Annotated in this window: 54 protein-coding genes and 1 tRNA gene; 29 read left to right on the forward strand and 26 right to left on the reverse strand. The window is 69.5% G+C overall.

Annotation, left to right across the window (positions count from 1 at the left end):
• The 3 genes from thsA to Q0916_RS02870 form a co-directional block, all read right to left on the reverse strand.
• Nucleotides 1-1,532 (reverse strand): thermosome subunit alpha (gene thsA / locus Q0916_RS02860; RefSeq protein ID WP_299234113.1); only part of this gene is annotated, 1,532 nt, incomplete at its 3' end.
• 91 nt (nt 1,533-1,623) lie between these two features.
• On the reverse strand, nt 1,624-2,523 hold the full coding sequence (locus Q0916_RS02865; protein ID WP_299234115.1) for a glycosyltransferase family 2 protein: 900 nt from the start codon (nt 2,521-2,523) through the stop codon (nt 1,624-1,626).
• Nucleotides 2,524-2,570: 47 nt separating this feature from the next.
• Entirely contained in the window at nt 2,571-3,281 is a 711-nt protein-coding gene (locus tag Q0916_RS02870) for a class I SAM-dependent methyltransferase (protein ID WP_299234253.1), read from the reverse strand.
• A gap of 163 nt (nt 3,282-3,444) precedes the next feature.
• Between Q0916_RS02870 and Q0916_RS02875 the strand changes: the two genes are divergently transcribed.
• Nucleotides 3,445-3,723: a MarR family transcriptional regulator gene (locus Q0916_RS02875; RefSeq protein WP_299234117.1), complete on the forward strand. Its 279-nt coding sequence runs from the start codon at nt 3,445-3,447 to the stop codon at nt 3,721-3,723.
• A 52-nt stretch (nt 3,724-3,775) separates the two neighbouring features.
• Here Q0916_RS02875 and Q0916_RS02880 read toward each other — a convergent pair whose 3' ends face one another.
• From Q0916_RS02880 to citZ, 3 genes are all read right to left on the reverse strand, one after another.
• The gene (locus Q0916_RS02880) at nt 3,776-4,918 is read right to left on the reverse strand and encodes a nicotinate phosphoribosyltransferase (RefSeq protein WP_299234120.1); all 1,143 of its coding nucleotides are present in this window, start codon (nt 4,916-4,918) and stop codon (nt 3,776-3,778) included.
• 36 nt (nt 4,919-4,954) lie between these two features.
• Nucleotides 4,955-5,812 carry a serine/threonine-protein kinase Rio1 gene (gene rio1 / locus Q0916_RS02885; RefSeq protein WP_299234123.1) on the reverse strand — a complete coding sequence of 286 codons (858 nt, stop codon included), beginning with the start codon at nt 5,810-5,812 and terminating at the stop codon, nt 4,955-4,957.
• Nucleotides 5,813-5,905: 93 nt separating this feature from the next.
• Nucleotides 5,906-7,039, reverse strand: coding sequence for a citrate synthase (gene citZ / locus Q0916_RS02890; protein WP_299234126.1), 1,134 nt, complete (start codon nt 7,037-7,039; stop codon nt 5,906-5,908).
• Nucleotides 7,040-7,185: 146 nt separating this feature from the next.
• Here citZ and Q0916_RS02895 point away from each other — a divergent pair, with 146 nt between their 5' ends.
• Nucleotides 7,186-8,142: a succinylglutamate desuccinylase/aspartoacylase family protein gene (locus Q0916_RS02895; RefSeq protein WP_299234129.1), complete on the forward strand. Its 957-nt coding sequence runs from the start codon at nt 7,186-7,188 to the stop codon at nt 8,140-8,142.
• Nucleotides 8,143-8,301: 159 nt separating this feature from the next.
• Nucleotides 8,302-9,378 carry a threonine synthase gene (locus Q0916_RS02900; RefSeq protein ID WP_299234133.1) on the forward strand — a complete coding sequence of 359 codons (1,077 nt, stop codon included), beginning with the start codon at nt 8,302-8,304 and terminating at the stop codon, nt 9,376-9,378.
• Nucleotides 9,379-9,398: 20 nt separating this feature from the next.
• On the opposite strand, the gene Q0916_RS02905 is transcribed toward Q0916_RS02900, so the two are convergent.
• Complete coding sequence (locus Q0916_RS02905) at nt 9,399-10,667, reverse strand: tRNA(Ile)(2)-agmatinylcytidine synthase (protein WP_299234136.1); 1,269 nt, start codon at nt 10,665-10,667, stop codon at nt 9,399-9,401.
• A gap of 126 nt (nt 10,668-10,793) precedes the next feature.
• Here Q0916_RS02905 and Q0916_RS02910 point away from each other — a divergent pair, with 126 nt between their 5' ends.
• Entirely contained in the window at nt 10,794-11,753 is a 960-nt protein-coding gene (locus tag Q0916_RS02910) for a transcriptional regulator (protein ID WP_299234137.1), read from the forward strand.
• A gap of 312 nt (nt 11,754-12,065) precedes the next feature.
• A complete protein-coding gene (locus Q0916_RS02915) occupies nt 12,066-13,022 on the forward strand; it encodes a sensor histidine kinase (RefSeq protein ID WP_299234139.1) in 957 nt (318 codons plus the stop codon).
• 51 nt (nt 13,023-13,073) lie between these two features.
• Here the strand turns inward: Q0916_RS02915 and Q0916_RS02920 are convergent, their stop codons facing one another.
• On the reverse strand, nt 13,074-13,880 hold the full coding sequence (locus tag Q0916_RS02920) for a TrmB family transcriptional regulator (RefSeq protein ID WP_299234141.1): 807 nt from the start codon (nt 13,878-13,880) through the stop codon (nt 13,074-13,076).
• Nucleotides 13,881-14,262: 382 nt separating this feature from the next.
• On the opposite strand from Q0916_RS02920, the gene Q0916_RS02925 reads away from it, so the two are divergent.
• The 6 genes from Q0916_RS02925 (at nt 14,263) to Q0916_RS02950 (ending at nt 19,372) form a co-directional block, all read left to right on the forward strand.
• Nucleotides 14,263-15,075, forward strand: coding sequence for a TrmB family transcriptional regulator (locus Q0916_RS02925; RefSeq protein WP_299234143.1), 813 nt, complete (start codon nt 14,263-14,265; stop codon nt 15,073-15,075).
• A gap of 121 nt (nt 15,076-15,196) precedes the next feature.
• Nucleotides 15,197-16,285 (forward strand): hydroxymethylbilane synthase, encoded by a 1,089-nt coding sequence (gene hemC / locus Q0916_RS02930; RefSeq protein WP_299234146.1) that lies wholly within the window; start codon nt 15,197-15,199, stop codon nt 16,283-16,285.
• Nucleotides 16,282-17,055 carry a uroporphyrinogen-III C-methyltransferase gene (cobA, locus tag Q0916_RS02935; RefSeq protein ID WP_299234149.1) on the forward strand — a complete coding sequence of 258 codons (774 nt, stop codon included), beginning with the start codon at nt 16,282-16,284 and terminating at the stop codon, nt 17,053-17,055. Before hemC ends, cobA begins: the two co-directional genes overlap by 4 nt.
• Nucleotides 17,056-17,098: 43 nt before the next feature.
• Nucleotides 17,099-17,818 carry a uroporphyrinogen-III synthase gene (locus tag Q0916_RS02940; protein ID WP_299234152.1) on the forward strand — a complete coding sequence of 240 codons (720 nt, stop codon included), beginning with the start codon at nt 17,099-17,101 and terminating at the stop codon, nt 17,816-17,818.
• A gap of 82 nt (nt 17,819-17,900) precedes the next feature.
• Entirely contained in the window at nt 17,901-18,899 is a 999-nt protein-coding gene (locus Q0916_RS02945) for an AAA family ATPase (protein ID WP_299234154.1), read from the forward strand.
• Nucleotides 18,896-19,372, forward strand: coding sequence for a protein-tyrosine phosphatase family protein (locus Q0916_RS02950; RefSeq protein ID WP_299234156.1), 477 nt, complete (start codon nt 18,896-18,898; stop codon nt 19,370-19,372). The genes Q0916_RS02945 and Q0916_RS02950 overlap by 4 nt, the downstream gene beginning before the upstream one ends.
• Before the next feature lie 14 nt (nt 19,373-19,386).
• On the opposite strand, the gene Q0916_RS02955 is transcribed toward Q0916_RS02950, so the two are convergent.
• A complete protein-coding gene (locus Q0916_RS02955; RefSeq protein WP_299234159.1) occupies nt 19,387-20,343 on the reverse strand; it encodes a methyltransferase domain-containing protein in 957 nt (318 codons plus the stop codon).
• Nucleotides 20,344-20,466: 123 nt separating this feature from the next.
• Here Q0916_RS02955 and Q0916_RS02960 point away from each other — a divergent pair, with 123 nt between their 5' ends.
• On the forward strand, nt 20,467-21,030 hold the full coding sequence (locus Q0916_RS02960; RefSeq protein WP_299234162.1) for a TATA-box-binding protein: 564 nt from the start codon (nt 20,467-20,469) through the stop codon (nt 21,028-21,030).
• A 313-nt stretch (nt 21,031-21,343) separates the two neighbouring features.
• On the forward strand, nt 21,344-21,772 hold the full coding sequence (locus Q0916_RS02965) for a hypothetical protein (RefSeq protein ID WP_299234164.1): 429 nt from the start codon (nt 21,344-21,346) through the stop codon (nt 21,770-21,772).
• Between the two features lie 110 nt (nt 21,773-21,882).
• Here the strand turns inward: Q0916_RS02965 and Q0916_RS02970 are convergent.
• Nucleotides 21,883-21,987: transfer RNA gene (locus Q0916_RS02970), tRNA-Arg, on the reverse strand.
• A 98-nt stretch (nt 21,988-22,085) separates the two neighbouring features.
• Here Q0916_RS02970 and Q0916_RS02975 point away from each other — a divergent pair.
• Together Q0916_RS02975 and Q0916_RS02980 are read left to right on the forward strand one after the other, a co-directional pair.
• A complete protein-coding gene (locus Q0916_RS02975) occupies nt 22,086-22,619 on the forward strand; it encodes an AAA family ATPase (protein ID WP_299234166.1) in 534 nt (177 codons plus the stop codon).
• Nucleotides 22,616-23,020, forward strand: coding sequence for an RNA-binding domain-containing protein (locus Q0916_RS02980; protein WP_299234169.1), 405 nt, complete (start codon nt 22,616-22,618; stop codon nt 23,018-23,020). Before Q0916_RS02975 ends, Q0916_RS02980 begins: the two co-directional genes overlap by 4 nt.
• 60 nt (nt 23,021-23,080) lie before the next feature.
• Here Q0916_RS02980 and Q0916_RS02985 read toward each other — a convergent pair whose 3' ends face one another.
• On the reverse strand, nt 23,081-23,287 hold the full coding sequence (locus Q0916_RS02985; RefSeq protein ID WP_299234172.1) for a hypothetical protein: 207 nt from the start codon (nt 23,285-23,287) through the stop codon (nt 23,081-23,083).
• 163 nt (nt 23,288-23,450) lie between these two features.
• Nucleotides 23,451-24,533 (reverse strand): THUMP domain-containing class I SAM-dependent RNA methyltransferase, encoded by a 1,083-nt coding sequence (locus Q0916_RS02990; protein ID WP_299234175.1) that lies wholly within the window; start codon nt 24,531-24,533, stop codon nt 23,451-23,453.
• 117 nt (nt 24,534-24,650) lie between these two features.
• Between Q0916_RS02990 and Q0916_RS02995 the strand changes: the two genes are divergently transcribed.
• The 3 genes from Q0916_RS02995 (at nt 24,651) to Q0916_RS03005 (ending at nt 27,801) form a co-directional block, all read left to right on the forward strand.
• Nucleotides 24,651-25,022: an Hsp20/alpha crystallin family protein gene (locus tag Q0916_RS02995; RefSeq protein ID WP_299234178.1), complete on the forward strand. Its 372-nt coding sequence runs from the start codon at nt 24,651-24,653 to the stop codon at nt 25,020-25,022.
• Nucleotides 25,023-25,168: 146 nt separating this feature from the next.
• Complete coding sequence (gene eno, locus Q0916_RS03000; RefSeq protein ID WP_299234181.1) at nt 25,169-26,428, forward strand: phosphopyruvate hydratase; 1,260 nt, start codon at nt 25,169-25,171, stop codon at nt 26,426-26,428.
• Entirely contained in the window at nt 26,425-27,801 is a 1,377-nt protein-coding gene (locus tag Q0916_RS03005) for a glycerate kinase type-2 family protein (RefSeq protein ID WP_299234184.1), read from the forward strand. The genes eno and Q0916_RS03005 overlap by 4 nt, the downstream gene beginning before the upstream one ends.
• Before the next feature lie 64 nt (nt 27,802-27,865).
• Here Q0916_RS03005 and Q0916_RS03010 read toward each other — a convergent pair whose 3' ends face one another.
• A complete protein-coding gene (locus Q0916_RS03010; RefSeq protein WP_299234187.1) occupies nt 27,866-28,849 on the reverse strand; it encodes a nucleoside recognition protein in 984 nt (327 codons plus the stop codon).
• Between the two features lie 111 nt (nt 28,850-28,960).
• Here Q0916_RS03010 and proC point away from each other — a divergent pair, with 111 nt between their 5' ends.
• From proC to Q0916_RS03025, 3 genes are read left to right on the forward strand one after another with little or no spacing between them, the layout of a single operon-like run.
• Entirely contained in the window at nt 28,961-29,737 is a 777-nt protein-coding gene (gene proC / locus Q0916_RS03015) for a pyrroline-5-carboxylate reductase (RefSeq protein WP_299234190.1), read from the forward strand.
• A complete protein-coding gene (gene proB / locus Q0916_RS03020) occupies nt 29,730-30,578 on the forward strand; it encodes a glutamate 5-kinase (protein ID WP_299234192.1) in 849 nt (282 codons plus the stop codon). The genes proC and proB overlap by 8 nt, the downstream gene beginning before the upstream one ends.
• Nucleotides 30,571-31,926: a glutamate-5-semialdehyde dehydrogenase gene (locus Q0916_RS03025; RefSeq protein WP_299234194.1), complete on the forward strand. Its 1,356-nt coding sequence runs from the start codon at nt 30,571-30,573 to the stop codon at nt 31,924-31,926. Before proB ends, Q0916_RS03025 begins: the two co-directional genes overlap by 8 nt.
• Before the next feature lie 18 nt (nt 31,927-31,944).
• Here Q0916_RS03025 and Q0916_RS03030 read toward each other — a convergent pair whose 3' ends face one another.
• Nucleotides 31,945-32,703, reverse strand: a complete 759-nt coding sequence (locus tag Q0916_RS03030; RefSeq protein ID WP_299234197.1) for an RlmE family RNA methyltransferase — start codon at nt 32,701-32,703, stop codon at nt 31,945-31,947.
• 334 nt (nt 32,704-33,037) lie between these two features.
• Between Q0916_RS03030 and thsB the strand changes: the two genes are divergently transcribed.
• Complete coding sequence (gene thsB / locus Q0916_RS03035; protein ID WP_349254500.1) at nt 33,038-34,723, forward strand: thermosome subunit beta; 1,686 nt, start codon at nt 33,038-33,040, stop codon at nt 34,721-34,723.
• 108 nt (nt 34,724-34,831) lie between these two features.
• Nucleotides 34,832-35,320, forward strand: coding sequence for a DUF5797 family protein (locus Q0916_RS03040; protein ID WP_299234199.1), 489 nt, complete (start codon nt 34,832-34,834; stop codon nt 35,318-35,320).
• Here the strand turns inward: Q0916_RS03040 and Q0916_RS03045 are convergent.
• From Q0916_RS03045 to Q0916_RS03065, 5 genes are all read right to left on the reverse strand, one after another.
• Nucleotides 35,317-36,336, reverse strand: coding sequence for a DUF5787 family protein (locus Q0916_RS03045; RefSeq protein WP_299234202.1), 1,020 nt, complete (start codon nt 36,334-36,336; stop codon nt 35,317-35,319). The two genes, Q0916_RS03040 and Q0916_RS03045, sit on opposite strands and share 4 nt — an antisense overlap.
• A 265-nt stretch (nt 36,337-36,601) precedes the next feature.
• On the reverse strand, nt 36,602-37,408 hold the full coding sequence (locus Q0916_RS03050) for a nitrilase-related carbon-nitrogen hydrolase (RefSeq protein ID WP_299234205.1): 807 nt from the start codon (nt 37,406-37,408) through the stop codon (nt 36,602-36,604).
• Nucleotides 37,405-37,827, reverse strand: a complete 423-nt coding sequence (locus tag Q0916_RS03055; protein WP_299234208.1) for an SRPBCC family protein — start codon at nt 37,825-37,827, stop codon at nt 37,405-37,407. Before Q0916_RS03055 ends, Q0916_RS03050 begins: the two co-directional genes overlap by 4 nt.
• Nucleotides 37,828-37,877: 50 nt before the next feature.
• Nucleotides 37,878-38,102, reverse strand: a complete 225-nt coding sequence (locus tag Q0916_RS03060; protein ID WP_299234211.1) for a DUF7123 family protein — start codon at nt 38,100-38,102, stop codon at nt 37,878-37,880.
• A gap of 38 nt (nt 38,103-38,140) precedes the next feature.
• Entirely contained in the window at nt 38,141-38,329 is a 189-nt protein-coding gene (locus Q0916_RS03065; protein ID WP_299234214.1) for a DUF7525 family protein, read from the reverse strand.
• An 85-nt stretch (nt 38,330-38,414) separates the two neighbouring features.
• Between Q0916_RS03065 and Q0916_RS03070 the strand changes: the two genes are divergently transcribed.
• From Q0916_RS03070 to yciH, 5 genes are all read left to right on the forward strand, one after another.
• Entirely contained in the window at nt 38,415-39,542 is a 1,128-nt protein-coding gene (locus Q0916_RS03070) for a DUF373 family protein (protein WP_299234217.1), read from the forward strand.
• A gap of 58 nt (nt 39,543-39,600) precedes the next feature.
• Nucleotides 39,601-40,320, forward strand: a complete 720-nt coding sequence (locus tag Q0916_RS03075; RefSeq protein ID WP_299234220.1) for a diphthine--ammonia ligase — start codon at nt 39,601-39,603, stop codon at nt 40,318-40,320.
• Nucleotides 40,321-40,445: 125 nt separating this feature from the next.
• Complete coding sequence (locus Q0916_RS03080; protein WP_299234223.1) at nt 40,446-41,414, forward strand: NDP-sugar synthase; 969 nt, start codon at nt 40,446-40,448, stop codon at nt 41,412-41,414.
• A gap of 85 nt (nt 41,415-41,499) precedes the next feature.
• Complete coding sequence (locus tag Q0916_RS03085) at nt 41,500-41,790, forward strand: transcriptional regulator (protein ID WP_299234226.1); 291 nt, start codon at nt 41,500-41,502, stop codon at nt 41,788-41,790.
• Between the two features lie 106 nt (nt 41,791-41,896).
• The gene (gene yciH, locus Q0916_RS03090; RefSeq protein ID WP_299234229.1) at nt 41,897-42,190 is read left to right on the forward strand and encodes a stress response translation initiation inhibitor YciH; all 294 of its coding nucleotides are present in this window, start codon (nt 41,897-41,899) and stop codon (nt 42,188-42,190) included.
• Nucleotides 42,191-42,289: 99 nt separating this feature from the next.
• On the opposite strand, the gene Q0916_RS03095 is transcribed toward yciH, so the two are convergent.
• The 7 genes from Q0916_RS03095 to Q0916_RS03125 all read right to left on the reverse strand — a co-directional run bounded on the left by Q0916_RS03095 (nt 42,290) and on the right by Q0916_RS03125 (nt 47,808).
• Entirely contained in the window at nt 42,290-42,637 is a 348-nt protein-coding gene (locus Q0916_RS03095; RefSeq protein WP_299234232.1) for a rhodanese-like domain-containing protein, read from the reverse strand.
• 96 nt (nt 42,638-42,733) lie between these two features.
• Nucleotides 42,734-43,345, reverse strand: a complete 612-nt coding sequence (locus tag Q0916_RS03100; RefSeq protein ID WP_299234235.1) for an NUDIX hydrolase — start codon at nt 43,343-43,345, stop codon at nt 42,734-42,736.
• A complete protein-coding gene (locus Q0916_RS03105) occupies nt 43,342-43,791 on the reverse strand; it encodes a DUF5809 family protein (RefSeq protein WP_299234238.1) in 450 nt (149 codons plus the stop codon). Before Q0916_RS03105 ends, Q0916_RS03100 begins: the two co-directional genes overlap by 4 nt.
• Nucleotides 43,788-44,243, reverse strand: a complete 456-nt coding sequence (locus Q0916_RS03110; protein WP_299234241.1) for a DUF5810 domain-containing protein — start codon at nt 44,241-44,243, stop codon at nt 43,788-43,790. The genes Q0916_RS03105 and Q0916_RS03110 overlap by 4 nt, the downstream gene beginning before the upstream one ends.
• A 62-nt stretch (nt 44,244-44,305) precedes the next feature.
• On the reverse strand, nt 44,306-44,797 hold the full coding sequence (gene rimI / locus Q0916_RS03115) for a ribosomal protein S18-alanine N-acetyltransferase (RefSeq protein WP_414689307.1): 492 nt from the start codon (nt 44,795-44,797) through the stop codon (nt 44,306-44,308).
• Between the two features lie 263 nt (nt 44,798-45,060).
• On the reverse strand, nt 45,061-47,046 hold the full coding sequence (locus Q0916_RS03120) for an aconitate hydratase (protein WP_299234245.1): 1,986 nt from the start codon (nt 47,044-47,046) through the stop codon (nt 45,061-45,063).
• A 150-nt stretch (nt 47,047-47,196) separates the two neighbouring features.
• Nucleotides 47,197-47,808 carry a translation initiation factor IF-2 subunit beta gene (locus Q0916_RS03125; protein WP_299234247.1) on the reverse strand — a complete coding sequence of 204 codons (612 nt, stop codon included), beginning with the start codon at nt 47,806-47,808 and terminating at the stop codon, nt 47,197-47,199.
• 94 nt (nt 47,809-47,902) lie between these two features.
• Here Q0916_RS03125 and Q0916_RS03130 point away from each other — a divergent pair.
• A partial coding sequence (locus Q0916_RS03130) for a dihydroneopterin aldolase family protein (protein ID WP_299234250.1) occupies nt 47,903-48,193 on the forward strand: 291 nt, incomplete at its 3' end.

The following is a 48,193-nucleotide window of genomic DNA, read 5'->3' on the forward strand; positions in this document are numbered from 1 at the left end:
TCGGTCGCGGACTCGACGGCCTCGCGTTTGACCGCCGCGGGGTCGAGGATGCCGTGCTCGACGGGATCGCCGACCTCGCCGGAGCGACCGCCGCTTATCAGACCGGCCCGCCCCTCGGCGTCGTGCGTCGACCGGAGATCCACGAGGGCGTCGATCGGGTCCATGCCGGTGTTCTCCGCGAGCGTGCGCGGGAGCACGTCGACGGCGTCGGCGAAGGCCTCGATCGCGAGCTGCTTGCGGCCCTCGACGCTCGCGACGCTCGTTCGGATGTGATCGGCGATCGCGACCTCGGTCCCGCCGGCTCCGGGGACGACGCCGCCGGCGTCGAGGGCGGCCGTCACGACGTCGAGGGCGTCCTCTAAGGCGCGTTCGAGCTCGTCGGTGACGTGTTCCGTCCCGCCGCGGGCGAAGACGGTGACCGTCTCGGCGGCGGCGCCGCCCTCGATGAACGCGAGGTCGTCCTCGCCGTAGCTCTCGACGCGAACGGTGTCGGCCTCGCCGAGGTCGCCGTCCTCAAGATCCTCAAGCGTCCCGACCGTCCGCGCACCTGTCGCGCGCGCGATCGAGCGCGCCTCGTCGTCGTCGACGGAATCGAAGGCCAACACGCCGTGTTTCGCGAGATACGAGGCGACGAGATCGTCGACGTCCCCGGTCACGAAGGCGACGTCGACGCCGGCGTCGGCGACCGAGTCGGCGTAATCGCGGAGTTCGGCCTCCTCGGCCTCGATGGCGCTGTTGAGCTGATCGACGTTCGAGATGTCGTACTCGGCGTCGATCTCGGCCTCGCGGACCTCGAGATCGAGATCGAGCACGCCGATCGCGACCTCGGCGACGCTCGTGGGCATGTCCTCGTGGAGCGGCTCCTCCTCGCTGATGACGCCCTGGACGAGTTCGGTCGCGGACGCCCCGGCGCCCGTCTGCGTCCGGATCGAGATCGCGTCGCGGTCGACGCCGGACTCGGATCGGACCTGCCGGATCGCGGCGACGATGGTCTCGGCGAGCGCCTCGGCGTCGATGTCGCCGGTCCCCTTGCCGGTCATCGACGACTCGGCGACCGACGCGAGCACGTCGTCGTCAAGCTCGTCGGTCAGTGTCTGCGATTCGATCGCCTCCACGGCGAGCCGGGAGGCCTCCTGGTAGCCCTCGACGATGGTCGTCGGATGGATGTCGTCGTCGATGAGGTCCTCGGCCTGCGCGAGCAGCTGCCCCGCCAGAACGGAGGCCGTCGTCGTCCCGTCGCCGACCTCCTCCTCTTGGGTCTCGGCGACCTCGACGATCATCTGTGCCGCGGGGTGCTCGATGTCCATCTCCTGGAGGATCGTCGCGCCGTCGTTCGTGATGACGACGTCGCCGGAGTCCGAGACGAGCATCTTGTCCATCCCGCGGGGTCCGAGGGTGGTGCGTACCGACTCGCTCACGGCCTTGCCGGCCGTGATGTTCGACGACTGAGCGTCCTTGCCGCGCGTACGCTCGCTGTCCTCGCTGAGAATGAAAAGCGGCTGTCCGCGCCGCTGGCGCATCTGCTGTGACATGTTCACTGATATGTCGTCAGCGGTTCTATATAAAGTCTTCGCAACAGCCGGAGGACGGGGGGCGTTCACACGGCCGAATTCGGCCGGCTTTTTATCGCCTGTCGTGGACCGTGACCGCCCGGTCGGTGCGGGCCGAGACGCCGCGTGGGTTCCGCCGCGGACTCCGGTCGCTGTAGCGGGCCCGGAGCCCGTCGACGTACCCCTTCGTGCCGCCGATGACGACGTCGCGGCCGTTCCCGAACCAGCTCGAGGGCCTGAGATCACCGCTCACGACGCCTCTGAGGGCCGCGCTCGCGTCCATCGCGGCGTGTCGGACCGTCCTGAGCGGCACCGTCGGGTTGACGCCGTAGTTCTTCGCCAACCGATACGAGAGCGACCGGTAGCGCCTCCGCCAGTCGCGCTCGGTCGACCCGCCGTCGGCGGCGGCCTCCCGCGAGACGCACATCTCCGTCTCCCAGGCGACCTCGTACCCGAGCCCGGCGATCCGGTGGGCGGCGTCGCGGGAGCCCCCGATCTCGAGGTACTCGTCGAACCCGTCGATGGCGTCCACGAGATCGCGGCTCAACGCCACGTTCCCGCCGTCGAAGTACGTAACCTCCCGCCCGCCGATCGTCCTCGTTTCTACGGTGTCCGTCGCAACGCCCGCCCCGAGGCGCTCGTGTGTCGGTCCGGTGGCGGCGTCGGCCTCCGAGAGCGCCCCGGTCACCGCGTCGAGCCACCCGGGCTCGACGGTCATCGTCGGGTCGACGAACGCGACGGCGTCGCCCTCGACGCGCTCGAGCCCGGCGTTGCGGGCGACGTTGACGTTGCGGTCGTCGATCCCCACGAGCACGTCGACGTCCTCGCGCTCTCTGACCATCCCGCTCGTTCCGTCGGTAGAGGGCCCGTTGACGACGACGAGCTCCGAGGGCGCTTCGGCGGCGACCGCGTCGAGACAGCGCCGGAGCTCGTCGCGGTCGTTCAGGGTCGGGACCACTACCGAGATATCCATACCGCTACGTAGCGGGGCCGACGATCAAAAACCCCGTGGCTGCGCGTTCACCCCGGGACCCTGGCGTCCCAGTAGGAGACCGACGCGATCCGATCGCCGACCGCCGTCTCTCCCAGCGACGTGTCGAGCGCCCGAAACGGGCTCGCGACGCGCCTCGAGATCGCCCGATAGAACCCGTAGGGGAGGACGAAATCGTGATCGACGCCCGCGACCTCAAGGCCCGAGCCGACGACGAGCTCCCTCGCCTCCCGGCCCGAGTAGAGCCGCGACCCCATCGGCAGCGCCCAGTTGTACACCGAGCGGGCCGAATACCGGTTGAACGTGTCGAAAAACACCTGCCGCTTCGTCACCCGGCGCATCTCCCGGATGAACCCCTCGGGGTCCGGCGCGAGGTGGAAAAACCGCATCGCGAAGACGGCGTCGAAGTGGTCGTCGGGGAACGGGAGCCGACCGGCGTCGCCCTGCATGAACTCGAGGTCGCCGCCGACGCCGGTCGCGGCGGCCTTCCGTCGGCCCTGTTCGAGCATCGCCTCGGAGATGTCCATCCCGACGATGTCCGCCCCCCGGCCGGCGAGCATCACGGTAAAGCGCCCGGTCCCGCAGGCGACCTCGAGTATCCGCTTGCCCTCAAGCGGTGCCAGCGCGTCGAGTACGGCCTCCTTCTCGCGGCGGTCGATGAACTGCCCGCCGCCGGTGAAGCGCTTGTCGTCGTACGCCTCCGCGACGTCGTTCTCCTGGTACCACTCCTGTCCCTTCACGCTGTCCGACACCACCCTCCGGGGAACCAAAAGGATGCTGGATGCGCCCGACCGCCTGCCGACGCCCCGACCGCTCGGGTCCCCCTTATACACTCCAATGTGTTCGTATTGTTTGATCACACATGTAGCGAAGCTTTACCAACGGGTTCCGAGCACACGCGGTATGAGCACGACGACGGAGGACGGCTCACGCCGGACCGACTCGCCGCTGGCCGACCCGGAGTTCCGCGACACGCTTCGGGAACTCCCGCCGAGCGCGAAACTGGTAGCGCGGGTGCTCGGGGACGCCTCACCGCTCTCGCAGGGGCAACTCGCCGAGGAGTCGCTGCTCCCCGACCGGACGGTTCGGTACGCGCTGAACCGCCTCGAGGAACACGACCTCGTCGACTCGCGGCACTCGTTTCGGGACGCCCGACGGCGCGTCTACTTCCTCGCGCGGTGACCGTTTCCACCGACTCCCGCCGCCCGCCGTCGGGGCCGATCGCCCGGGGCGGTTAGGACCCCGTCTCCCCGAACCCGACGGCCTCGGCGTCGGCACTGGCCCGCTTGGCGGCCGCATCGACATCGAACTCCGCGACGACCTCCCCGTCGCGCACCAGCGGTTCGAGCAGCGCCTCGCCCGCTTTTTGCCCCTCGTCGTCGGCCAACGCGACGTGGTGGCCCCCGTCGGGCGTCCGGTACACCTCCTTTTTGCCGGACAGCTTCCCCCGCTTTGCCGTCGGGGTCCCGTCGACCTCGACGATGTCGAGCGCGAAGTCGACCGGATCGGCGTTCGTGACGTGGCTCCCGACGCCGAAGCCGTCGACGACGTCCGCGAGACGCCGGATCTCCGCCGGCGTGATCCCGCCGCTGACGAGGACATCCACGTCCCCGTGGCCGCGCTCGTTCAGCTTCCACCGCGTCTCGCGGACGATGTGCCGGAGATCCCCCCGGCGCGACCCCGTCGTGTCGAGCCGGACGCTGTCGAAGCCGAGCTCGGCGGCCCGGACGGCCTCGTCGACCTCGTCGTCGTACGTGTCACACAGCGCGATGCGGGGCACGTCCGGTCCGACGGCGTCGTCGAACGCGCGCCAGGCCTCCTCTTGGTTTCCCGCCCCGAAACAGAGCATCAGCGCGTGCGGCATCGTCCCCGACGGCGCCCGGTCCATCAGCTCGCCGGCGGCGACGTGTGAGAACCCGTCGAACCCGCCGATGAGGGCGCTGCGGTCGACCGTCCCCGCGACGGCGGGGTGGACGTGTCGCGCGCCGAAACTCAGAAGCGACGCCTCCGGCGCCGCCCGCCGCGCTCCCAACGCGGCGGTCGCCATCGCCGTCGGGTGTGAGAGGAACCCGAGGAGGGCGGTCTCGAGCCGGCAGAACTCCAGGTACGGCCCTTCGATCCGGAGGACCGGGCCGCCGTCGAAGAGCGTCCCTTCGGGGAGCGCGTCGGCGTCCACGTCGCGGCCCGCAAGCAGCCGGGCGGCGTCCGCCACGCCCGCGAGGAGCTCGAACTCGCCGGTCGGAAACTGGTCGGCGGTCACCTCCGCGACGACCTCCGGGTCCCGCCCGGCGTGCTCTAAGGCCTCCTCCGTCCGGAGAAAGTACGCGTCGGTCGCCCGCCCCTGTTCGATCGCTGCGTCGGGGACGATGTCGAACATACCGGTCCGTATCGCGGCGCGGATAAAAGACTGCGCTTACTCCGCCGTCGGATCGGCCTCGGTGACGGCCTCGAGCAGCGCGTCGGCGTCGGCGTCGACCCCCTGTCGGGCGAAGAACGCGGCGACGTTGTGACAGTCCCGCTCGAGGAGGCTCCGGCTGTTCGGGTGATGGACCGTGACCGCCTGTCCGAGGTCCAGAAAACAGAGCTCCCCGTCGTGGACGACGACGTTGTACTCCGAGAGGTCGCCGTGGACGAGTCCCGACCGGTAGAGCCGACGCATGTACTCTCGGACGACCTCGTAGGTCGTCTCGGGGTTCTCGACGCGGACCTCGTTGAGCCGCTTCGCGCGGTCGTTCTCGGCGCCGAGGTACTCCATCACGAGGACGTTCCGCTCGATCGCGATCGGGTTCGGAACCCGGACGCCGCCCTCGCGTGCGCGCTTGAGGTTCGCGAACTCCTTTTTCGTCCACGCGACGACGACCTTCTTTTTGTCCGATCCGATCCCCTCGAAGCGGGGGTCGCCGTCGAGGTACTCCCGCATGTGCCGGAAGTCGGAGGCGTTGATACGGTAGACCTTCACGGCGACCTCGCCGTCGGGCGCTAACGCGGTGTAGACGTTCGCCTCCTTGCCGGTCGAGATCGCCCCGCCGAAGGCGTCGACGTACCCGTCCTGTACCAGCTTGTACAGCGCGCCAAGGGTGGCGTCGTCGAACACCGACGCCTCGACTTTAAACTGCTCTGTGTTCTTGATCCGCTTTCTGAACTCGAGGAACTCCCGGTCCTGTCTGCGGGCGATCCGGTCGGCCTCCGTGTCCGCGACGTCGATCTCCTCGAACTCGTCGCCGACCGGTTCGCCCTCCTCGATCTCGAGCAGACCGTGTTCCTCGCTCATTCCCTAACGGTAGGCGCCGCCGCCTGAAATCCCCACCGGTCGAGCCACCGCGACGCCCCGGGCGGGGACGCCGACCGCCTGCGGCGTTTCGATCTACCGCTCTTCGATCGGCGTGACGGTCCGATCGGCCGGCCCGGCGTACCGCGAGCGCGGGCGGATGAGGCGGTTGTCGTCGTACTGTTCGAGGACGTGGGCGATCCACCCGCCGACGCGGCTCATCGCGAAGATCGGCGTGTAGATGTCGACCGGGATCCCCATCTGGTAGTACGTCGACGCGGAGTAGAAATCGACGTTCGGCGCGAGCCCCTTCTCGTCGGTGAGGTGCTCCTCGAGGGTCGTCGAGTACTCGTACCACTTCATGTCCCCGGCCTCGCCAAGCGCCTTCGATTGCTCGCTCAGGATCGTCGCCCGCGGGTCCTTGACGCTGTAGACGCGGTGGCCGAACCCGGGCACGCGGCGGCCCTCGTCGATCGCGTCGACGGCCCACTGGAGGGGGTCCTTATCAGAGTCGTCGACCTCCTTGAGCATCTCCATGACGTCCTGGTTGGCCCCGCCGTGGAGGCTCCCCGAGAGCGTCCCGATCGCCGAGGTGACCGCGGCGTGGAGGTCGGCGAGCGTCGAGGACGTGACCCGAGCGGAGAACGTCGAGGCGTTCACCCCGTGGTCGGCGTGCAACACGAGCGCCATGTCGAACGTCTCGGCGAGGACCTCGTCGGGCACCTCGCCGTTGAGCATGTACAGGAAGTTGCTCGCGTGTCCGAGGTCGGTTCGGGGCTCGACCGGGTCCTCGCCGTCCCGAAGCCGGGCGAACGCCGCGAGCGCGGTCGGGATCTTCGCCGTGATCCGGCGTCCCTTCCGGACGTTCGCGTCGACGTCGGTCGGATCGGCGTCCGCGTCCGGATCGTACGCCGAAAGCGTCGAGACGATCGTCCGGAGCGCCGCCATCGGGTTCTCGTCGGCCGCCGCGAGGTCCTCGATGAGGCGGTAGACCCCCTCATCGAGCTGTCGCTCCTCGGCCATGGCCTCCTCGAACGCCGACAGCTCCTCGGCGGTCGGCAACTCGCCGTGCCACAGCAGGTACACGACCTCCTCGAAACTCGCGTTCCGCGCCAGGTCGTCTATGCTGTACCCGCAATAGACGAGTCGTCCATCGTCGCCGCCGATGTAACTCAGCGACGATTCGGCGACGAGAACGCCCTCCAACCCTTTTTTGAGTTCCTCGGACATGTACGGAGGATTCCTATGCCCGGGAGAAAAGGGTTATTATTTGTGAAAAACGCCGCGTCCGAACCGCGAACGCCCGGGTTCGTCCGCTGCGGAAAACGCAGCGGGTATCAGTAGGCATAATAGCGCAGACCGATGGAGTACCGGTAATGACCACTCTCGGCACCGCGAGCGCGTCCCCCGGCGAGATGGACACGGGGCGGCTCCGGGTCGGCGAAGCGAGAGACGGCTCGGAGGTCGGGCTCCCGGTCGCGGTCGTCAACGGCCGACGCGACGGCAAGACGCTGTACGTCCAGGCCGTCTCCGACGGGGACGAACTCAACGGGCTCGGCGTCGTCCAGCGGCTCGTCCCCCAACTCGACCCCGAGGAACTTTCCGGTGAGATCCTCGTCGTCGGTGTCGTGAACCTCTATGGCTTCCGAAGCGCCGAACACCGCAACCCGATCGACGACACGAAGCTCAACCGGACCTACCCGGGCAACGATTCGGGGACGGCCTCGGAGCGCATCGCCGCGGCGACGTTCGAGGCGGTGGGTCGGTCGGACCTCGTGTTGGACCTCCATCAGGGCTCGACGTCGTGTATGATAAACGAGACCCGCGTTCGGTGCGGGTCGCGCCACCGGCTCCACCGCGACTGTCTCGAACTCGCGAAGGTGTTCGGCTGCGGGTACATCCTCGACCGGAAGGGTCCCGACGGGCAACTCGCCCGCGCCGCCCCGGACGAGGGGATCCCGGCGATCGACCCCGAACTCGGGGGCTCCGTCGGCTGGGACGAGGCGTCGATCCGGAAGGGCCTCAAGGGCGTGTTCAACGTCCTCTACCGGTACGGCTTCCTCGATGGGGGCATCACCACCGAACCCCAGACCCGCGCGACCGGGTTCAGACAGTACGGCTCGCCGACCGGCGGCCTCGTGAAATTCGACGTCGAACTCGGCGAGGACGTCAGCCGCGGCGAGACGCTGTTCGAGATCACGGACCCGTTCGGAACCGTCAAACAGCAGGTGACGGCCGACTCGAGCGGGATCCTCTGGCGACACCGCCGGCTCCCACAGGTCGCCACCGGCGAGTACGTCTGTTCGGTCGGCACCGACCTCGACGAGTACTGAGCCCCGTTATTTATGTCCGATACCGCGCCCAGACCCGGCGTGTCCTGACCCTCTGTCGGCGACGACCGAGGCGGTTGTGCGGACCGTCGTCGCCGATCGCCGCGGCCCGCCTGTTCGCCCGCCCGAACTGACAAGACCGACCGCCGGTAACGCACACGCATGTCACTGCGCTGCCCGGCGTGTGCGGACACGTACGAAGACCGGTGGCGGTGTCGCTGCGGCGAGCCGCTCCGCTTTGCCGACCGCCCGCGCCCGTCGGCGACCGCGCCGGCCGCCGCCGACATCGACCCCGCCGAGGGGCTGTGGGCGTTCTCCGAGTTCCTCCCGATCGAGCGCCGCGTCTCGCTCGGCGAGGGCTACACGCCGCTCGTCGACGCGTCGGCGTGGGACGCGTCGTTCAAACTCGAGTACGTCTTTCCGACGGGATCGTTCAAAGACCGGGGCGCTACGACCACGCTCTCTCGGGCGGTCTCTCTCGGCGTCGATCGCGTCATAGAGGACTCCTCCGGCAACGCCGGCGTCGCCATCGCGACGTACGCCGCCCGCGCCGGGATCCCGGCCGAGATCTACGTCCCGAGGGACGCGAAGGAGTCCAAACTCTGTGCGATCCGCCGTGCCGGCGCGGATACGGTCCGAATCGACGGACCCAGGGAGACCGTGACCGAGGCCTGTCTCGACAGCGTCCGACGCGGCGAGGGGTGGTACGCGAGCCACGCCTGGAACCCGGCGTTCGTCTGCGGCACGGCGACGATGGCCTACGAGATCGCCGCACAGCGGGGCTGGTCAGCCCCCGACGCCCTCGTCGTCCCGCTCGGACACGGGACGATGTTCCTCGGGGCCTATCGGGGGTTCGAGCGGCTCCTCGAGATCGGCTGGATCGATCGGCTACCGAGGCTACTCGGCGCGCAGGCGGCCGGATACGCGCCCATCGCCGACGCGCTCGACCGCGACGCGGCGGCGTCGGCACACAACGCCGCGGCCGACGGGATCCGGATCCGCGAACCGGTGCAGCGCTCGGCGATACTGGCGGCCATCGAGGCGTCGAACGGGGACGCCATCGCGGTCACCGAGTCCGAGACGCTCTCGGAGCTGGATCGGCTCCACGACGCGGGGTTTTACACGGAGCCGACGTGCGCCGTTGCCCCCGCCGCGCTCCGGACGTACCGGGAGCGCGGCGTCATCGATCCCGACGACGACGTCGTCGTGGCTCTCTCGGGAAGCGGCCTGAAGCAGTAACCCGCCGCACCGGGGCCGTCTCAGCGCTCGCAGTGCGTCTCCGCGTCGAACCCGCCCCTGACGAGCGGTTTCGCGATGTGTCGTCGCGCCCGCGGGGGCACCTCATACCACCCCGCCTCGAGGTCCCGTTCGATCCGCCGTTCGCGTCTCCCGTCGGCGGCGGTCCCGCAGTCGCGACACCGGTACCCCTGGTCCCGCCCGGCCGACTCCATCGTTCGCTTGCAGTCCGGGCAGACCGGCGTCAGCCGCTCTACCCGGACGAGATCGCGGACGGCGAGCTTTTCGAGCTTCAGCGTCCCGTCGGTGACCTCGCCGCAGACCACGAGCTCGTCCCCGACGCGGAGCCGCCGGACCACGTCCCGGAACCGCTTTGTCGGCTCGAACGCGACGCACTCGATCGCCGCTCCGTCGTCGCTGAGCCCGAAGAACACGTGGCCGCCGCGTCGCGTCTCCGGGGCCGAGGCGACCGTCCCGCCGACCCGGTAGGCGTACCCATCGCGAGCGCCGGCCGCCGTTCCGCGCCGGAGATGCCCGTCCGTCCCCTGGTTCGTGACGAACGTCCGCGATCGATCGATCGGCTCGCTCTCGATCCGATCCGCGACGCCCTCGCAGGCCTCCGCCTCGTCGCCCCGGATCCCGTAGAGCACCGGTCCCGGCGTCCGCGGCACGCAGACGACCTCGCCGGCACCGCGATCGACGGTGTCCCAGACCTCCGGATAGAACGCCTCCGCGGCCTCGAACACGCTCTCGGCGTCCACGGCTCGGTCCGTTCCCCAGCGCCGCCGCTCGCGGTAGGCGATGCGCTCGTACGTCCACTCCTCGAGCGCCCGCCACGCGCCGACCGCCGCGAGCGCACCGATCACGCCCCGACCGTTCTTCCACCCGCGGGCGCGGTAGCCGCTTCGCTCGACGAGTTCGGTCGCCCGCCGTCGGCGGTGGCGGTCCCGAACGGCCCCGCGGGCGAACGACGCGACCGCGTCCGTCACGGATTCGGGCCGACCGGGCGCGACAACGAGGCCGGGGTTGGTCCGGTCGTCGCCCGTCTCGGCCAACGCGTCGATCACCGATTCCGCGGTGCTAAACGCGGGCTCCGCCGCGGCGTCGGTGTGGATACCGACCGCGGCGTTCCCCCGGGTCTTGTGCTCGATGGCCGGGTTACACCGGACGAGCAGCACCCGCTCGACCGTCCGCCCGCGCGCCTCAAGCCGCCGGGCCACGGCGTCGCCGACGTACGTCGTGCACATACCTCGCTCGCGCGAGTCCGTGTCGTCGATCCCGATGACGGTCACTTCTGCGGCTACGACGCGCCCGAGTAACGGCGTTTCGGTCCGTCCCCGCCGGGCGCGGCCGTTTTCGATCCGAACCGACCGACAGCGGGGAAACGTATTTAAATGGGAAAACATCTATATACCACTATGTCACGATCCGCACTGGTCGGCAATATCACCGCGATGCTCGAAGACGCCGGGTTCACGGTGAGCGATCGGTGTGCGATCCGGCCGAAGAGCTTCGACATCGCGGCGCGCCGGGGGTCGGACGTGCTGCTGTTGAAGGTGCTCGCGAACATCGACGCGTTCGACGGCCACACCGGACGGGAGATGCGCCGTCTCGGCGAGTACCTCGATGCGACCCCGCTCGTCATCGGCCTCCGGACCCGCGACGAGGAACTCGACCCCGGCGTCATCTACTTCCGACACGGCGTTCCGGTGTTCTCGCCGGACACGGCGATGGACCTGTTCATCGAGGAGGTGCCGCCGCTCATCTACGCCGCCCCGGGCGGGCTGTACGTCAACATCGACGGCGATCTGCTCTCGGACGTCCGCTCGGAGAAGGACATGTCCCTCGGGAAACTGGCGAACGAGCTGGGCGTCTCGCGCCGGACCGTCTCGAAGTACGAGGACGGGATGAACGCCAGCGTCGAGGTCGCCGCCGAACTCGAGGACATCTTCGACAGGCCGCTCGCCAGTCCCGTCGAGGTCCTCGACGGTGCCGAGGCGGTCCGCGACGGGGTCGACGACCCCGAGGAGATACAGGCCGACCCCGACGACGCCCGGATCGTCACGGTGCTGACGCGGGTCGGGTTCGAGGTGCACCCGACGCTCCGCGCGCCGTTTACGGCCGTCAGCGAGGACGAGTCCCGCGAGCGCAGGATGCTCACCGGGCACTCGGAGTTCACCCGGACGGCCGAAAAGCGCGCCCGGATCATGTCCTCGGTCGGGCGCGTCACGCGGACCCGTTCCGTGTACGTCGTCGACCGGGCGGGGCGCGAATCCGTCGACGGGACGGCTCTCATCGAGCGCGAGGAGTTCGACCGGATCGACGACCCCGAGGAGCTCGAGAACATCATCCGGGACCGCGGCGAAGTCGAGGCCTGACCCGACGTCCGCTTCCGAAAGCGCCCGATGGCGTCCGTTTTGTGCCATTCTACCATCCGACAGCCGCGCCCGCGCCCCGAGTGTTGTCGCCCGTCGCGGCTCTCGTTTATCGGACACGACACCGAGACCGACGTCGACCGTCGGCTCGCCCGACGGGGTGGATTTGGTATCGCGGTATGGAGTTTATAGATGCCGCAAGCGGCGCTCGGTGCGCTCCGCCCGCCGACGACAACCGCGTCACTCGAGTAATCAAAAAGACGCTCGGCGTGAATTTAGGGGGGATACACAACCGGCGACGCCGTACGCGCACACATGAGCGAGGGAGACGGACCCCACGACGTCCTCCTGGCCGTCGACGAGCGCGGCACGCTCACCGGACGAAACCGGGAGACGGCCGACTCCCTCCGGGGCGACGGGGAGGGCGAGACGGACCGATCCGACGGAACGACGCTCATCGCGCCGGAGGATCGCGAAACCTTCGCCTCGGCCGTCGACCAGGCGCGCGAGACAGGGGTCGCCGGCCCGTTCGAAATCACGCTCACGACGGCCGAATCCCCCGTCGTCCGCGAGGTGATCGCGCGCCGTCTGGACACGCCTGAGGGGGACGTCGTCCGGGTCACCCTCGCCGACGGCGACTGTGAGCACTCGCCGCCGAACCGCGACGCCGAGCCCGCCCCGTTCGTGAGCGCGCTCGTCCACGATTTGCGAAGCCCGCTGAGCACGATCGAGGGGCGACTCGAGTTGGCGCGGGAGACGGGCGACATGACGCATCTCGATCCGATCGGCGGGGAACTCGATCGGATCCGCCGCCTCATCGACGACGTGCTCGCGCTCGCCCGCGGCGGCGAACGGTCCGACGGAACGCACGAGGTGTCGCTCGCCGGTCTCGTCCGCGACGACGCCTGGACGGAGTTCAACGGCGGGAGCGCGTCGCTGGAGACGGGCGACCTCCCGACCGTCACGGGCGATTACGACAGCCTCCGTCGCCTCTTCGAGAACCTCTTTCGGAACGCCGTGGAGTACGGCGGCGAGGGCGTCCGGATCACGGTCGGCCCTCTCGAGGACGGCGCGGGCTTTTTCGTCGCCGACGACGGCCCCGGCATCCCGCGATCGGAGCGCGAGCGCGTCTTCGAGCGGGGTTACTCCGGCGGGAGCGGCACCGGTCTCGGCCTCGCGATCGTCCAGCAGGCCGCGCGCGAACACGGCTGGGGCGTCGCGGTCACCGACGGCGAGGATGGCGGCGCTCGCTTCGAGTTTCGCTTCGGGTGACCGCGCCGGTTTCGCCGCCCGCCGCTTTTCAGAACCCCCGGCACGCGAGAGTCACTCCGTCCGCGGGTCGTGGCTCCGAACGAGCCCCTGTGAGAGGAGCCGGCGCGCGATCACGATGAGTCCGTTCCGGAACCCCCCGCCGAAGACGGCCTGTTCTTCCCGCGTGCCGGGGACGATCGTGCTGACGAGGATCGCCGACCGATCGACGAGGAGCAGTCGCCCAATGACGAGGTCCTCGTCGGCGTTCTCCGCCGCGCGCAGCCAACCGAGCCCCGACAGGAACGTCGTCGCAACCGGCACGGCGTCGTGGATCCGCTCCTCGAGTTCCTCCGTGACCGCACCGATGAGCAGGTCGACGCCCTCGTCGAGCCCGTTGAGGCGCTCGATCAGCTCCTCGGTCAACAGCGTCTCGTCGCCGAGGACCAACACCACCTCCTCGGCGGCGTCCCCGACGAGCGTGTTCGAGCGGCTCGCAATGGCCTCCGTCCCCGACATGCTCCACACCTCCTGGCTGATCTCCTCCGCGTCGGGATCGATCGTCTCGGCGTTCGAAAGCGCCGTTTCGAGGCGTTCGACGCGGGTCTCGTAGCGCTCCCGGAGCGTTTCCGCCGCCTCCTCGAGGGGCACGGCCCGAAACCGCTGTGGGCTCGAGTGTTGGATCTCGACGAGCCCCTGGGCCTCGAGGACGCGGATCGCGTCGTACACCCGCGTCCGGGGCACGTCGGCGGTCTCGCTGAGCTGTTTGGCCGTGCCCGTAGAGAGCTGCGAGAGCCCGACGAAGCACCTGGCTTCGTACTCCTTGAGACCGAGCTGCTGGAGCACCTCGACCGCTTCGTTCGATGCGTTGTCCGTACTCATGTGTCCCAACTCACGACCCGGGCGGACCCGGGAATCCCCGAAATATTGTTCCGCCGCTCAGATAGGTGTTTTCACTGTGAAATGAAAACCGGCGGGACGGCGCCCCCGTTTCGGTCTGGGGGCCGTGCGTCCGGCGGTGCCGACGTACCGGCGGTACGAGCGGTATGAAGCGAACGTAGCTGCCAGCGCGGATCCCGTCGGTCGGTTCGGGACCGATCACCCGGTCCGGATGTAATTCACTCGGTTAATCACAAAAAGACTATTTGCGCCGTCGTCGTACACGTCAATCCGGCGCGCCCCGGAGCGTGTGTCCCAACCGCGACCCGACGCGCGCCGGCCCCGGCCCTCTGCGGCCGGGTTCTCTGCGACGAGCACGGCGATCATGGACTCCGATCCGATCCCCACCGACGATCCGCACGCGGCGGCCATAGAGCAACTCGAACAGTTCGGGCTGAGCGCCTACGCCGCCCGGACGCTCGTGGCGCTTGCGGGCCTCGGCACCGCCACCGCCAAGGACGTAAGCCGGGCCTCCGAGGTGCCGCGAACCCGCGTGTACGACGCGGTGGACGAGCTCCGCGGGCGCGGGCTCGTCGACGTCCAGCAGTCCTCGCCGAAGCGGTTCTGTGCGATCTCGGCCGACACCACGGCCCGGACGTTCGAACGGGAGATGTCCCGCCGGACGTCGGCGCTGCGGACCGCGCTGAACGAACTCGAACCGGTCCGGCGGGACGAAGAACAGCGCGGCGTCTGGACCGTCGACGGGCGGGGTGCGATCACCGACCGCGTGCTGGGCTTTCTCGAGGCGGCCGACGACGAGATCGTCTACATGACCGTCGAGGGCCTGCTCACCGAGGCCATCGTCGACGCGCTCCGCGCCGCCGCCGAACGGGGCGTGACGATCAGCCTCGGCGGCGTCTCCGCGGACGTCCGGGATCGGATCCAACGGGAGGTCCCGGGCGCGACCCTCTTCGATTCGCTTTGGGTCTGGTCGGACACGCCCGCCGGTCGGCTCATGATGGCCGACGGGACGCGGACGCTCGTGAGCGTCCTGACGGACGGCGCGACCGCCGAGTCCGCCGACCCGCGGGCCGAAACGGCGATCTGGGGCGCGGGCGAGACAAACAGCCTCGTCGTCGTACTGCGGGCGATCTTCGCGTGGCGAGCGCGACGCGACGGGGACGGATCAGGGGCGTAGACGCGGCCCGCGAGTTCACCGCGGCGAGACGCGACCTCCGAGCTTCGGGCGCGGACGCGCAGTCGCCCTGCCGTCCCGCGAAGCCGAAGGGCGTTTCAACCGCCGCCACCGAAGCCACCACATGACAGAGACGATCCGGCTCGCGACTCGGGGGTCGCAACTGGCTCTGCGGCAGGCCCGACACGTGGCCGAGATCCTCGAGACCCGCCGCCGGAGCACCGAACTCGTCGAGGTCGAGACGACGGGCGACGCCGTCCGCGACGAGTTGATCCACCGACTCGGGAAGACCGGGGCCTTCGTCAGGAGCCTCGACGAGAAGGTGCTCGACGGCGACGTCGACGCCGCCGTCCACTCGATGAAGGACATGCCGACCGACTTCCCCGACGGACTCGTCGTCGCCGGCGTCCCCGAGCGGGCCACCTCGATCGACGTTCTCGTCACGCCCGAGGGGGCCGCGCTCGGTGACCTCCCGGAGGGCGCGACCGTCGGGACCTCGAGTCTCCGCCGGAAGGCACAGCTGCTCGCCTCGCGCCCCGATCTCGCGGTCGAACCGCTCCGCGGGAACGTCGACACCCGGGTCCAGAAGCTCCTCGCGCCCGCGCTGCGGGCCGAACGCGAACGCCGGATCGAGGCCGCCACGGAGGACGACGAGGACGGAGACGAGGACGAGGAGGACGCCGACGCGACCTACGACCGCACGCCCGAGGAGTGGCTCGAGGACCTCTCCGAGCTCGAACGGGGCGCGCTCGAGCGGGAGCCGGGGACGGAGTTCGACGCCATCGCGCTCGCGGAGGCAGGGCTCGTCCGGATCGGGCTGGCCGACACCGTCCCCTACCGGGAGCTCCCGCGGCCGTTTCTCTCCGCGCCGGGACAGGGGGCGCTCGCGGTGACGGCGCGCGACGGCGGCCTCGCGGAGTCGCTGTCCGACGCCCTCGATCACCCCCGCTCCCGGGTCGAAACCACCGTCGAGCGGACGATCCTGGGCGCCCTCGGCGGCGGCTGTGTCGCTCCGATCGGCATCTACGCGGTCGTACAGGGCGAACACGTCCAGACGCGGGTTCGGGTCCTCTCGCAGGACGGGACCGAGGAGATCGAGGCGACTCGGGATCTCCCGATCGAGACCCACCCCGAGGCGGCCCGCGAGTTCGCCGCGGACCTCGACGCGCGCGGCGCCGGCGAGCTCATACGGCGCGCCCGGAGGGAAGCGTGAGCGGTACCGTCTATCTCGTCGGGAGCGGCCCCGGCGACCCGGAACTGCTGACGGTCAAGGCCCAACGGCTGCTCGAGGAGGCCGACGTGGTCCTCCACGACAAACTCCCCGGCCCGGAGCTGCTCGGCTCGATCCCGGCGGACAAACGCGAGGACGTCGGCAAGCGCGCCGGCGGCGAGTGGACGCCACAGGAGTACACGAACCGGCGGCTGGTCGAGCTCGCCGAAGCCGGACACACCGTCGTCAGGCTCAAAGGCGGCGATCCGTTCGTCTTCGGGCGGGGCGGCGAGGAGGCCGAACACCTCGCCGAACACGGGATCGACTTCGAGTACGTGCCCGGCGTGACGAGCGCGATCGCGGGCCCCGGCGTCGCCGGGATCCCGGTCACGCACCGCGATCACACCTCCTCGGTCTCCTTTGTCACCGGCCACGAGGACCCGACGAAAGACGAGTCGGCGATCGACTGGGCGGCGCTGGCCGACACCGGCGGCACCATCGTCGTCCTGATGGGCGTCGGGAAGCTCCCGATGTACACCGCGGAGCTGCTGTCGGCCGGCATGGACCCCGAAACCCCGGTCGCGCTGGTGGAGCGGGCGACGTGGCCCGACCAGCGGATCGGGCTCGGGACGCTCGAGACGATCGTCGAGGTCCGCGACGACGCGGGGATCGAACCGCCCGCGATCACGGTGATCGGCGGCGTTGCGGCGACGCGGTCCCGCGTTCGTGCGTTCCTGAAAAACGGCCCCGATCCGGGGGACGACGCGGAATAAACCACATGTCACTACATCAAACCGACCCGAACGGGGGGACGGCGTGACCCCGACGGTCGCCTTTTTTCGTCCGGACGACGAGCGGGCGGCCGAGGCCGAGCGCGCGCTCGGAGGCCTCGGCGTCGAACCGCTGTCGGACCCGATGTTGGCCATCGAGCCGACGGGCGCCAGCGCCCGATCCGACGCCGAGTTCACCGTGCTGACGAGCAAGACCGGCGCGGAACTCGTCTCGGAGACGGCGTTCTCGCCGGCGGGCGAGCTCGTCGCGATCGGCGCCTCGACCGCCGAGGCGATCGAGGCCGCCGGGTACGACGTCGATCGCGTCCCCGCGGAGTTCTCCTCGGCGGGCCTTCTGGCCGAACTGTCCGACGAGGCGGCGGGCGCACGCGTCGAGATCGCCCGCTCGGATCACGGCTCCGACGTGCTCCTCGAGGGGCTGAACGACGCCGGCGCGTACGTCCACGAAACGGTCCTCTACCGGCTCGTGCGGCCCGACGACGCGGGGCGATCGACCGTCGTCGCCGCCGAGGGCGGCCTCGACGGCGCGTGTTTCACCTCCTCGCTGACCGTCGAGCACTTCCTCGAGGCGGCGGCTGATCGGGGGGTCCGCTCGGAGGCGATCGCCGGGCTGAACGACGCCGTCGTCGGCGCGATCGGCCCTCCGACCGAACGCGCCGCCCTCGAGCGCGGGATCGACGTGGACGTCGTCCCCGACACGGCGGGCTTCGAGGCGCTCGCGAGGGCGGTCGTCGAGCGCCTCTGAAGCGCGGTCTTTCCGCCGCCGCGACCGTTCGGCCGCCGCGACCGAAACGAGAGCTTTTGACCGCGGAGACGAAAGGCGGCGCATGGACGCGCCGCTTTGGACGGACAAGCACGCGCCGGGGCTCTCGGAACTCCCGCAGACGGAGGTCAGAGATCACGTCGCGCGCGCGGTCGAGGAGCCGATGAACCTCGTCGTCTTCGGCTCCCGCGGCGTCGGAAAAACGGCTGCGGTCGGCGCGCTCGCGGCCGAGACCCACGCCGACCCGGACAACGACTTCGTGACGATCAACGTCGCCGACTTCTTCGGCCGAACGAAAAAGGAGATCAGAAACGACGAGCGCTTCGGGGGCTTTCTGGAGGGCCGTTCGAAACTCTCGAAGCGCGACATGATCAGCCACGTCCTGACCGAGCAGGCCGCCTACCAGCCGGTCTCGGGGGATTTCAGGACGATCCTGCTCGACAACGCCGAGTCGATCCGCGAGGACTTCCAGCAGGCGCTGCGACGGGTGATGGAGCGACACTACGAGACGACGCAGTTCGTCATCGCGACGCGGCAGCCCTCGAAGCTCATCGCCCCCATCGAATCGCGGTGTTTCCCCGTCCCGGTGCGGGCCCCGACCCACGAGGAGACGGTCGCCGTCCTCGAGCGGATCGTCGAACGCGAGGGCGTCGCCTACGACGCCGAGGGCCTCGAGTACGTCGCGGGGTACGGCGACGGGAACCTGCGGCGGGCGATCCTCGGCGCACAGACCGCCGCCGAGGAGGAGGACGCGGTGACGATGCAGGCCGCCTACGACGCCCTCGGCGACATCGGGATCCGCGACGACGCCGAGTCGATCCTCGCCGACGCCGACGAGGGGAACTTCGAGGACGCGAGAGGCGGGCTCGACGACCTCCTCTACGACGAGGGCTACGACGGCGGGGAGGTCCTCGAGGAGCTGCTCGCGGCCGCCCGGAGCCGGTACGCCGGCGACGAACTCGCCCGCGTCCACGCCGTCGCCGGCGACGTCGACTTCGAGATGGCGAGCGGGACCACGGATCGGGTCCACCTCGGCCGCCTCCTCGCGGAGCTCGGCCGATGACGAACCTCGGCCGGATCGCGCCCTCGGAACCGGTCTTCGGCGTCTGCCGCCCCGGCCACCTCGGGGCCGACCTCGGGGAGTGGAGCGACGCCCTCGAGGCCGCGGGGATCGGGACCGTCGTCTGTCTGCTCTCGGAGTCCGAGGCGGCGCGGTACGACCTCCCCGGGGCGTACGCCGAGCGGTTCTCGACGGCGCACGCCCCGATCCGCGACCGACACCTCCCCGCCCCCGAAACGCTCGCGGCGGCGCTTTCGGCGATCCGGCGGGCCGAGGCGGCTGGCGAGCGGTGTGCGCTGCACTGCAACGCCGGCCTCGGCCGGACGGGGATCGTCTCGGCGGCGTGGCTCTGCCGGGAGCGCGGCTACGATCCCCGCGATGCGGTCTCGACGGTCGAAGCCGCACACAGGACGCCGAGGGAGGCCGTCCGGTGGGGCAACGCGACGACCGAGGAGTTACTCGCGCTCATCGGCTGACCGACGCGCCGCGCTCACGCGAGGACGTGGACGTGTCTGACCAGCGAGGCGTGTACCGGCCGCTCGAAGCGGTCGGTGACGCGCCACCCGGCCGACTCCGCCGCCGCCGCCCACGACCGGTCGCCGACGAGGACCGCCCGCGTCCCGACGCGGCGCGCCTCTGTGAGGGCCCCGCCGACGAGCCCCTCGAGGGACCCGGCCTCGACCTTCGATTGGCGACCGTAGGGCGCGTCGAACACGACGCCGTCGAAGCCGCCGTCGGCGAACGGCAGGCTCGTCGCGTCCCCACACACGACGGACCCACGCTCGAGGTACCGCCGGAGGTTCCGTTCGCTCCCGGCGACCATCCGCCGCTGTGCGTCGACGCCGACGACGTCGGCCCCGGCGAGTCCGGCCTCAACGAGGACACCGCCGGTGCCGCACATCGGATCGAGGATCCGCCGTCCCGGGCCGGCGCCGGCGATGTTCGCAAGCGCGCGGGCGTCCATCGGGGCCATGCTCCCCGGCTGGAAGAACGGCTTTTTCGTCGGCTTCCGGGCCGCAAATCCGCGAATCGCCCCGGTTTCGAGCCACCCGAGGGCCGCCAGCCCATCCGAAAAGAGCGCGACGAGCGTGTGCGTCGGGTCCTCGAGATCGACGCCGAACCCCCGATCGACGAGGACGCTCCCGAGTCGTCGCTCGACCGCCTGCGTGTCGACCCCCGAGAGGCCACGCACGTCCCGACACCGGACGGCGACGGTCCCGCTCCTGTCGGTTCCGGTCGTCTCCGCGAGCGCGGCCGCGGCGTCGATCCCCGGGTCGCACGTGCCCACCAGCCGACAGACGCGGCGGGTGTACGCGAGCGTCTCCGCCCGCTCGACGCCGCGGGCGGTCCCGAGTCCCGGCGCGAGGAGTCCGACGCCGGAGCCGCGACTCGCCGCCTCGCGGAGCGCGAAGCCGTCGTCCTCGCCGACGAACTCAAGGAGGTACACGCCTGCTGTTCGCCGCCGGCCGAAAATAAGCGGCGCGATCTGCGGCTCGCGGAGCCGGTGTGCATCCCGACTGCCGGGACCACCCACATTTATAAATCTTAAATACGTGTTTTAAGTCGAGTCATGCAGGACCCAAAAGAGACTATCAATATCGAGAACGTCGTCGCCTCGACGGGTATCGGTCAGGAGCTCGATCTGCAAAGCGTCGCCATGGACCTGGAGGGCGCCGACTACGACCCCGAGCAGTTCCCCGGTCTCGTCTACCGAACGCAGGAGCCGAAGTCGGCCGCGCTCATCTTCCGATCGGGCAAGATCGTCTGCACCGGCGCGAAGTCCACCGACGACGTCCACGAGTCGCTGCGGATCGTCTTCGGTAAGCTCCGGGACCTCGAGATTCAGGTCGACGAGGACCCCGAGATCGTCGTCCAAAACATCGTCACGAGCGCCGATCTGGGCCGGAACCTCAACCTCAACGCGATCGCCATCGGCCTCGGCCTGGAGAACATCGAGTACGAACCCGAACAGTTCCCCGGCCTCGTCTACCGGCTTGACGACCCCGACGTGGTCGCGCTGCTTTTCGGCTCCGGCAAGCTCGTCATCACCGGCGGCAAGGAGCCCGACGACGCGAAGGAGGCCGTCGACAAGATCGTCTCCCGGCTCGAGGAACTCGGCCTTCTCGACGGGTGAGTCCGAGCCCCGAGCGCCCGCCGATACCGTCGCCCCGCTCCCGTCGCTGTCCCCGTTTCCGCCCCCGACCGACGCCCGATCGTCACGGGCGATCGACGCTCGATAATAGGCCCTGTCCGCGACTCGCCGGCTGAAACCGCCGCCAAACCGGGTCCGGCGTTGATACGACCTCGTTCTGACATCGCCGCTATGTCCGACGGAACGTCCGACGACGGGGGGTCTCCGATCCGTCGTCTGTACGCCGCGGTGGGGAATCGGTACGCGTTCAAGATCGGGGGCGTCGTCCTCGTCGCCCGAGAGCGAAAACGAGGCGATGGCGGAGATCGGCCGGGCGCTCAACGGGATGCTCGAGGACATCGAGACGGTCGTCTCGGAGATACAGGCGGTCGCCGAACAGGCCGACTCGACACAGGAGGTCGTCGCCGCGGTCGAAGACGTCGCGGGCGTCAGCGAGCGGACCGCCGAGGAGGCACAGACGGTCTCGGCGGCGGCCGAAGAGCAGACGAGCGCGATCGAGCAGGTCTCCGACAGCGCCGACTCCCTCTCGGGGCGGGCCGACGACCTCCGGTCGCTCGTCGATCGCTTCGAGACCGACGCCCGGGAACGGGCGCGCGAGCGCCACGAGCGGGCCCCGAAACGCCGCGGCCGCCGCCGACTGAACGCATCGGTGCCGGATCTCACCCCGTTCGGTCCGGCGTGGTCCGCACCCGGTGCCGTTGCTGCTCACTTCGTTCGCAGATAACGGGCACGGTGGGATTCTCACTCGATGCCGGACCTCGCTTCGCTCGGTCTGCCGTAGTTCGAATCCCCTGCGTGCTCGTTCAGCACGCCTCACATTGCTCGGCGGCTTCACGGGCACGGTGGGATTCGAACCCACGGCCATCGGATAACTCCCCGCGCCGGCGTCGCCGACGCGGTTAGAAGTCCGACGCTCTGTCCTGACTGAGCTACGTGCCCTCGACAGCGCGTACTCGGGGCCGATTCAAAAACGGCACGGGTTCGGCCGCTCGCCACAACGAAGCGTTGAAAAGACGCCTCGGCGTACCGGCGTCCGAATGCGAGTCATCGGAACCGTCGGACTGGCGGGCAGCGGTAAAGGCGAGTTCGCGGCCGTCGCCGAGACGACCGACGTTCCCGTCGTGACGATGGGCGACGTGATCCGCGCGGAGTGTCGCGATCGGGGGCTCGATCCGGCCGAACACCACGGCGAGGTCGCCGCCTCGCTCCGGGAGGAACGCGGCCCGACGGCCATCGCCGAGGCGTCGCTTCCCCACATCGAGGCGGCGCTCGAACGGAGCGAGACGGTCGTCGTCGACGGCATCCGCTCGGGGACCGAGGTCGACGTCTTCGAGGACCGCTTCGGCGCGGCGTTCGTTCTCGTCGGCATCGAAGCGCCGTTCGAACTCCGCAAGGAACGCCTCGACGAACGGGGGCGCGACGACGTAGAGAGCGGCGAGGCGCTGGCCGCCCGCGACGAGCGCGAACTCGGCTTCGGGCTCAGAGACGCCCTACAGCGCGCCGACGTGACGATCGAAAACACCGGCTCCCTGGATCGGTTCCGGCGGCGCGTCCGCGGGGTGCTCGAGTGATCTACAGCGTCGACGTCCGGATCACCGCCCCGGTCAACGGGACCGAGGTGACAGACCGGGTCGCCGACGCCGTCGAGAACCTCTTTCCCGAGGCGGACGTCTCCTCTGCGTCCGGCGAACTCCGGGGGCGGTCGCGCTCGATGGAGCACTTCTCGGAGCTGCTTCACGAACAGGCGATCCTCGATTCGGCCCGCGGCGCGTTCTTTGCGAACCGCAGCGGCGACACCATCGAGTTCGGGCTGAAAAAGCAGGCGGCGTTCCGCGGCGTGGTCAACTTCGCGGTCGGAAACGGCAGCGCGCTCGGCGACATCCGCGTCCGGGCGACCGTCGAGGAGCCGGACGTCGAGTCGTTCGTCGATCACATCGCGCCGCCGACCGAGGACGGCCGGCCGATCGAGTGAGAATCAGAGTCGGTCTTCGTTTCCGTTCCTACCCTCGTTCCCGCCCTGTTCCCCGGCGTCTCACCCGTCGCAGTAGGCGTTTTCGCCGTCCGTGAGGTTCCGGAGCCGCTGGCGGTGGGTCGGCTCGAACTGCCGTTGGACCCGGGCCGTGGGCGCTTCGGCGCGCTCGTCCGGCGCCGCCCACGGGTCGGCTCCCCCGCGGGCCGCGATCTCCGTCGTCCGGGTGGTCGTGTTCGGTTCGGGCGTCGTCTGTGGGTTCGTGCTCATGTTGTGTTGGGATTCGGCGGTTGTCGGTCGTACGATCAACGGGGCTCACGCTGTGCGTACGCTGAGTGCGAGCGACGACCCACGGCCGCAGGCGGTGTCTCGCATACGTGCCGCTATACTACATAATTGTTCATAAAGGTACCGAAGCGCGGCGCGGGACCTCTCAGTACTCCCGGACGACGATCGTCGCCTCGAGGCGGCCGTAGGGGATCTCGTAGCGCTCCGTCGGCTCGACGTCCAACAGCTCCGGGGCGGTCGTGAGACCGACGAACCGGCCGACGTCGCCCTCGGCGAGCCGATCCGAGACGTCGGCGTACAGCGCCCGGACGTCCTCGGTCGTCCGGATGCCGAACGGGAGGTTCGTCACGACGCAGTCGGCGTCGATCGCGGCCGACCGCGCGTCGGCGTCGACGATGTCGATCGCGCCCGATAGCCCGGCGGCGTCGCGGTTGACACGCCCGCAGCGCCGCCACCGTCGCCTGCGGTCTCTCGCCTCGATGTCGTGCGCCGCCGAGCCCTCCGGAGGCGTCTCGCGGAGCCGCCGGAACCGATCGACATCGTAGCCCGGAAGCGCCCCGAAGGCCGGCTCGAACTCCGGCCGGGGCACCCGGTTTTCGGCCGTCAGCGCGGCCTCGATCGGGATCGTTGCCGACCCGGCCATCGGGTCGATCAGCCGGTCGTCGGCGTCGTACCCGGCGATCCGCAGCATCGCGTACGCGAGCGTCCCCCGGATCGGCGCGTCGTGCTCACAGACCCGGTAGGGGCGCTTGTGCAGCGAGTCGCCGGTCAGATCGATCCCGAGCGTGAAGCGGTCGTCGTGGAGGTACGCCTCCAGCCGAACGGTCGGGTCGTCGAGGTCGACCGGAAGCCGGGTTCCGGTCGCGTCCCGGTAGGCGTCTATCACCGCCTGACCGACCCGCTCGGCGACGTCGACGCTCGTGAACTCGTGGGACCCGTGGCGGGTTCCGACGACGCCGAACGTCGCCTCCGGCAGTTCCGCGGCGACCTCGGCGGTCCGCGTCGAGCGGTACACGTCCGCGAGCGTCCCGACGCGGTCGTCGACCAGGACGGCCATCACCCGATGGAGGCTCCGCGCCCGGTAGTGGAGTTCGTACACGTCCTCGACCTCACCGCGGAACTCGATGACCCCCCTGTGGTGGACCGACGCGTCGCTCCCGAGGAGTTCCTCGACCTCCGCGGCCGCGATCGACTCGAGTCCGCCGTTGGTCGTCGCCAGCAGTCGCACGCCTCCGGTAGTCGGCGGTCGGCAAAAAGCGCCTCGACAGCGTGACCGGCCGAGCCTGTTTCGAAAGATTTATTTAGAACCGCCGACAATTATCTACTGCAACCGAGGTGAACAGCAATGGCACTGCCCACGAGCCCGACGAACTCATGGATGCAGAGCCTCGATTTCCCGAGTCGGCTGTTCGGGACCGAACGCAGCGACTACGAACTGTACGAGGACGGCGACGACTTCGTGTTGAGCGTCGAGTTGCCGGGGTTCGACCCCGACGAGATCTCGGTGACCTGGCAGGACGGCGTCCTCAACGTCGCCGCCGAGCACGACGACGAGGCGCGCGGTAGGCGACAGACGTACCACCGGCGCTTCCGGTTCCCGAAGGACGTCGACGACGACGCGATCTCCGCCGAGTACACGAACGGCATCCTCGAGGTGCGGCTCCCGATCGTCTCGGGGGCGACGGTCACCGGCACCGAGATCGAGATCGAAGCGTAAGGCGGCTGAAACGGCCGTTTAAGCCCGTTTTTCGACGCCCGACCCCGACCGCCGAGCCGCCGGCGCGACGCGGGGTAGGCGACGTTTTATTTCCCGGCGCGCCGGTGGATGCGTATGCACCGACCGACCGTCCGGGGGCGACCCGCGTGAGCGACACCGAGATCGAAGCCCTCAGCGCGCGCGAGATACTCGATAACCGACTGGAGCCGACGCTCCGCGTGACGGTGCGGACCGCGGGCGGCACGACCGGCCGGGCCGACGTTCCCCGCGGCCGTTCGCGGGGCGGCCACGAGGCGACGGACAAACGCGACGGCGGGGACCGCTACCGGGGGTTGGGCGTCCGAGACGCCGTCGAGACGGTCAAAACCCGGATCGCCCCGGAACTGCGGGGCCGCGACGTCACCGACCAGGCCGGGATCGACGCGTCGATGGGGACGCTCGACGGCACCGCCGACCGCTCCGACCTCGGCGGCAACGCGATGACTGGCGTCTCGCTTGCGGTCCTGAAGGCGGGGGCGAACGCGCACGATCTCCCGCTGTACCGGTACCTCGGCGGCCCGGCGGCGACGGCCATCCCGGTTCCGGTGGTCGATCTCATCGAGGGCGGCGAACTCGGTGCGAGCGGGCTCCCGTTCCAGGAGCACCAGATCGTCCCGAGGGGGGCCGAGGACTTCGCGGAGGCCATCCGGCTGTGCGCCGAGGTCTACTACGAACTGGGCGACGTACTCGCCGAGCGCTACGGTCCGGGCGCCCGAAGCGTCGGCGACGAGGGCGGGTACACCCCCTCGGGACTGACCGACCCCCGCGAGGCGCTCGATCGGCTCCTCGAGGCGATCGAGGCCTGCGGCTACGGGGGCGTGTTCGGGCTGTCGATCGACGCCGCCGCCACGCAGTTGTACGATCCGGACGCGGAGCGCTACCGGCTGGCCGACGGGACGTACACCCGCGGCGAACTGATCGAGTACTACGCCGATCTCGCCTCGGCGTACCCGCTGGTCTCGATCGAGGACCCCCTCGTTGAGGACGACTTCGAGGGCTTTGCGGCGCTCTCGGAGCGCCTCGACGCGCAGATCGTGGGCGACGACCTCTTCGCGACGAACGCCGGCCGGATCGAACGCGGGATCGACGCCGGTGCCGGCGACGCGCTGCTGTGTAAGGTCAATCAGGTCGGCACGGTGACCGAGACTATCGCGGCGGTCGAGACGGCCCGCCGCGGCGGGTACGCCCTCCAGGTCTCCGAGCGCTCCGGACAGACGGCCGACACCTGGCTCGCCGACGTCGCCGTCGGACTCGGGGCCGACCAGATCAAGACCGGAACCACGCGCAGCGAGCGGACCGAACAGTACAACCGTCTGCTGGAGATCGCCGACGGCTCCAGCGGCGAGTACGCGGAGTGGCCCCGATGAGCGCCGAACACGGAGCCGACGGGTTCGTCCGGAACCGGGCGCAGTTGCTCGAAGGCGGTGATCGCGCGGGTCGTCGCGTCGTCCTCGACGTCTTGGAGGACGCCCTCGCCGCGTTGGCCCCCGAAACGCTGCTCGGGGATGTCCTCTCGCTTGAGGACGATCGGCTGACCGTCGACGGCGTCGCGTACGACCTCGCCGGATTCGAGGAGCGGTACCTGCTCGCCGTCGGGAAGGGGTCAGCGTCCTTCGCCGCCGCCGCCGAGGAACTCCTCGGCGATCGGCTGACCGGCGGCCTCGTCGTCGACGAGCGCGTCACGGTCGAGATCGACGGCATCGAGACCCGCGAAGCCGACCACCCGATCCCGACGGCGGCGAGCGAACGCGCCGGCGACGCCGCGCTCTCTCTCGCCGACCGGGCCGGCCCGGAGGACCTGGTGATCGCCGTCGTTACGGGCGGCGCGTCGGCGCTGCTTTCGGCCCCGCCCGAGGGCGTGACCGTCGCCGAGCAGGCGGCGATCACCGACGCGCTGTTGCGCGCCGGCGCGCCGATCGAGGACCTCAACGCCGTCCGGAAGCACCTGAGCCGGATCAAGGGCGGTCGGCTGACCGAACGGCTCCGCCCGGCGACGGTCACCGATCTCGTCGTGATCGACGAGGCCGCGGGCGTCCCCTGGGGCCCGACGGTCCCCGACGCGACGACGGCCGCCGACGCGGTTTCGGCGCTGCGGCGCCACGGCTGTTGGGCGGACGCGCCGGAGGCGATCAGAGAGCACCTCCGCCGGGCGGGCGAGGGCACGCCGAGTTCCTTCGCGGACCCGCCGCACACGGTCGTTCTCGCCGACGGGCCGGACGCCTGCCGCGCGGCCGCCGAGAGCGCCCGTTCGCGCGGGATCGACGCGGCGGTGCTCTCGACGTCGATCGAGGGCGAAAGCCGGACCGTCGCCGCGACGCTTTCGAGCGTCGCCGCCGAGATCGCCGAGACCGGCCGCCCGTTCGAACCGCCCTGTGTGTTGGTCTCCGGCGGCGAAACGACCGTCACCGTCGGCTCCGAGTCCGACCCCGGGACGGGCGGGCCGAACCAGGAGTTCGCCTTGGGCTGTGCCGCCCGGATCGCGGGCACCGACAGCACCGTCCTCGCCGTCGACACCGACGGGACCGACGGGCCGACCGACCGAGCCGGCGGGATCGTCGACGGCCACACGTTACGGCGGGCGGCCGACTCGGGGGTCGACGTCGACGCCGCCCTCCGGGCGCACGACGCGACGGGGGCGCTCGCCGACCTCGGCGACGACGTCCTCGCCCGCCCCGGAACGAACGTCAACGACCTCCGGCTGATCTACGTCGCCGAACGGTCCGATCCGGCCGACGGCTGAGCCCGTCGCTTCGGGTCGAACCGTCGCCCGCCGGCCGGCGGTTGGGGTGGCCGCGCCCGCCGGATCACAGCAGCAACAGCCCGGCGATCGCGATCGCGATCCAGACCACCTTCAGCGCCGTGTTCACGATGATCACCTTCGTCCCGAACTCCGCCCCCCAGATCCCGTACTGAAACGGGATCGACCGCTTGAACGTCGAGACGGTAAAGGAGACGATGCCGCCGATGAGCATCGTCACGACGGCCGCCCGGGCGCCGAACGTCCCGTCCTCGACGAGCGGGGCGATCGTCAACGCGCCGCTCGTGGTGTCGAAGGCGTACACGACGATGACGGGCACGGCCGCGCTCGGCAGCCCGGTCAGCGCCGCGAGGGGATCGGCCGCCCCGCCCGTCAGCGACTCGAGGTCGTAGTACGTCGTCCCGACGACGACGAGCGTGTACACGACGGCGAGCCGCGGGAGGATCTCCCGGGTCTTCTCGAGGCCGCCGCGGCCGGACTCGATCAGCTTCTCCCGGACCGCCCTGTCGTCGCCGCCGTCGGCTCTCGTTTCGCCTTCGACGTCGGCCCCCGCACCCGGCGTCACGTTCCGCTCCGAGAGCAACAGCGCGCCGGCGACGACGCCGGTTGCGGTGATCGCAAGCGAGATCCCGGCCCGCGTCCCGACGTACAACAGCCCGACCCGGAGCCCGAGTATCGGGATCAACACCGGCGCGTAGAAGGTGAAGATGTGCTGGACGAACCCGAAGAACGTGTTGATCGTCACGGCGACGAGCGTCGCCCGATCATCGAGCAGCCCCGAATCGCGGTACTCGGCGAGCATCCCGTACCCCGCGGTCGTGGAGGCGGCCGTCGTCAGGATCGCACCGCCGACCTCGCTCGGCAGGTTCGCCGGCTCGGTCAGCGGCTTCGACAGCGCCGCGACGTACCGTATCGCCCCGAAGGCGACGAGGACGTTCGCGAACGCGACGCCGGCGGCGATCGCGACCGCGATCGTCAGCACTCGCGGGAGCACCTCCCCGACGAGCAGCGAGCCGATCGCGGGGTCCATTCGGCCCGACCTTGGGACCGTCGGACCGAAACCGTTGTGCTTCGCGGGCGGTCACCCCCGGCGACGGAAACCGCAGTTGGTATGTTTTCGCACGCACTCGGTACAGCCACGATGACACGAGTGAGCGTTATCGGCTGCGGGAACATGGGCGGTGCCTTCCTGAAGGGTCTTGCCCGGGACGGATCGTACCACCTGACCGCGATCGACCTCGATCCCGAGGCGCTCGCGGCGATCGAGGAGCACGCCTCGGAGACGACAGACGACGTCGCGGCGGCCCGGGACGCCGACGTCGTCGTCCTCGCCGTGAAGCCGGACATCGCCGAGGCGGTGCTCGAAGGTCTCGATCTCACCGCCCACCAGACGCTCGTGACGCTCGCAGCCGGCGTCTCGCGGGGGTTCGTCGCCGCGCGCACCGACGCGTCGGTCGTCCGGATCATGCCCAACCTCGCCGCCGAGACGGGGAACATGGCCGCGGCCGCGACCGCCGAGGGGCTCACCGACGAGGTGCGGGGGATCCTCGACGCCCTCGGGGAGTTCGTCGAGATCGACGAGGGGCTGATGGACGTCTCGACGGCGCTCAACGGGAGCGGCCCGGCGTTCGGCTTTTATCTCATCGACGCGATGAAACGGGCCGGCGTCGAGGGCGGCCTTGACCCCGATCAGGCCGAGACGCTCGCCGCCCAGACGTTCAAGGGCGCTGCCGAGACGGTCCTCCGGGACGAACGGAGCGTCGACGAGCTCATCGACGCCGTCTGTTCGCCGAACGGGACGACGATCGAGGGGATGGAGGTTCTGTGGGACAGCGACGCCGACGAGGCGGTGATCGACGCCGTCGCCGCGGCCGAACGGCGCTCCGGGGAGATCGCCGAGGCCTTCGAGAATGAGTGAGACGGCGCGCGTCGAAGCGGTCGACCCCGAGATCACCGATCGGGCCCGGGCGCTCGCCGCCGAGGCCGATCGCGTCCTCGTCAAGGTCGGCACGAACTCGCTGACCGACGCGGACTCCCGGCTCGACCGGGTGAAGCTCGACAAGCTGGTCGCCGACATCATGGACCTCCGCGACCGCGACAAGGAGGTCGTGTTGGTCTCCTCGGGGGCCGTCGGCGCGGGGATGGGCCGGCTCGACCAGGAGACCGGCGCTCTCGCCGAGAGCCAGGCGCTCTCGACGGTCGGCCAGAGCCACCTGATGCGGCACTACACGCAGAGCTTCGACCGGTACGACCAGACCGTCGCGCAGATCCTCCTGAGCGGCAACGACTTGGACGCCCCCGAGCGGCTCAACAACTTCCGGAACACGATCGAGACGCTGCTCGAGTGGGGCGTCGTTCCGATCATCAACGAGAACGACGCCGTTGCGACCGACGAGCTCCGGATCGGCGACAACGACATGCTCTCGGCGTCGGTCGCGCTGGGGATCGGCGTCGACCTGTTGGTGACGCTGACGGACGTCGACGGCGTCTACACCGGCAACCCCAAGCGGGATCCCAACGCCGAGCGCATCGAGGCCGTCGGCGCAAACTACGACGCCGTCCGGGGGCTCGTCGACGACAGCACGACCGCGAGCTTCGGCGGCATCCGGACGAAAGTCGAGGGCGCACACGACGTCAGCGAACACGGCGTGCCGGCCGTCATCGCCGGCTCGGCCGAGCCAGACGTGCTCGAGCGGATCGCCGCGGGCGAACCGACCGGAACCCTGTTCGTACCCACATCGGAGGACGCCAATGAGTGAACACGACACCGACACTGACGCCGACGCAGACACCGATAGACTGGTCGCCGAGGCACAGCGCGCCGCGTTGCGGCTCGCCAACGTCGACGAGGCGACGCGGAACGCGGCGCTCGAATCGATCGCCGACGCGCTCCGCGAGCGCGAGGCGGAGATCCTCTCGGCCAACGCCGCCGACGTCGAGGAGGCCGAGGCGATGCTCGAGCGCGGCGAGTACACCCAAGCGCTCGTCGACCGGCTGAAACTGGATTCGGGGAAGATCGACGACATCGCCGGGATGGTCGAGTCCGTCGCCGCACAGGACGACCCCCTCGGGGAGACCCTCGAGGCGCGCGAACTCGACGCGGACCTCGAACTCTACCGCGTCTCCGTTCCGATCGGCGTCGTCGCGACGGTCTTCGAGTCCCGGCCCGACGCCTTGGTCCAGATCGCCGCCCTCGCGCTGAAGTCCGGCAACGCCGTGATCCTCAAGGGTGGCAGCGAGGCCCGCGAGTCCAACCGGGCTCTCTACGAGATCATCCGGGAGGCGACGGCGGACCTCCCGGACGGGTGGGCCGGGCTGATCGAGGCCCACGAGGAGGTCGATCGCCTCCTGGAGTTGGACGACGCGGTCGATCTCGTGATGCCCCGCGGCTCCTCGGAGTTCGTCTCGTACATCCAGAACAACACCCAGATCCCCGTGTTGGGCCACACCGAGGGCGTCTGTCACGTCTACGTCGACGACGAGGCCGACCTCTCGATGGCCGAGGACATCGCCGTCGACGCGAAAGTCCAGTACCCGGCCGTGTGTAACGCCGTCGAGACGCTGTTGGTGCACGAAGCCGTCGCCGCCGACCTCCTGCCGCGGCTCGTCGATCGGTACGCCGAGGCGGGCGTCGAACTGCGCGGCGACGCCGCGACCCGCGAGATCGTCGACGTCGGCGCGGCCACCGACGCCGACTGGGAGACGGAGTACGGCGACCTCGAGTTGTCGATCAGACTGGTCGGCGACGTCTTCGAGGCGGTCGAACACGTCAACGCCCACGGCTCGAAACACACCGAGTCGATCGTCACGGAGAGCGCCGAGGCGGCCGAGACGTTCATGACGGGGATCGACGCGGCGAGCGTCTTTCACAACGCGTCGACGCGCTTTGCGGACGGCTACCGCTACGGGCTCGGCGCCGAGGTCGGCATCTCGACCGGCAAGACGCACGCCCGCGGCCCCGTCGGTCTCGAGGGCCTGACGACGTACAAGTACTACCTCGAGGGCGACGGACACCTCGTTGCGAGCTACTCGGGGCCGGACGCGCTCCCGTTTACCCACCGCGATCTCGACGCCGGGTGGACACCTGGGGAGCGATCGACCCGTTGAAAAAAGCCCGACTCGCCGTCACCCGACGCGGTCGGCGAACCCGAACCGCGGTTTGATGTCGGTGACCTCGATCTCGACGCTGTCGCCGGGCTCGGTCCCGGAGACGAAAAGCGTGTAGCCCTCGACCTTCGCGACCCCGTCGCCCTCGCCGCCGGTGTCCTCGATTTCGACCTCGAGGCGGTCGCCGGGCCGCACCGGCGCGGTCAGCCGCCCCTTCGCGACCATGTACAGCTCCGAGGAGGCGTCCCGCGAGGCGTCCGGGTGGATCGTCCGGACGTACTCGAACTCCTCGCCGATGTCCGCCCGGAGGCCGTCCGTGTCGGGCCCCTCGAAGATCTTGGCGACGAAATCGCCGCCCGGCGCGAGCAACTCCAGCGCCGTCTCGAAGGCGATCCGGGCGAGATGCGCCGACCGCGCGTGATCGAGCGAGTACTCGCCGGTCATGTTCGGGGCCATATCGGAGACGACCGCCTCGGCCTCCCCGACCAGGTCGACGACCTCCTCGCGCGTTTCGGTCTCAGTCATGTCGCCGCGGACGGTCTCGACGCCGTCGATCGGATCGATCCGCTGTCGGTCGACGCCGACGACGGTCCCGCCCTCACCCGCGAGCTCCGTTGCGACCTGTAGCCACCCGCCGGGGGCGGCGCCGAGGTCGACGACGGTGTCGCCCTCGCCGATCAACTCCGCCTCGGCGTCGAGCTGTTCGAGCTTGTACGCGGCCCGGCTCCGGTAGCCCTCCTGTTTGGCCCGATTATAATACTCGTCGCGGTTCGTCATGCGTCTCTCACCGAACCCCTCGAGGCGTCCCGCGGGGGAAACGCCGGCGAATTCGCGTTCATACACGGACGGACGCCGTCGGCCCGGAAAACCGCGTCGGACGAGCGCGCCCGGACCGTTCGGGGTGACGATGCGGCCCGCGGCCCGCGCGGTACCCCTACAAAAAGGCCCCGGCAGCAGAGACCCGCCGCGGCGCGGCCGGCTCCGGGACAACGGTTCTCAAAGCGCCGCTTTCGGTCGGTTTTATCGGACCCGATCGCGGCGACGACCGCGGCCGCTCGTCGCGCGTTACAGTTACATTTATATAGAACCGCGGACAATCATCCGGACGACTATGAGCCAACAGCAACAGATGGGTGGCCAGCCGATGATCGTCCTCGGCGAGGACTCCCAGCGCATGAAAGACCGCGACGCGCAGTCGCACAACATCTCGGCGGCGAAGGCCGTCGCCGAGTCGGTACGCTCGACGCTCGGGCCCAAGGGGATGGACAAGATGCTCGTCTCCTCGACGGGCAGCATCACCGTCACGAACGACGGCGTCACGATCCTCCAGGAGATGGACATCGACAACCCGACGGCGTCGATGATCGTCGAGGTCGCCGAGACCCAGGAGGACGAGGCGGGCGACGGCACGACGACGGCCGTCTCCGTCGCCGGCGAACTGCTGGCGAACGCGGAGGACCTCATCGAACAGGACATCCACGCCACGGCGATAATCAAGGGCTTCCAACTCGCAAGCGAGCGCGCCCGCGAGGAGATCGACAACGTCGCCCACGACGTCGACCCCGAGGACACCGAACTCCTCAAACAGGTCGCGGAGACGTCGATGACCGGCAAGGGCGCCGAACTCGAAAAGGAGGCCCTCGCCGAACTCGTCGTCAGCGCCGTCCAGGCGGTGACCGTCGAGGCCGACGACGGCGAGACGGTCGTCGACCTCGAGTACGTCAACACGGAGACCCAGACGGGCCGCTCGGCCGGCGAGTCCGAACTCCTCAACGGCGCCGTCGTCGACAAGAGCCTCGCGCACGCCGACATGCCGACGAGCGCCGACGACGCCGACGTCCTGCTTCTCGACACCGCGATCGAGATCGACGACACCGACGCCGACGCGAGCCTCCAACTCGACAGCCCCGACCAGCTCCAGGACTTTCTGGACAAAGAAGAAGAGCAGCTCCGCCAGAAGGTCGACGCCATCGCCGAGGCCGGCGCGGACGTCGTCTTCTGTCAGAAGGGCATCGACGACCTCGCCGAGCACTTCCTCGCGAAGGAGGGCATCGTCGCCGCCTCCCGCGTTAAAAAGAGCGACCTCTCGTTCCTGCGCGAGGTCACCGAGGGCGACATCGTCTCCGACATCGACGCGCTCGGAGCCGAGTCCCTCGGCTCGGCGGACGTCGAGTACGACGAAAGCGAGGAGCTGTTCTACGTCGAGGGCACCGGCGAGGACAGCCACGGCGTGACGCTTCTGCTCCGCGGGTCGACGGACCACGTCGTCGACGAACTCGAGCGGGGCATCGGTGACGCCCTCGAGGTCGTCGCACAGACCGTCTCCGACGGCCGCGTGCTGGCCGGCGGCGGCGCGGTCGAGGTCGAAGTCGCCCGACGCGTCCGCGATTACGCCGACAGCGTCTCCGGGCGCGAACAGCTGGCTGTCGAGGCCTTCGCCGACGCCCTCGAACTCGTTCCGCGCGTCCTCGCGGGCAACGCCGGCCTCGACTCGATCGACACCCTCGTCGATCTCCGCTCGGCGCACGACGACGGCGACGAGACGGCCGGGCTCAACGTCTTCACCGGCGAGGTGGTCGACACCTTCGAAGCCGGCGTCGTCGAGCCCGCACACGCCAAGCGACAGGGCATCTCCTCGGCCACCGAGGCCGCGAACCTCGTGCTCAAGATCGACGACATCATCGCGGCCGGCGACCTCTCGACGGAGGGCGAGGAGCCCGAAGGCGGCGCCGGCGGTCCCGGCGGTATGGGCGGCGGCATGGGCGGTATGGGCGGCGGCATGGGCGGCATGATGTAGGCCCGACTCCGGAGCGACCCGTCCGCGCACTGCCCGCGTACCGTCCGCGACCCGACCGCGCCGCGGAGACGACCTTTTTTGTACCGAACCGCGCGTACACCTCCGGCAATGACGCTCTCCGAGGAAGCGACCGAACGGCTCGCCGATCTCGTCTCGCTGCAGCCGACGAAGAACGGCGAGCTACAGCGGCGGTGGGGACTCGACAGCGGGAGCGAGGTTCATCAGTACCTCGAGTCCGAACTCCAGGAGTACTACTACCGCGACGAGGACAGCCTGATCCGGGCGACCCCCGAGGCCGCGGAACTCGTCGGCGTCGAGACGGACGACGACACCGTCCGCGTCCCGCCGCTGCAGGCGCGGATCGTCGGCGTCCTCGCCGGCCCCGACGAGGAACCCCAAAGCGTCGTCGCCGTCCTGCACGCCCTCGAGGACGCCGGCGAGGCGACCGACGTCGAGGCGGTCAGGTCGGGACTCCGGAGCCTGAAGGACAAGGGGATCGTCTCCGTCGTCCGAAAGACCGTCCCGACGTTCCGACTCGCCGTCGACCGCGACGCGATCGGGATCGAGGTTCTCGAGGACCCGGCCCGAACGGACTAGCGACGCCGCTCCCGTTTCGCCTCGAGGAGCCGCTTCGAGGCCTTCCCCGGCCCGCCCTCGATCGGCCACCCGCGGGCCCGCCACGCGGGCGGCTCGGGCTCGAAGGCGGGACAGTCCGCCGAGCACTCCGCGGCCGTCTGCTCGCGGCCCTTCGAGACGCACCACGGGAACGGTCCGGCGGGATCGCGGAGCTCGAAGTGTCGGCAGTCGGGCCGCATCGTGTCGGCGTACGACCGCCACCCGCGCTCGTAGGCCCGCTCTGCGATCTCGGTGCGCTTCTCCCCTTTCCACCCCGGATCGGCGTACTCGAAGCGGGCGGCCGAGCGGTCCTCCGAACCGCCCGAGGGCCGCTCGAGGATGCGCGTTCCGGCGTTCTCGACGGCGAGCGAACGGGGGTACCAGACCGGCTCGACGGTCGTCCTCTCGCCGTCCTCCGAGACGGACAACACCCCCGCCTCGACCGGCATCGCCTCGAGCAAGGCCGGTTCGATCCCGCCGCCGGACGCCCTCGTTGCCAGCCACACCTCGTCGGCCAACCCGACGGCGACGTCATGTTCCAGTTGCTCGGCGAGGACGCGGGCCGCGGCGGCGTCGAGGTCCGGCTTGTTCTCGATGGCGACGATCCGATCGACCCAGGCGGGGTACCGGTAGCGACGCCTGAGTTCGATCCGGTTGGACCGCCGTCTCGTCTCGACGAAGCCGCGCTCGGCGGCCCGGTGGACGGCCTCGCGGACGTACCGCCAGGGGTACCCGGGGTCGGGGAGGGCGTCGCGGTAGTACGCCCACGACGCCGGCGCGTTCCGGGCGACGTGCAACAGGTCCGAACCGAGCCGCTGAGCGCCGAAGGGAGCGCGCTCCGCGAGGGCGCGCTCCGTCGTCTCGACGACGACCGTGTCCCACCGCCGGCGTTCGGTGCCGAGTTGCCGCCCGACGACGACGGCCTCCCGGTCGCCCTCCGGGGGCCAGTTCCGCTCGGCCCACGCACAGACCCGCAGTTCGAAACCGAACTCCTTCACGTCGACCCATCGGAGGTACGGTACCGTAAGCGATTCGACTGTGGGGTCGCGGCCTCATCGGGAAACGAAACGGGACGAGATGGGATAGGACAGGACGGGATGAAGCGCCGGGTTCCGGGCGGACCCGGCGTGGGCGAGCGCGGCGGGCGTTCGGGTCTTGCGCCGTCACGACGAGAAAAGCGTCGTTCGGGCATGTAGCTATCGTCCCTCTCGAAATATAAACCCTTCCGTCGCGGCGTCGGTTAGCGGCGGACGGTCCGCCCCCTCAGCGCCGGTCTCTCAGCGCCGGGAACTCCGATCGGACGCGCTCGACGCGCTCGACCGGACACTCGGCCTCGACGACGGTCGGCTCCTCGTCCGAGGCCGCGACCGGCGTGCCCCAGGGGTCGTACACCGTCGAACGGCCGACGAACCTCGAGTCGTCGATCGTTCCGGAGCCGTTGACCGCCCCGACGTACATGAGGTCCTCGACGGCCCTGGCCCGCGGCAGGAGCTTCCAGTGTTCGACCCGGGGGTAGGGCCACGCGCTCGGCACCAGCACCATCGTCGCTCCGGCGTCGAGCAGCCGGCGGTACGTCTCCGGAAACCGGATGTCATAACAGGTCGTGACGCCGACCGTGTGCCCGCACAACTCGGCGGTCGGGAGCCTCTCGCCGGGCACGAGCAGCTCGCTTTCGGCCGATTCGTACCCGAAGAGGTGGTGTTTCCGGTAGACGAGCCGCCTCTCGCCGTCGGCGTCGAAGAGCACGGCCGTGTTCGCGAGGCCGTCCTCGCTCGGGACCGCCTCGCCGGCCTCGGCTGATGCCTTGAGGTCCTCGACGACCGTTCCGGCGAGCACCGCGACGCCGTGTTCGATCGCCGCCGCCCGGAGCCGACGATGGGTCTCGCCGCCGAGCGGCTGTGCGTGCCGCGAGTACGACTCGAACGCGAAGTAGCCGACGTCGAATATCTCCGGTAACGCGACGCAGTCGACGCCGCGGCCGGCCGCCGTTTCGATGGCCTCGATCGCCCTGTCGACGTTCTCGTCGACCGCCGACCCCTCGATCGAGATCTGCGCGAGCGCGAGCCTCATAACTCGAGCTCCTCGTTGATCGACGCCTCGAGGTTCGCCAACTCGCCGTCGAGCTTCCGTTTGAAGTACCGTTCGACCCCCGGAAACCGCCCGTCGACGGTGAAGCGGTTCGTCACCCGCGTTCCGGACCCCGACGCCTCGAGGGTGTGCTCGCCGCGGACGTCCATCGCCTTCGAGCGCCCGACGAACCGCACGTACTCCGGTTCGTCGATCTCGATGTCCTCGGTCTCGACGCGCACGGTCCTGTTGAGACGCGGGATCGGCAGCGAAACGTGCCAGACGGCGGTCCGGTCACCGGTCGTCTCGAAGCCCTCGACGACGCTTATCGGGCGCGCGCGCTTTTCGGGATCGGCGATGACGGCCCACACCGCGTCCGGCGGCGCGGCGATCTCGAACACGCGTTCGACGCTGACGGTCATACGACACCGTTCGGGAGCGCACCTAAAAGAACGATCGCTCGAAACGGGGGCTACTCGGGCGTGACCCGCCAGGTCGTCGAGCGGGCCCGCGACCACTTCTCTATGTCGACGTCCTCGGATCGCTCGGCCAACTGCGGGAGCCGCGCGCCGACCTGTTTCGCCGTCAGGTCGATCGCCTCGGCGATGTGTTTCGAACGGAAGTACCGCTCACCCCCCTTGGCTCGTTCCCGGAGGTACGTGAGGATTCGCTCGTCCTCGTCGCTCAGTTCGTCCATACCCTCTGTGGGGCCGCGAGGGAGTTAAGACCGTCCCTTCAGCCGTACTGGTGGTACGCGGCGATCGAGAGTCCACCGGCGATCATCGCCACGGCGAAGGACCACCCGGCGGCCGTCTGATCGCCGGTGAACCCGAACACCGTGAGTCCGACGGCGCCGAGCACGGCGATCACGACGAACAGCACGGGGAAGCCGATCGCCTTGTCTGTCGAGTCTGCGGTTTCCATGCCCGGTTGTACGGCACGACACACATAAAGACCGCGCTGTTCGGCGCGCCTGAAGCTTTTTTACTCCCCGAACGAAACGACAGCCGTGAGTACGCTGGTCGTGTACGTGGATCGGGCCGGCGTGATCGGCCACGACGACCCCGTCGTCGGGTGGGAAGCCGTACAGGCGCTCGTCACCGACATCGGACTCGAGGACCCCGAGGACAGCCGCGTCAACTGCCTCTTGGAGGCGCTACACGTCGCCCGGGACCTGCGGGACGACGGCGAGGAGTCGGTCGTTGCGGTCGTCTCCGGCGGTGGCGACGGCGTCAACAGCGACCGCGCCGTCGCCGGCCAGATGGACCGCCTGGTCGCCGAGTACGACCTCGACGCCGCCATCGTCGTGACCGACTCGGCCGGCGACGAGCGCCTCGTTCCGATCATCGAGAGCCGGGTCGCGGTCGACGCCGTCGACCGGGTCGTCGTCCGGCAGTCCCACGACATCCAATCGACGTACTACCTGCTGAAACAGTTCCTCGGCGACGAGGAACTCCGGGGGACCGTCCTCGTCCCGATCGGCGCGGCGCTGTTGGCGTTTCCGATGCTCCTGTTGCTCGCCGACAACGTCGCCGTCGCCCTCTCGGCCATCGCCGGCGTCATCGGTCTGTTCCTCTTGTACAAGGGCCTCGGGATCGACGATCTGGTCTCGGCGCTCCCGACCCGGATCCGCACCGCGTTTTACTCCGGCCAGGTGTCGCTTGTCACCTACGTCGTCGGCGCCGGACTGGCTCTCATCGGCGCGTTCGCCGGCGGGATCGGCGCCGTCGGAACCGACGGCGGCGGGGAGTTACTGCCCGTGCTCCGGTTTCTCTTCGACAGCGTCCCGTGGTTCGCGGCGGCCGCACTGGCCGCCGCGACGGGTCGGCTGACGGACGAACTGCTCGCCGAGAAGGACATCTCCGGGGCGCTCATGAACCTGCCGTTCGGCGTCGTCGCGATCGGCCTCGTCGTCCGCGGCTTCTCGGGGTACTTCCTCCAGCGCGCCGGGGCGTTCGGGCCGATCACCGTCCCGTCCGTCTCCTTCGGCCCGGCCACTGTCGAGGGCTTCGCCCTCTCGATTTGGGGCCGGCTCGCGCTGTACGTGATCGGCGGCGTCGTCGTCAGCCTCGTCGGCGTCGTCGTCACCTCGCGCGTGGTCGGGTCCGACCGGGCCATCGAGGAGTTCCCCGAGTGATAGAACGCGTGGCCGGCGGAACCGACGTTCATATGCCCGCGCCGGCGGTACGAGTGGTATGAGTTGGGTAAGCCTCTTTTCGGGCGGCAAGGACTCCTCGTGGGCGCTGTACCGCGCGCTCGAACGGGGCGCGCCCGTTGAGCGACTGGTGACCGTCCACCCGAGTGGCGAGTCGTTCATGTACCACGTGCCGGCGACCGAGCTGGCCGAGTTGGCCGCCGAGAGCATCGGGATCCCTCTCGTCGACGTCCGACCGGGGGAGTTCGGACCGGCGGCCGGAGACGACGAGACGACGGGCGAACGCGGCGACCGGGAACTCGAGCCCCTCGAGGACGCCCTCGTCGACCTCGCCGACGAGACGGGTCCGATCGACGGTCTCACCGCCGGAGCCGTCGAGAGCAGCTACCAGACCGACCGCATCCGCGGGATGTGCGATCGGATCGGGGCCGAGCTGTTCGCGCCGCTTTGGCAGGCCGATCCCCGCGGGCTGATCGACGCGATGCTCGATGCGGGCTTCGAGATCACCGTCGTCCGGGTCGCCGCCCGCGGCCTCGACGAGTCGTGGCTGGGCCGGACGCTGGACGCGGCGGCCGTCCGGGAGCTCGAAGCGCTCAACGACGACCACGGGGTCCACATCCTCGGCGAGGGCGGCGAGTTCGAAACGATCGTCACCGACGGCCCACACATGGACCGGCCGATCGGACTCGAAGGCTCCCCGGAGTTCGACGGCGTCCGGGGAACGTTCCGCGTCACCGACGCGTGGTTGGGGACGCGCTGAGACGCGCCGTCCGAGCGAACGACGAGCCGGCTCCCGCCGTGCTCGGCCGCTACGCCCCGCCTCGGTGTTGCCCCCGCGGTCGTAGATAAGAAGACACTTAATCCGCCCGGCGGTCGGTACGTACAATGAAGGTTGTCGTCCTCGCCGGGGGGTACGCGACGCGTCTGTGGCCCGTCACGAAACACCGCCCGAAGATGCTGTTGCCGATCGGCGAGACGACGGTCATCGATCGGATCTTCCGGGCGCTGGAGGCCGACGAGCGGGTCGACACCGTCTACGTTTCGACGAACGAACGCTTCGCCCCGGAGTTCGAGGCCCACCTCGAGGCGAGCGACTTCGAGAAACCGACGCTCTCGGTGGAGGACACCGAAGCGGAGTCCGAGAAGTTCGGCGTCGTCGGCGCGCTCGGACAGCTCGTCGAGCGCGAGGGGATCGACGACGACCTGCTCGTCGTCGCCGGCGACAACCTCATCGGGTTCGATCTCTCGGCGTTTCTCGACTACTTCGAAGCGAAACGGACGACCGCGCTGGCCGCGTACGACGTCGGCGACAGGGAGAAGGCCAGCTCCTACGGGCTCGTCGAACTCGACGGCGACCGCGTCGTCGACTTCCAGGAGAAACCCGAGGAACCGAACAGCACCCTCGTCTCGATCGCCTGTTACGCCTTCCCGCGGGAGTCGCTCCGCTTCGAGGAGTACCTCACCGAGGGGAACAACCCCGACGAACCGGGGTGGTTCATCCAGTGGCTCCAGAGCCGCGAACCGGTCAACGCGTTCGTCTTCGACGAGGCGTGGTTCGACATCGGCACCCCCGAGTCCTACCTCGAAGCCATCGAGTGGCACCTCGACGGCGACAGCGTGATCGCCGAGTCCGCGACCGTCGAACGGTCCACGATCGGCGAGAACGTCCACGTCATGCCCGGCGCCGAGATCACCGACGCGACGATCGATCGCTCCGTCGTGTTCAGAGACGCCGTCGTCGACGGCTGTGAGATCCACGACACGATCATCGACGAGGAGACCAGGATCAAGAACGTCAACCTCGCGGGCGCGCTGATCGGCGCTCACACCCGGCTGACAAACGGGACCGAGTAGCCGCCCGAGCCGCCTCGTAGCGCCGAACGCGCCCGGGCCCCGGTCTGATCGGTACGGTTTTGCGTCCGTCGGTCCGACGTCGCGTATGGACGGCCCGGAACGGACCACCAGACAGCGCATCGCCGCGTTCCTCCGCGAGACGCCGGCCGAGGCGAGCCGGATCGCGGCCGAGTTCGACGTGACGACGGCGACGGCGCTGTCGCACGTCGATCACATCGCCGAGTCGCTGCGGGAGGCCGACGAGCGGCTGCTCGTCTCGCCGCCGGAGTGTCGCGACTGCGGGTTCACGGGGTTCGACGACCTGACCAACCGCCCGTCGCGCTGCCCGGCGTGCAAGAGCGAGGCCGTCTCCGATCCGGCCTTTAGGATCCGGTAGGCCGGCCGCGAGCCCGACGCGGCGGCCTCGAGGCCGCAGTCGGCCCGAAACCGTAACAGAGGGTCCCGATAGTGTTTAATATGGCCGTCGTGTAGGCCGAGTTGTAATGTCGGAAGTCTGCTCGACGTGTGGACTCCCCGAGGAACTCTGCGTCTGCGAGGACGTCGCCAAAGAGTCCCAGGAGATCAACATCCACATCGACGAGCGCCGATACGGTAAGGAGGTAACGGTCGTCGAAGGGTTCGATCCGCGGGACGTCGACCTCGATTCGCTTTCCTCGGACCTGAAATCGAAATTCGCCTGCGGTGGCACCGTCGAGGACGGCGCCATCGAACTCCAGGGGAACCACCTCGGTCGGATCGAGGACTTCCTCCAGGAGAAGGGATTCAACGTCGCCTGACCGCCGACGCCCCGGCCCCGATCGGGTCGGTTCGCGGCCTCGCCTCCGTTCTCGGTTCTGTAGACGCGCCGCCGAACGCTCTCGGACGCGACGGCGCGCTCAAAACGGCGCGTCCGGACCCTCCGAGCCGCCTTCGTCCGCTTTGAGCTCGTACGACCAGCCCTCGATCCCGGACGCGAGCGACTCGACCCGCCCGTCGAACCCCTCGAAGGAGCCGATGAGCCGCGCGGCCTGGCGGCTCGCCTTGCCGTGCGGACAGACGGTGACGACGTGCTCCTCGCCCGCAAAGCGCTCGACCCGCCCGGTCAGCTCCGCAAACGGCACGTTCTCGCTGCCGGGGATGTGCCCGCGGCCGAACCGCTCGGGCGATCGGATGTCGACGATCCGAACCGCGTCGTCGCCCCGGATCCGCTCCCACAGCCCCTCCGCGGAGATCTCGCCGTCCATACGCCCCGATACGGAAGCGCGGACTTAAATGAACGGATCGCCCCTCGGACCGCCGGCCGCCGGATCGTCGGACGGCCGGACCCGCCTCGGGGCGGCCTACAGCGTCCCCGCCTCCGCGGCCAACAGCAGCCCCTCGATCGTGGCGTCGTTCGCGGGCTCCTCGCGGGCGGTTTCGAGCGCCTCGTCGACGGGGACGGTCACGACGTCGATGAACTCGCTGCCGTCGAGTTTCCGCTCGCCGCGGCTGAACCCGCTCGCGCGGACGATCCCCCGCCGGTGCCGCAACACGCCGGTCGAACACCAAAAGTCCTCGACGAGTTCGACGGCCTCGGGGACGAGCCCGACCTCCTCTTCGAGTTCGCGCGCGCCCGCTTCCGCGTAGCTCTCCTTGCTCTCGACGATGCCGGCCGGCAGCTCGTAACACAGCTCGCGGATCGCCGGCCTGAACTGCTCGACCATGACGACCGAGCGCTCCGTCGGGCGGGCCCCGTCCGGTCCGGGCTCGCCGACCCCGAGCGCCGCGGGGTCCTCGACGACCGCGACGACGACGACGGCGGCCGGTAGCTCGGCCCAGTAGTAGCGCTTGGTCCCGCCGTCGGGGAGTTCGACGAGGTCGTAGCCTCCCGAGTACCAGCCGGTCTCGTACTCGGTGACGGACTCGAGGACGGCCCAGTCGTGCTCGGCCGGGCTCGGATCGGTCCCGCTCACACCCGATCCCCCGCCAGACGCTCGCGGTAGAGGCGGTTGAACGCCATCCGGCGGACCGTATCGGCCGCGGCCTCGGGTTCGTTCTCGAAGGTCGCCGCGACGGCGGCCTCTGCGGGCGGCGAGGCGTGCCACGCGACGCGTCCGACCGCGTCGCTCCCGGCAACGTGGACCTCGTGTGCGTACTCCTCGCGCCACCCGTCGAACGCCGACCGATCGGCGGTCCGGACGGCGAGCGCGTCGGCGAAAAGCGCCCGCCGTGCCGTCGCCACCACCTCGCTCGTCACGCGTCGGTCGTACTCCTCGCGGCCGAACGACATCGCCTTGGCCGTCTCCCGGACGACGGTCTGTGCGGTCGGTCCGAGGCGCTCGTACCGCGCTTCGGCCTCCGCCCACGTCTCGGGGACGAACCGGCCCTCCGCCTCCCGGGGTCGATCCGTCGCGGTCACTCCGAACCGCCCTCCTCGTCCTCGAGCATCTCCTCTGTCATCCGTCTCGCCTCCTCGAGCACCTCCGCGGTCGCGTCGTCGATCGCGGCGTCGCCCGGCCCGTCGGGCGCGAGGTCGTGATCGTGGCCGCGGCCGTGATCGTGGCTGTGATCGTGACCCCCGGCCCCCTCGTCGTCGAACAGCGCCCCCGATCGCTCCGAGCGCGGCCCTCCCTCGCCGGCGTCGAGGCCGCCGACGGTGTCCTCGAACACCTGCTGGAACTCGGTCTCCTCGACGCGTTCGGAAACGACCTCGGCGAGGTCGTCCTCGCTCATCCCGCCCCAGCCGGCGGCGTGCTCCTCGAGCCACGCTTCGTGGTCGTCGTCCCCGAGCAACGCGGTGAACGCGAGGTGGTTCGCGAGGTGTCCCGCATCGGCCTGTGGGTCCGAACAGACGGGGCAGGCGTATCCCATACCGGACGTTCCCGACCCAGGTGCAAAACGCCTCCGCTCGGGCGGCCGCCGCCGTCGGGCCCTCAGGACATCGGCTTTTTCATCACGTGGGCGTCCTCCCCGTCCGCGTAGTACCCGCGGCGGACGCGGTCGGTCTCGAAGCCGAACGCCTCGTACAGCGCCCGCGCCGCGTCGTTGCTCGGGCGCACCTCGAGTCTGACGCGACCGACGCCCCTCGTTGCCAGCACCGTCAGCCCCTCTGCGAGAAGCGTCCGACCGAGCCCGTCGCGTCTGTGACTCGGCGCGACGGCGAGGTCCTTTATGTGTCCGATCCGCGCGCCGTCCTCGCTGAGGACGTCGGCGACGACGAACCCGACCGGCGACCCGTCGTCGGCGAGTAAAAACCCCGGCGCATCGAGGAACCGCTCGAACGCCGCGTAGGGCCACGGCTGGTCGAACGATCGCCTTTCGATGCGGAAGACGTCCAACAGGTCGGCCCGAACCACCGGCCGAACGTCGACGTCGCTGCGCTGTCCGGCTGCTGTCACGCCCCAACGTTGCGGCGAGACGCACATAGCGTTGTCGACGGCCCCCTTCCGTTCGCGGCAGCTCGGTTCGGGGCTTCGTCGTTCCCGTCCCTCGGGGCCGGCCTCGGCCAGAAGATTGATTATCGCGCGCGCATTACAGTCGGATGCACCCGATTGGGTGCATCCCCACCCCCCACCCCGTTTTCACGCCCCGATAGCCACCGGAACGCCGTTTCGACCGCGGACGCGCGGCGGTCTCGGGTCTCGAACACCGATAAAAACAAAAACACGACCGCCGAGGCGGCGCTCGATCAGTCGTCGGCGGGGGCCGCGCCGCTGCCCTCTTCGGCCTGCTTTTTCGTGTGCGAGAGCTTTCCGCCGTCGGCGAGGATCCGCCGTTCGCGCTCCGACGCGTCGAGCGCGGCGGTGAGTTCCCACTCGTCGTTGACGCGGACGGTGAACTCCTCTTGGCCGGAGCGGACGGCCTCGGCGACGTTGTCGACGATCTCGATGTCGTCGCCCTGCTCGATCCGCTCGTAGTCCTCGGCGTCGATCTCGAGGGGGACGAGCCCGAAGTTGAACAGGTTCGCCTTGTGGATGCGCGCGAAGCTCTGTGCGAGGACGCCCTCGATACCGAGGTACATCGGACACAGCGCCGCGTGCTCCCGCGAGGAGCCCTGCCCGTAGTTCTCGCCGGCGACGAGGAACCCGCCGTCGCTGTCGAGTGCGCGCTGTGCGAACTCCTCGTCGACGCGCGAGAGGGTGAACTCCGAGAGCTTCGGGATGTTCGAGCGGTACATCAGGATGTCCTGCGTCGCCGGGATGATGTGGTCGGTCGTGATGTTGTCGCCCATCTTCAGGAGGTTCGGCCCCGAGATGTCGGCGTCGAGTTCGTCCTTCAGGGGCACGTCGCCGATGTTCGGCCCCTTGATGAGCTCGTCGTCGACGGCCTCCTCGGGCGCGATGATGTCGGGGTCCTCTTTGCCCATGCCCTCGCTGTACTTCGAGCCCATCTCGAACTCGGGCGCCTCGAGGTCACCGAGCTCCGCGGCGAGATCGCGCGGATCGACGATCTCGCCTTTGATCGCCGCCGCGGTGGCGACCTCGGGCGAGCAGAGATAGACGTTGTCGTCCTCGATCCCCGAGCGGCCCTCGAAGTTGCGGTTGAACGTCCGCAGCGAGACCGAATCCGATCCGGGGACGTGGCCGATGCCGATACAGGCGCCGCAGGTCGCCTCGGAGAAGTTGACGCCGGCGGCCATCATCTCCGCGGTCCAGCCCTCGCGGGCGAGCATCTCGGAGGCCTGCTTCGAGGCGGGCGCGACGATCATCTCGGTCTTCATCTCGACCGTCCGCCCCTCGAGCATCTTCGCGCCGGGGAGGATGTCCTCGTAGGCGCCGTTCGTACAGGAGCCGATGATGACCTGCTCGACGTCCGTGCCGGCGACCTCCTCGACCGGAACGACCTTGTCGGGCATCGACGGACAGGCGATGAGCGGCTCGATCTCCGAGAGATCGACCTCGATCCTGTCGGCGTACTCGGCGTCCGCGTCCGGCGAGAGCTCGACGTAGTCGTCCTCGCGGCCGATCCGGGAGAGCCAGTTTTTCGTCCGCTCGTCGGTCGGGAAGATCGAGGAGGTCGCGCCCAACTCGGTGCCGAGGTTCGTGATCGTCGTCCGTTCGGGGACACTCAGCGACTCGACGCCCGGCCCGGTGTACTCGAAGATCTTGCCGACGCCGCCCTTGACGGTCAACTCGCCGAGCAGGTGCAGCGCGACGTCCTTGGCGGTCGCCCACTCGGGGAGTTCGCCCTCGAGGTGGACGTTGACGACCTCCGGCATCTCGATGTAGTACGCGCCCCCGCCCATCGCGACGGAGACGTCGAGGCCGCCGGATCCGATCGCGAGCTGTCCGAGACCGCCCGGCGTCGGCGTGTGGCTGTCCGACCCGAGCAGCGTCTTCCCGGGCGCGGCGAAGTTCTCCTTGTGGACGTTGTGACAGATCCCGTTGCCGGGGCGGCTGTAGTAGGCCCCGAACGTCCCCGCGGCGCTGCGAAGAAAGCGGTGATCGTCGGTGTTTTTGAAGTCGAACTGGTACGTCTGGTGATCGCAGTACTGCGCGGCGAGTTCCGTCTGTACCTCGTCGAGGCCGAGCGCCTCGAACTGCAGCCACACGAGCGTGCCGGTCGTGTCCTGCGTGAGCACCTGATCGATCTCGATGCCGATCTCTTCGCCCGTCTGTAGTTCCCCTTCGACGAGGTGGTCCTCGAGGATTTGTTCGGTGAGTGTCTGTCCCATATCGTCCCTACGTCGACTGTCCACGGATATAAATCCGGCGTGTTCTGACACACGTACGGCAGTTTGAGCGCCGTCGTACCAAACGAGTATTGTTTTCTATGCCCATTTGCCGCACAGAACCGGGTGATCGTGTAAAACCGATCGGCGCGCTCAGTCGATGCGGGCGAACGCGAGGTTCCCGCTGGTGTTTTTGATGTAGATGTCGACCACGTCGCCCTCCTCGGCCCCGGGGACGAAGATGGTGTAGTCGCCGCGGTGGGCGACGCCGTCGCCCTTCCGGCCGGTGTCGGTCACCTTGACCGTGTAGGTCTCGCCGGTCTCGACGTCCTCCTGGGTCGATTGGGTCTCCTTGGATCGGCTGTTTTTCGTGACGGGACGGAACGCGCCGCAGGCGTCACACCGGAGCATCAGCGTCCGGTCCTCCTGGACGAGGCGGGTGTCCGGCAGCCCGCACTCGCTACAGCGGACGTACTCCTCTGTGTAGTCGTCGATGACGCCCTCGAAGTCCCGGTCGTCGAAGTCGCCGTTGTACCGACCGACGCCGTCGTCGAGTTTCCCCGAGGTCGCAAGCGTCTGTTGGACGAACCGATGGAGGTGCTCCGTCTCGCGGTTCAGCGCGTCCGCGACCCCGTCGAGGTTCGTAAACCGCGTGAAGGCTCCGTCGGTCTGTGCGACGGCGTCGGGGACCGAGAGCCGATCGCCGGCCGATCCGATGTCGGGAACCGAGTCCAACGCCCGGTCGAGGCTGTCTCCGTATTCCATGCTCAATCGTAGGGACGAGCGCCGTATATGCGTTCCGAGACCGGCGGGGGCTTCGGGTCGAACCGGTTTTGTCCCCGCCGCCCGAGGGGTCCGCATGGAGCCGACGACCCCACAGGCGGCCTGCTTCGAGGCCGGAATCAAGTTCGGAAGCCTCTATCACCAGTTCGCGGGCACGCCGGTCTCGCCGGACAGCAGCGCCTCGCTCTCGCGGGCGATGGAGGAGGCGATCGAAAACCAGCCGTTCTGCTCGTCGGTGAGCGTCGAGATCCTCGAGGACGCGCTCCGGGCCGAACTCGCCGAGCAGTCCGCCGCGTACACCGAACTCACCGGCCGGTTCATGGAGGTCGAGATCACCATCGACCACGAGGGGGCGACGGTCGTCGCC

Origin of the sequence: Natronomonas sp. (assembly GCF_028274965.1) — an archaeon.
Taxonomy (GTDB): domain Archaea; phylum Halobacteriota; class Halobacteria; order Halobacteriales; family Haloarculaceae; genus Natronomonas.

Coding starts and splice junctions, on each gene's coding strand:
- hemC (WP_299234146.1), top strand. CDS start 15,197: ATGACAGAGACGATCCGGCTCGCGACTCGGGGGTCGCAACTGGCTCTG.
- proB (WP_299234192.1), top strand. CDS start 29,730: ATGAGTGAGACGGCGCGCGTCGAAGCGGTCGACCCCGAGATCACCGAT.
- Q0916_RS02875 (WP_299234117.1), top strand. CDS start 3,445: ATGAGCACGACGACGGAGGACGGCTCACGCCGGACCGACTCGCCGCTG.
- rimI (WP_414689307.1), bottom strand. CDS start 44,797: ATGTGCGTCTCGCCGCAACGTTGGGGCGTGACAGCAGCCGGACAGCGC.
- Q0916_RS03005 (WP_299234184.1), top strand. CDS start 26,425: ATGAGCGCCGAACACGGAGCCGACGGGTTCGTCCGGAACCGGGCGCAG.
- Q0916_RS02985 (WP_299234172.1), bottom strand. CDS start 23,287: ATGAGCACGAACCCACAGACGACGCCCGAACCGAACACGACCACCCGG.
- Q0916_RS03050 (WP_299234205.1), bottom strand. CDS start 37,408: ATGAGGCTCGCGCTCGCGCAGATCTCGATCGAGGGGTCGGCGGTCGAC.
- Q0916_RS02960 (WP_299234162.1), top strand. CDS start 20,467: ATGCAGGACCCAAAAGAGACTATCAATATCGAGAACGTCGTCGCCTCG.
- Q0916_RS02895 (WP_299234129.1), top strand. CDS start 7,186: ATGACCACTCTCGGCACCGCGAGCGCGTCCCCCGGCGAGATGGACACG.
- Q0916_RS02995 (WP_299234178.1), top strand. CDS start 24,651: ATGGCACTGCCCACGAGCCCGACGAACTCATGGATGCAGAGCCTCGAT.
- Q0916_RS03080 (WP_299234223.1), top strand. CDS start 40,446: ATGAAGGTTGTCGTCCTCGCCGGGGGGTACGCGACGCGTCTGTGGCCC.
- Q0916_RS03010 (WP_299234187.1), bottom strand. CDS start 28,849: ATGGACCCCGCGATCGGCTCGCTGCTCGTCGGGGAGGTGCTCCCGCGA.
- citZ (WP_299234126.1), bottom strand. CDS start 7,039: ATGTCCGAGGAACTCAAAAAAGGGTTGGAGGGCGTTCTCGTCGCCGAA.
- Q0916_RS03025 (WP_299234194.1), top strand. CDS start 30,571: ATGAGTGAACACGACACCGACACTGACGCCGACGCAGACACCGATAGA.
- Q0916_RS03055 (WP_299234208.1), bottom strand. CDS start 37,827: ATGACCGTCAGCGTCGAACGCGTGTTCGAGATCGCCGCGCCGCCGGAC.
- yciH (WP_299234229.1), top strand. CDS start 41,897: ATGTCGGAAGTCTGCTCGACGTGTGGACTCCCCGAGGAACTCTGCGTC.
- rio1 (WP_299234123.1), bottom strand. CDS start 5,812: ATGAGCGAGGAACACGGTCTGCTCGAGATCGAGGAGGGCGAACCGGTC.
- Q0916_RS02865 (WP_299234115.1), bottom strand. CDS start 2,523: ATGGATATCTCGGTAGTGGTCCCGACCCTGAACGACCGCGACGAGCTC.
- Q0916_RS03060 (WP_299234211.1), bottom strand. CDS start 38,102: ATGGACGAACTGAGCGACGAGGACGAGCGAATCCTCACGTACCTCCGG.
- Q0916_RS03085 (WP_299234226.1), top strand. CDS start 41,500: ATGGACGGCCCGGAACGGACCACCAGACAGCGCATCGCCGCGTTCCTC.
- Q0916_RS02880 (WP_299234120.1), bottom strand. CDS start 4,918: ATGTTCGACATCGTCCCCGACGCAGCGATCGAACAGGGGCGGGCGACC.
- Q0916_RS03095 (WP_299234232.1), bottom strand. CDS start 42,637: ATGGACGGCGAGATCTCCGCGGAGGGGCTGTGGGAGCGGATCCGGGGC.
- Q0916_RS02920 (WP_299234141.1), bottom strand. CDS start 13,880: ATGAGTACGGACAACGCATCGAACGAAGCGGTCGAGGTGCTCCAGCAG.
- thsB (WP_349254500.1), top strand. CDS start 33,038: ATGAGCCAACAGCAACAGATGGGTGGCCAGCCGATGATCGTCCTCGGC.
- Q0916_RS02900 (WP_299234133.1), top strand. CDS start 8,302: ATGTCACTGCGCTGCCCGGCGTGTGCGGACACGTACGAAGACCGGTGG.
- Q0916_RS02925 (WP_299234143.1), top strand. CDS start 14,263: ATGGACTCCGATCCGATCCCCACCGACGATCCGCACGCGGCGGCCATA.
- Q0916_RS02975 (WP_299234166.1), top strand. CDS start 22,086: ATGCGAGTCATCGGAACCGTCGGACTGGCGGGCAGCGGTAAAGGCGAG.
- Q0916_RS02950 (WP_299234156.1), top strand. CDS start 18,896: ATGACGAACCTCGGCCGGATCGCGCCCTCGGAACCGGTCTTCGGCGTC.
- Q0916_RS03075 (WP_299234220.1), top strand. CDS start 39,601: ATGAGTTGGGTAAGCCTCTTTTCGGGCGGCAAGGACTCCTCGTGGGCG.
- Q0916_RS03030 (WP_299234197.1), bottom strand. CDS start 32,703: ATGACGAACCGCGACGAGTATTATAATCGGGCCAAACAGGAGGGCTAC.
- proC (WP_299234190.1), top strand. CDS start 28,961: ATGACACGAGTGAGCGTTATCGGCTGCGGGAACATGGGCGGTGCCTTC.
- Q0916_RS02965 (WP_299234164.1), top strand. CDS start 21,344: ATGGCGGAGATCGGCCGGGCGCTCAACGGGATGCTCGAGGACATCGAG.
- Q0916_RS03110 (WP_299234241.1), bottom strand. CDS start 44,243: ATGGGATACGCCTGCCCCGTCTGTTCGGACCCACAGGCCGATGCGGGA.
- Q0916_RS03065 (WP_299234214.1), bottom strand. CDS start 38,329: ATGGAAACCGCAGACTCGACAGACAAGGCGATCGGCTTCCCCGTGCTG.
- Q0916_RS03120 (WP_299234245.1), bottom strand. CDS start 47,046: ATGGGACAGACACTCACCGAACAAATCCTCGAGGACCACCTCGTCGAA.
- Q0916_RS02945 (WP_299234154.1), top strand. CDS start 17,901: ATGGACGCGCCGCTTTGGACGGACAAGCACGCGCCGGGGCTCTCGGAA.
- Q0916_RS02910 (WP_299234137.1), top strand. CDS start 10,794: ATGTCACGATCCGCACTGGTCGGCAATATCACCGCGATGCTCGAAGAC.
- Q0916_RS03040 (WP_299234199.1), top strand. CDS start 34,832: ATGACGCTCTCCGAGGAAGCGACCGAACGGCTCGCCGATCTCGTCTCG.
- Q0916_RS03125 (WP_299234247.1), bottom strand. CDS start 47,808: ATGGAATACGGAGACAGCCTCGACCGGGCGTTGGACTCGGTTCCCGAC.
- Q0916_RS02915 (WP_299234139.1), top strand. CDS start 12,066: ATGAGCGAGGGAGACGGACCCCACGACGTCCTCCTGGCCGTCGACGAG.